Source organism: Nocardia sp. NPDC003726 (assembly GCF_053586955.1).
Genome location: NZ_JBSFNF010000016.1, coordinates 112,510 through 168,377 on the forward strand (window position 1 = coordinate 112,510; position 55,868 = coordinate 168,377).

Sequence of the window (55,868 nt, forward strand, 5' to 3'; positions counted from 1 at the left end):
CCAGCGCCTGGCCGAATACGATCGCGGTGTCCTCGACGGTGTGGTGGGCCTCGATCTCGATGTCGCCCTCCGCGCGCACGGTCAGGTCGAAGCTCGCGTGCGCGCCGAGCGCGGTCAGCATGTGGTCGTAGAAGGGGACGCCGGTGGCGATCTCGGTCTTGCCGGTGCCGTCCAGATCCAGCTCGACGACGATGCTGGATTCCTTGGTGACCCGCTCCACCCGGGCGGTCCTACTCATGCTCACGTCCAATCGGGTCGGCGCCGAAGGCTGTTCGGCGCTGGTTCATCGCGGTGCCAGGTCGGTGCCCGCCAGCAGCTCGCTGACCCGCAGCAGTTCGTCGTTCTCGGCGGCGAGGCCGATGGTGGTGCGCAGGTAGCCGGGCAGGCCGACGTCGCGGATCAGCACGCCGTGATCGAGATAGCGCTGCCAGGTGGCCGCCGCGTCGGTGAAGCGGCCGAACAGCAGGAAGTTGGCGTCGCTGGGGATCACGTCGTACCCGAGTTCCCGCAGCGCGGCCGCCACCCGGTCGCGCTGCGCGGCCAGTTCGGCCACGCTGCCGAGGGTCTCGTCGGCATGCCGCAGGGCCGCGCGCGCCGCGGCCTGGGTGACCACCGACAGGTGGTAGGGCAACCGCACCAGCAGCATCGCGTCGATCACCGCGGGCGCGGCGACCAGATAACCGAGCCGCCCACCTGCGAACGCGAAGGCCTTGCTCATCGTCCTGGTCACCACCAGCTTCGCGGGGAACCGGTCGATCAGCCCGATGGCGCTTGGCTGCGCGGAGAACTCGCCGTAGGCCTCGTCGACCACCACGATGCCGGGGGCGGCCGCGAGGATGCGGGCCAGCTCGTCCTGCGGGATGCTGTGCCCGGTGGGATTGTTCGGGCTGGTCACGAACACCACGTCCGGCCTGCGCTCGGCGATGGCGGCCAGCGCGTGCTCGATGTCGAGGGAGAAGTCGGCGCTGCGCTCGGCCTCGATCCACTCGGTGTCGATGCCCTCGGAGATGATCGGGTGCATCGAGTACGAGGGCACGAAACCCAAAGCGCTGCGACCCGGCCCGCCGAAGGCCTGCAACAGCTGCTGCAGGATCTCGTTGGAGCCGTTGGCCGCCCACACATTGCCGGTCTGCACCGCGACGCCGGTCTGCGCGGTCAGATACCGCGCCAGGTCGGTGCGCAGCGCGACGGCGTCGCGGTCCGGGTAGCGGTGCAGGTCGGCGGCGGCCGCCCGGATCGACTCGGCGACGTCGTCGATCAGGGCCCGGCTCGGCGGATGCGGGTTCTCGTTCGTGTTCAGCTGCACCGGAACCGTCAACTGCGGTGCGCCGTAAGGCTTCTTGCCACGCAGATTGTCCCGCAGCGGCAGCTCGTCCAAGGTCAGGTCCGCGCCGGGCGCGCTCACCGCGCGGGTCACGACAGTGCCTCGAAACGCGCCTGCACGGCCTGGCCGTGGGCGGGCAGGTCCTCGGCGTCGGCCAGCGCCACCACGTGGCCCGCGACGTCCTTCAACGCCGCTTCGGTGTACTCCACGACGTGGATGCCGCGCAGGAAGGTCTGCACGCTCAGGCCGGAGGAGTGCCGCGCGCAGCCCGCGGTGGGCAGCACGTGATTGGAGCCCGCGCAGTAGTCACCCAGGCTGACCGGGGCGTACGCGCCGACGAACACCGCGCCCGCGCTGCGCACCCTGGCCGCGACCGCGGGCGCGTCGGCGGTCTGGATCTCCAGGTGCTCGGCGGCGTAGGCGTTCACCACGCGCAGGCCCTGCTCGATGTCGTCGACCAGGACGGTGCCCGACTGCTTGCCGCGCAACGCCTCGCTCACCCTGTGGGCGTGCTTGACCACCCCCAGCTGCGCGGTCAGCGCCGCGTCCACCGCGTCGGCCAGCTGCTCACTGTCGGTGACCAGCACACTCGCGGCCAGCACGTCGTGCTCGGCCTGGCTGATCAGGTCGGCGGCGACGTGCGCCGGATCGGCGGTCGCGTCGGCGAGGACGGCGATCTCGGTGGGCCCGGCTTCGGCGTCGATGCCGACCAGGCCGCGGCACAGCCGCTTGGCCGCGGTGACGTAGATGTTGCCGGGCCCGGTGATCAGATCGACCGGTTCCAGCTGCGCGCCGTCGGTGTCGACGCCGCCGTAGGACAGCAGCGCGACGCCCTGGGCGCCGCCGACCGCCCACACCTCCTCGACGCCGAGCAGCTGCGCGGCGGCCAGGATGGTGGGGTGCGGCAGCCCGCCGAACCGCGCCTGCGGCGGCGAGGCGACCACCAGCGAGCCGACGCCCGCGGTCTGCGCCGGCACCACGTTCATCACGACGCTGGACGGGTAGACGGCGTTGCCGCCCGGCACGTACAGGCCGACCCGCTCGACGGGCACCCAGCGTTCGGTGACGGTGCCGCCCGGCACCACCTCGGTGGTCTTGTCGGCGCGCCGCTGGTCGGCGTGCACCTTGCGCGCCCTGGCGATGGATTCCTCCAGCGCGGCGCGGACGGCGGGGTCCAGCCGCTGCAGGGCGGATTCCAGCTCGGCCGCCGGCACCCGCACCGTCGCCGGGATGACGCCGTCGAAGCGCTCGCTGAACTCCAGCGCCGCCGACACACCGTGATCACGGATCGCCTCGACCACCGGACGCACCTGATGCAGCACCGAGTCCACGTCGACTCCCCCGCGCGGCAGCGCGGCGCGCAGCTCGGCGACGGAGGGAGTGCGACCGCGCAGATCGACGCGGGCGAGCTCGATGCGGGTTGTCATGTGGTGTCGGTCCTTGTCTCCAGCTGATCGCGCAACAGGAAAGTTGCCGTTACCAGCCTAATGGGGCGACGCCAGCCGTTATCCGCGTGGTCCGGGCGGCGGGGGCGCAGGGGACCTGTGTGCGCAGGTCCGCGCGACGACGCCGTTACCGCGGCGGACCTGGGCGTGGCGTCGCTTCATCGCTGGCCGGTGGTGTCCGAGCCGGTCGGCGAGGCCGGTTCCGGCGCTCGCGTCAGCGGGTGTCGCTGTCGATGAGCACGGACCCGTTGCCGGGGTTTATCAACCGGAGCGTCACCGACTTGTTCTGGCCGCCGTAGGTCACGCTGGCGACATTGACGTCCACCGAACCGTCCGCGTTGCTGCCCGAACCGCCACCGGCCGCGTCGACGGTGTTGAAGCCCGTGACCCGGTTCTGCGTCCAGTAGTCCTCGAAGGCCTGCTGGCTGCCGAACACCTGCTGGGCGGCGGGCGTCAGCTGCTTCCACGCGGCGGAGAAGCTCAAGTACGTCAGGTTGTTGTAGAAGTTCACCACCAGATCGATGGACTGCCGCGGGTCGGCCTTGCCGACGCTTTTCGTCTCGCCCACCGCGGCGGCGGCCGACGTCGTGTTCGCGCCCGGCCGCGTCGACGCGACCGCCGAGGACGTGCTGCCCTGGGCCGCGCTGGTGCCCGACCCCGACGAGCTCATCATGTTCACCGCGACGGCCACCACCACGGCGACCGCGCCGATCAGCGCGCCGATCAGGATCGCGCGGCGTTTGCCGCCCGATCCCTGCCGCTGCACCGGGCGCGGCTGCGCCATGGTGCGTGGATGCGACGCGGTGTCCGGCTGCGCCGGAGGCGGGGGCGTGGGTCGGGGTCGCGGCTGACGCTCGGTCGGCGTGTAGGGCGCCGAGGCCATCGCCGACGGCCGCAGCTCGCGGGTCGCCGATTCGGACTGGCCCGCCCGCGGCCGGGCGAACGCCTCGCTGGCTGGCACGAACCCGGCCGCCACCGGGGCGGGACCGGCGTCGGCGAACGCGGCGAGATGATCACGCGCCGCCCGCATGCTCGGACGCTCGCGCGGTTCGGGGCTGAGCAGGTCGAGCAGGAAATCCGTGGCGGGACCGGCGTTGCGCGGTTCGCTCAGCTGCCCGTTCGCGGCGGCGTAGAGCACTGCGAGCGGATTGGAGCCCGCCCCGTAGGGCGGTTCGCCCTCGAGCGCGTGGAACAGCGTGGCGCCCAGCGCGAACACGTCGGAGGCGGGGCTGGGATCGGATCCGCGGGCGACCTCGGGCGCGAGGTAGGCGGCGGTGCCGCAGATCAGTCCGGTCTCGGTGAGCGTGACGTCGCCGGTGGCGCGGGAAATGCCGAAGTCGGTGATCTTCACCGTGCCGTGATCGTCGAGCAGGATGTTGCCCGGCTTCACGTCGCGGTGCACGATGCCCGCCTGGTGCGCGGCGATCAGCGCCGAAGCGACCTGCTCGCCGATCCGCGCCACCTGGGTCAGCGGCAAGGTGCCCTGCGCGGCGATCACCGCGGCGAGGCTCTTGGATTTCAGGTACTCCATCACCAGGCAGGGGTCGCCCTCGTGCTCGGTGATGTCGAACACGACGATCGCGTTCGGATGCTGGAAGCGGGCGGCGTTGCGCGCCTCCCGGATCGCACGCTGGCGCACCACGTCCCGTTCGGCCTCGGGCAGGCTCGGCTGGATGTGGATCTGCTTGACGGCCACGGAGCGCTGGAGGCGTTCGTCGACGGCACGCCAGACCACGCCCGTGCCGCCGCTACCAATCCGCTCGACCAGGCGGTAATGCTCCGCGATCAACTGACCGGTATCGATGGCGCCTACTCCGAACCTTCTCGAAATCGTGACATCCCGCATATTGATTACTCACGCGGTCCGGGGATGAGTGTAGCGGGCGCCGGAATGCTCGCACGCGTCAGCCGGGCCTTCTCGCCGCCCGCAATCGCCCGCCACAGACTATCCACGGGCCCGCAGCATCCGGCCCGCGGCCTCCACCGCGGGCGCCGAACTGCCCGCGTCGCTGATGAAGACGGAAAAGGCCAGGTCGCCGTCGATGCCGACGAACCAGCCGTGCGCGTGGGCGTCGTCGATGTACTCGGCGGTGCCGGTCTTGCCGAGCAGGCCGGGGATATCCCGCAATTGCGTCGCGGTGCCGTCGGTGATCGTCTCGCGCATCATGGCTTTCAGCTGGTCGTCGACCTGCGGCGGCAGCGGGTCCGGGGTGCGATCCTGGGTGCCGGGCTTGCCCGCGACCACGGCGGGCGCGGGCACCGAGCCGCGGGCGATGGAGGCGGCGACCAGAGCCATGCCGAACGGTGACGCTGTCACCTGCCCTTGACCGATCGCCGACTCGACACGTAACGCCGAGGTGTCGGCCGTGGGCACCTTCCCCGTGACCGTGGTCAAGCCCGGTGTGACGTAATCGATGCCGAGGCCCAATTGCGCCGCCGCTTCAGTCAGCGCGTCGGCGGGCAATCGCACGGCCATGGCGCCCATCGTGGTGTTGCAGGACCGGGCGAAGGCGGTGTGCAACGGGACCGAGCCGAGATCGAAATTGTTGTCGTTGGGGATGCGCCGGCCCTCGATGTTCGCGGTGCCGGGGCAGGGCAGCACGGTGTCGGGCGTGACGGCGCCCGCCTGCAATGCCGCGGAGACGGTGACCGTCTTGAACGTCGAACCCGGCGGATAGAGCCCGGTCAGCGCGATCGGGCCCTGCGCGTCGGCGGCGGCGTTCTGCGCGATCGCGACGACCTCGCCGGTCGAGGGCCGCAGGGCGACCATCGCGGCGGGCTGGGCCACCGGGGCGAGCGCCGCCTCGGCCGCGCGCTGTAAGCCGGGATCGAGAGTGGTCGTGATGTCGGCGGTGGGCGTGGCATCGGTTCCGGCGACGCGCTCGGTGCCCTGCGGCGTCTGGGCGCGCACGGCCCACCCGGCGTGCGCGTCGGCGGATTGCTGCCACAGCTCGGCCAGCCCGGACAGGGTGGGGGCGGCCAGGGCCTTGTCGGTCGTCAGCAGGCGGGTCTGCGGCGCCAGGGTGACACCGGGCAGCGCGGTCAGGCGGTCTCGGACCGGGGCGAGGTCGGCCTCGCGCAAGGTGATCGCGGTGATCGGCTTTCCTTGCGCCGCCGCGAGTTCGGCTTGCATCGATCCGGCGGTGAGACCGGGTGCGAGTGGGCCGAGCAGCTCCGCGATCGCGGGCAGGTCGGCGTTCGGGCCGACGTTCACCAGCGTGACGATCTGCTCGGTCATCAGCTCGCCGCCGGCGGCGTCGAGGACGCGCGCCGGTTGCGGATAGACCCTGCTGTAGCTCAAGGGCCCCGCGGCGAGTCCGGGAGCGACGGTGGCGGGGTCCCACTTCACCCGCCATCCGTTCCCCTCGTCGCGGGCGGCGCCGGTGGTGGTGTAGGTCCACTCCGACTTGCCGTCCGCGCCCAGCTTCCAGGTGGCGGCCAACGCGAAGCCGTTCTCCTCGACCGAGCGGACTTCGAAGCGCACGTCCTTGCCGAGCCCCTCGTACAGGGCGCCGATGGCCTCGGCGGCCTTGGCCGGATCGTCGGTGAGCGCGGCGGCCGCGGCGACGTCGTCGCGGTTCAGCGCGTCGGCGAACTGCGCGGCCACGGTGTCGGGCTGGTCGGGTCCGGACGAGCAGGCGGCGAGCACGAGCAGCGGTGCGGCGAACAGGACGAGGGCTTTCCGGTTGGTACGCACCCCGACGACCATAATGGCGCGGGCGGACCGCGTCCGCCGGCAGCCTGCGTATGGCCGCGGTGCTGGGCACGCGTGACGAGCGGAGCCGGACAGAGCCCGACGAAACCCACGCACGGCCGCAGTGCAGGGATCCGCGTGACGAGCGGAGCCGGACAGCCCCCGACGAGAACCCGTGCACAGCCCGGGTGCAGGGATACGCGTGACGAGCAGAGCCGCACTGCGCCCGACGAAAACCCGTGCACGGCCGCAGTGCGGGCGCGATTACGTCTGGTCGGCCGGACGAAAACCCCGACCCGATCGCCAGGTCAGTCGCGTGCCCACGCGCCCCGCGCGAGCGTCGCGGCATCGTCCTCGCCGAGGTCGATGTCGAACACTTCGGCGAGAACCTTGGGCAGCTCGGTCGGTTCCAGTTCCCTTGTCTGGCCCGTGCCGTCGGGGTACTCGGTGACGAACGTGGTGCCGTCCAGCACGTAGTGGACGTCGGGGTGGAAGCGCTGCACGTACGGCCGGGTGGTGAACGGCGAACGCGGCGAGGTGGACACGAAGTGATTGCCGACGGCGTAATCGATGCCGTACTGCGGATTCAGGGTGAAGCTGTGCCGGTCGATCCACCCGTCGCGGCCGAACTGGTGCAGCACCCACAGCTCGGAATCCAGCTCGCCGCGCCTGCTCTCCAGCCGGAATTTCCAGTCGCCGCCGGTGAATTCGCCCGCGGACAATTCGAACGGCACGAGCGGTCCTGCGCCGAAGCCGACGTCGCACAGCCAGACGCGGTCGTCGTCGCCGGTGGTCACGCGCAACAAGGCATGGGTGGCGGGGCGCAGCGCCGTGCCCGCGCCCATGCTCACGCGCCCGCTGAGGCCGGTGACGCCGAATCCGAGCCGTTCCAGCGCGGCCGCGAACAGTCCGACGTTCTCGTAGCAGTAACCGCCGCGGCGCCGCCGCACGAGTTTGTCCTGCAAGGTCGCCAGGTCCAGCGGAATCGACCGGCCCAGGATGATCTCCAGGTTCTCGAACGGAATCGCGGTGGTGTGCGCCCGCACCAATTCGCGCAGCGTCGCGACGGTGGGGGCGCGCTCGCCGTCGAACCCGATCCTGGCCAGGTAGGCGTCAAGATCGAGGTCCGCTCCGTTCCAGTGGTAGGCCGGGTCGGCGGGTTTGTTCATCGCGTCCTCACTTCGTCGTCGGTTTTGTCGGTCAACCGCATGAGGCGGCTTTCGTGTTCCCTCAGGCCGCGCATTTCGCGCCCGCGGGGGCCGCCGGTGCGGTGACGACGCCGTGCGCGACGTCCACGAGGTAGTCGCGGTCCGGGCCCTCGACCGGCTCCGCGCCGAGCAGCAGGCGCTCGACCACGCAACCGCCCTCGAAGAGGGCCGGCCCCACGCTGTGGTCGCCGGGAACCACCCTGCCGTTCAGGTCGTGCCCCGTGACGACGGTGTACATCGAGGTGGGCCTGCCCGCGGCGAGCAACCCCGCGCGCATCTCGACGCTGGTGGCGTACGGCACCACGTCGTCGGCGGTGCCGTGGACGAGAAACGCGCGCCGCACGTCCATCCGGGCCGCAAGCAGCGCGGGCGAGCGTTCGGCGTAGGCGAGCGGGCAGGCGGCGGGCGGGCAACCACCCGCGTCGCGCTCGATCTGCGCGGGCAGCGCCGGATCGACGGCCCCGGCGCCCAGCCACATCGTGAAATCGTCGGCCGGACCGTAATTGTCGACCCAGTAGTCGAACATCCCGCGCGGACCGTGCGCCGCCGCGAGACCGCTGGTGATGCCGCCCTGGCTCCAGCCCCACAGCACCGTGCGGGTGATCGAGCGATGGGCGTCCCGGTACCACGCGGTCGCGGCGACGACATCGCGCCACCCCGCCCACAGGTTCCACTCTCCGGCGCGCCATTCGCTCTGCGCCGAGCGCAGATCCATCGCCAGGATCGGCGTCGCGGTGCGCCGGGCGATCGACTCGAGGTAGCCCGCGAAATCCGCCGAAGACCCGCCGTGCCCGTGCACCGCGACCACGAGCGCCTGCGCAGGCGTGTCCTGCTCGGCGCACCGATAGGGCTCGTACGCCCGGCCGGTCGCCTCATCCCCGTCCACGGTCAGCGAAACCGGGCGCACCGCCACGCCCCCGGCGCAGTCCGGCTCCGCGGAAACCGGCGCCGCCGCGGGGATTGTCGTCATGATCACGCCGATCAGCGCGCAGCAGAGTCCGAGTGCCGCAGATGCCCGTCGCATCCTCGGATGATGTCACGCCGTCAGCGCGGCGCGGGAGCGCACGACGACGAGCAGTCCGCCCGCGACCGCCGCGAGGCCGACCACCACGCCGAACGCGGTCACTCCCGCGCTCGATCCGTAGGCCGAGGCCACCTCCGTGCTGCCCGAGCCGGACCGTGCCGATCTGCGGCTGGACCATGTGCTCGCCGCGCTGAGCGACCCCCTGCGCCTGACCATGGTCTGCAGGCTGCTGCTGGACTCCCCCGACACCGACCGGCCGTGCTCGTGGTTCGGCATCGATCGCCCCAAATCCACGCTCCCGCACCATTTCCGGGTGCTGCGTGAAGCCGGCGTCACCCGGCAGCGCCGTTACGGACTCGAACGCCGCAACCAGGTCCGCGTCGAGATCTCGAAGCGCGCTTTCCCGGCCTGCTCGACCTGGTCCGCGCCTGGGAGCCCGTGGACTGATCCCGAACTTTGGGGGCAGGTCCCGGCGTCGCGGCCCTGTTACGGTCCGGGTATTCATACCGAGTCCGGATGGCACGGGTCCGCGCGTTCGGACGCCTTCGCAGGGAGTCAGCCATGACCTTCGCACCCCGCCGCACCCCCGACGCGACCCTGATCAGCACGCCCGAGATCGCCGCCGGCTGGCGCGAACTACTGCTGGCCGAGCGGAATCAATTGCGCGGCGGCTCCTTCCGCGACGCCGCGGTGGCCCTGTGCGCGCTGGTCGCCGTGGCCGACGACGCGATCGTGGACCGGGCGACCGTCGGCGAACTGGTCACGGCCGATCCGGTGCTGTGCAACTTCCCGGTCGACGACTTGCGCGCGTTGTTCGAGGACAACTGCAATCGGCTGGCGAACGCTCCGGTGCGCGGTTACGCCCACGTGCTGCGGCAGATCGCCACAGCGGCGCACCGGCCGGTCGAGGCGGACGCGGTGATCCGCACCGGCCTGCTGATCGGCAGCGACGCGGGCGCATGCGGCCCCGCGGCGGCCGAGGCCGTCCGCGACGCCTGCCGGACGCTGCGCCTGACCCCGGAGCGCTTCGGCCTCTGACCCGCGGCGCGAACGCTACGATTCGCCTATGCGTTCGATTGATGCCGCCGAGCGGCGCGCTCGGTTGGCGATACGACACCGGCTGGCCGCTTCGGAGCGCAGCGGCCAGGTCGCGGACATCGCCCGGTCGCTGGTCGCCTTGCACGCGACCGATCCGGCCACCGTCTTCCTCTCCGTCGCGGCGCGCGGCGAGGGGCTGACGCCCTCGGATGTCGAACGGGCCCTCTACGACGACCGGTCGCTGCTGCGGATGCTCGCCATGCGCCGCACCATGTTCGTCGTGCCGGTGGAACTCGTTCCGGTGCTGCAGGCTTCGTGCGCGGACGCGCTGGCGCACAAGCAGCGGCGCACCTACGCCAAGTACCTGGAGCAGGCCGGCATCGGGGACGGCGATGTGCGGCGCTGGTGGGCGGAGGTCGAGACCGAGACGCACAAGGCGTTGCTCGACCGCGGCGCGGCGACCGGCGCGCAGCTGAGCAGGGACGTCCCGCGCTTGCGTACCCAGGTGAACACCGCGCCGGACAAGCCGTATTCGAAGCCGACGAACATCACCACCTGGGTGCTGGTGACGCTGGGCTGTGAGGGCCGCATCGTGCGCGGACGGCCGAACGGCAGCTGGACCAGCAGCCAGTACACCTGGTCGCCGATCGAATCGTGGTTGCCGCAAGGCGTTCCCGCCCTCCCCGCCGCCGAAGCCCGCGCCGAGCTGGTCCGCCGCTGGCTGCGCGCGTTCGGCCCCGCGCCGGTGTCCGACATCAAGTGGTGGACCGGATGGACGCTCGGCGAGGTGCGCGCGGCGCTCGGCGCGCTCGATCTGGTCGAAGTCGATCTGGACGGCGTGACCGGCGTACTGCTGGCCGACGACGTGGAACCGGTCGCCGCCCCGGAACCGTGGGCGGCGTTGCTGCCCGCCCTCGACCCGACGCCCATGGGCTGGCAGGCACGAGAGTGGTTCCTCGGCTCCCACGCCGCGAACCTGTTCGACCGCAACGGCAACATCGGTCCCACCGTCTGGTGGGGCGGGCGCATCGTGGGCGGCTGGGCACAGCGCGGTGACGGCGAGATCGTCTACCGCCTGCTCGAAGACGTGGGCAGCGAGGCCGAGGCGATGATCGCCACGCAAGCGCAACGTATTCGCGAGTGGTACGGCGACGTGCGCGCCATTCCCCGTTTCCGGACGCCACTGGAGCGCGAACTCACCGCCTGACCGGGCGAAGCCGCGCGCCTACATGTCCAGCCCCAGATCGAGCACCCGCACCGAGTGGGTGAGGGCGCCGACGGCGAGGTAGTCGACGCCGGTGCGCGCGTAGTCGGCGGCGACGTCCAGGCTCAGGCCGCCGGAGGACTCCAGTTTGGTCCGCGGGGACGCCGCGTTGCGGCGCTGCACGGCCGCCTGGGTCTGCCAGAGCGGAAAGTTGTCCAGCAACACCAGTTCCACGTTCTCGGCGAGCACGGCGTAGAGCTGTTCGAGGCTGTCGACCTCCACCTCGCAGGCGATGTCGGGTGCGGCGGAGCGGACCGCGCGCAGCGCCTCGACCACCGATCCCGCTGCGACCACGTGATTGTCCTTGATCAGCGCGGCGTCGCCGAGACCCATGCGGTGGTTGACGCCGCCCCCGACCCGCACGGCGTACTTCTGCAGCGCGCGCAGTCCCGGCAGCGTCTTGCGGCTGTCGCGGATGCGGCACTTGGTGCCCGCGACGGCGTCCACCCAGGCGGCCGTCGCCGTCGCGATGCCGGACAGATGGCACACCAGGTTGAGCATGGTGCGCTCCGCGGTGAGCAGCCCCCGCGTGGGTGCGATCAAGGTCAGCACGGACTGTCCCGGCGACACCCTGGTTCCGTCGGCGACGCGGTCGGTGACCTCGTAGGCGTCCGCGCCGATCACCTCGTCCAGCACCAGCAGCCCCGCGTCGAGCCCGGCCACGGTCCCCGGCTCCCGCGACACCACCGATGCCTTGATCACCGCGTCCGCGGGCACGGTGGCCGTCGTCGTGACGTCGGGGCCGTAGCGCAGGTCCTCGTCCAGCGCGGCGCGGATGACGCGCAGCACCTCGTCGCGATCCAGAGCGGCGTCCAGAGCCATCGAAGCGTTCCTCTCTCGCCGAGCGGGACCGGTGGACAAGTCCGTTTCGGCGCGTGTGGTCAGGGAAGGGGTGCGTACTCGGCGACGCCGTCACCGTTCAGCCGGATCGGGAGGCTGTGGCGGAGTTCGGGCGCGGCGTCGGGGTGGTCCGAGCGGGTATGGCAACCGCGGCTCTCGGTGCGGGCGAGCGCCGCGAGCAGCAGGGCGCGGGCCGCGAGGGTGAGCGCGGCGTCCTCGATCGCGGCGATCGGATGGGCGGCGGCGCGCGTGTCGCGGCGGGTGACCGCGTCGTCGAGCCGCTTGAGCGCTTCGGCGAGCCCCGCGCGGTCGCGGACCACCGAGGCGTGCGTGGTCATCAGGTGCTGCACCACGTCGCGGTCGGCGTATTCGACCGCGCGCGAGGGGATCTCGACGACCCCGGATCGCTCACCGAGCCGCTCGGCGGCGGCGGCTCCGGCGCGCTCGCCGACCACCAGCCCCTCCAGCAGGCTGTTGGAAGCCAACCGGTTCGCCCCGTGCAGCCCGGTGCGCGCGACCTCGCCTGCGGCGTACAGGCCGGGCACCGCGGTGCGGCCGTGGGTGTCGGTGACGACTCCCCCGCACTGGTAGTGCGCGGCCGGTGCGACCGGGATGAGATCGGTGCGCGGATCGATGCCCGCCGCGAGGCACGAGGCGGTGATCGTCGGAAACCGTTGTGCGAAACCGTCGATCGAGCGCGCGTCGAGATAGACGTGCTCGGTGCCGAGTGCCCGCATGCGCGCGGCGATGGCGCGAGAGACGACATCGCGCGGGGCGAGATCGCCACGCGGGTGCACCCCCGCGGTCACCGGGTCGCCTTCGGTGTCGACCAGCGTCGCGCCTTCGCCGCGCACCGCTTCGCTGATCAGCGGCCTGCGTCCGAGGCCGCCCGGGGTGTAGAGCACGGTGGGGTGGAACTGCAGGAATTCCAGATCGGCGACGGCGGCTCCGGCCCACAACCCGAGCGCGATGCCGTCGGCGGTGGCGCCGGGCGGATTGGTGCTCAGCGCGTACAACTGGCCGAGCCCGCCGGTGGCCAGCAGCGCGGCGGGCGCGTGCACCACGCCGAACCCCCGCTCCGACACCGCGACCACACCCCGCACACCGGTCGGCCCGGTGACGATCTCGGCTGCCGCCGCGCCGAACAGCACCGGCAGCCGGGCTTCGTTCAGCGCCCGCTGCACCTCCGCGCCGGTGGCGTCGCCTCCGGCGTGAATGATCCTGCGGGTGCTGTGCCCGCCCTCGCGGGTCCGCGAGATCTGGCCGTCGCGGCCGAGGTCGAACACCGCGCCCAGGTCGGTCAGCGCGGCCACCGCGGCCTGCCCGCCCTCGACGATGGAGCGCACGGCGTCCACGTCGCAGAGCCCGGCGCCCGCCTCCACCGTGTCGCGCACGTGCGATTCGACCGAGTCACCGTGCGGCGCGACGACGGCGATGCCGCCCTGGGCGTACTGGGTGGAGGTGTCCGTCGGCCCGCCCTTGCTGAGCGTGAGCACCCGCAGGCCGCGCAGTGACGCGGTGCGCGCCGCGGTCAGTCCCGCGACGCCGCCGCCGATCACGACCAGATCGGCCTCGGCCTCCCAGTCGATGGAAACCCGGGTTGTCATCGGCCCGCGCCTCTCTGTCTTCCGTTCCGCGAACGACCTCCGGAGCGGACGCGGCGGTCACCGCGTCCGGCCGGAGCACGACCCACCGCCGCGAAGGCAGCGGTCGGATTCATTCACCGCCGCCGGGATTGCCGATCGCGATCATCCGCTGCACCGAGTTGCGGCCCAGCGCGGCGGTCTCCGGATCGACGTGCACCTCGTCGCGGCCTTCGACCAGGCAGCGCAGCAGCGCCGCCGGGGTGATCATCTTCATGTACTTGCACGACGCCCGGTCGTTCACGGCCTGGAAGTCGATGCCGGGGGCGGCCTTGCGCAGCTGGTGCAGCATGCCGACCTCGGTGGCCACCAGCACCTGGTTCGACTTCGCCGCCTTGGCCGCGTCGATCATGCCTCCGGTGGACAGGATGTGCACCCGCTCGGCCGGGAACGCGCCCTCGCCGGCCAGGTACAGCGCCGAGGTGGCGCAGCCGCATTCGGGGTGCACGAACAGCTCCGCGTCCGGGTGGGTGCGCGCCTGCTCGGTCAGCTCGTCGCCGTTGATGCCCGCGTGCACGTGGCACTCCCCCGCCCAGATGTGCATGTTCGCGCGGCCGGTGACCCGCTTGACGTGCGCGCCGAGGAACTGGTCCGGCAGGAACAGCACCTCGCGGTCCGGGTCGATCGAGGCGACCACGTCCACCGCGTTGGACGAGGTGCAGCAGATGTCGGTGAGCGCCTTCACCTCGGCCGTGGTGTTCACGTACGACACGACCACCGCGTTGGGGTGCTCGGCTTTCCAGGCGCGCAGCTCATCGGCCGTGATCGAATCCGCGAGCGAACATCCCGCACGCTGATCGGGGATGAGCACGGTCTTCGCCGGGCTGAGAATCTTGGCGGTCTCGGCCATGAAGTGCACGCCGCAGAACACGATGGTGTCCTCGGGCGCCTCGGCCGCGATCCGCGACAGCGCCAGCGAGTCGCCGACGTGGTCGGCCACGTCCTGGATCTCCGGCAACTGGTAGTTGTGCGCCAGGATCGTCGCGTTGCGCTCCCTGGCCAGTCGCTTTACTTCCCGCGCCCACTCCGGCGTTGCCTCGACACCCGCGAACCCCGATGGTCCGTCGAACACCTGCCCCATCAGCGGGGGCGCCAGTTTCGCACCCGTCGTCGCCATGGATGGCTCCCTTCCTCGTGCGGTCGGCTACACCGCCGATTCGCACCAAACCAGGTTTTCGACTTATAATCGAAAACGTGGCCCATAGTAGCACCATCCACGAATCGCTCACCGCGGTGTTCCAGGTTCGCCGCTTCCCCCGGGACATCGCCGCAGGTCACACCCCAGCCGACCGGGCGGAAGGCATGCTGCGGCGTTGCCCGCCCGACCAGCGGACCGAACTGGCGGTGTTGCTGTGGGAACGCGCATTGGATCCACAGAAGGGCACCTGGTCGCTGCCCGGCGGACGCCTCGGCGACGACGAGGACCTCGACACCTCCGCGCGCCGCCAGCTCGCCGAGAAGGTCGACGTGCGCGAGTTGAGCCACCTGGAACAGCTTTCGGTGTTCAGCGCCCCCGACCGGGTGCCGAGCCCGCGCCGCATCGCCTCGGCCTATCTCGGACTGGTCCCGCTGACCGCCGACCCCCATCTGCCCCCGGACACCGCATGGCATCCGGTCTCGGCACTGCCGGCCATGTCCTTCGACCATCGCACGGTCGTCGACCACGCCCGCACCCGGCTGGCGGCGAAACTGTCCTACACCAACATCGCCTTCGCCCTCGCGCCGGACCGGTTCACCATGTCCACACTGCGCGAAATCTATTGCGCCGCATTGGGGTACGACGTGGACCCCACGAACCTCCAGCGCGTCCTTTCCCGCCGCAAGGTGATCACCCCCACCGGAGCCACCGCCGCACCCGGCCGCGCGGGCGGCCGCCCCGCCGCGGTGTACCGCTTCACCGACTCCGGACTCCGCGTGACAGACGAATTCGCGGCCCTGCGCCCTCCCGGCCCTTCCTGACCCCGCCTGGCCGCCCTAATCGGCCGAAGCCTTACGGTGCTTGCTCCGACGACGGTACTGCCGCTTGCTCGGCACAGGCCGCGCAGCGTTACTACGCCGCAAGGCATCCCGCCGCCGCCACGCCGCCAGATCGGCCCGTTCGCTCTCCGCGGGAACCGTCCCGGCTTCCGCTCCAGGTGCGCGCCTCACCGCCCCAACCCCTTCCAACGCTTTCTCGGCGACCCACCGTATCCCCACGCCCACACCGGCCTCCACCGGTTTTCGCCGGAATAACAAGATCAACGGCACGCCGCGGCGTTTCGCGAGTAGATTCCTGTGCCGTTGATCATGAAGAGGCGATCAAGCGGCCTTCATCTGCGGGCTCGGCGGGGGAGCTTCGGTTCGTTGCGACAGTCGGGAAGCGGCCCAGAAGGCCAGTTCGACGAGCCAGAACAGCAGGAGGAACAGCGTCACGACGGTCGCGGGGACGGCGAGGAAGAACACCGAAGGGATCGCGACGACGAGGAAGCGCGCGACCTCGCCCGCGCTCGCGCCACGCAAGCGGTGGGCGGCACGCACGGCCGCCCACATCATCCAGCGGCGCGGCAGCGAGACCCCGAGTTCGTGCAGGCTGCGGCGGAAGATGCCGTCGGCGTCGGCCACGCTGACGGCGTGTGTGCTGAGCAGATAATCGTGCAGGATCGCGGCGCGGGTGTAGATGCCGTAGCGGGGGATCAGCCAGATCAGCGGGCGTGGCACCGACGCGAAATCGGTGCGGAAACCGGCGGGGATGACGAATTCCGCACTCGCCCCGCGGTAGACGAACGGTTCGGTCACCCGCCAGAACTTGGCGTCGAGCTCTTCGACGACCGGCCCGCCACCGACAAAGGTCACGTCCTGTTCCTTCCCCGCGCTTCGCGCCACCCCGCGGTGGTCGAGCCTGCCGCCACCACGCGCCGGGTCAATACCGTTGCCGGTATTCGGGTACCGAATACTCTTCCGAGGCAGGCTCGTAGCCACGATAAGGCAGCTCTTCCCCGCTCGCAGCGACGCCTCCGGAGCCCGTGAAGGTTTGCTCCTTCCGGGCGGCGCGGCGTCCGCTGCCGAGATCCTCCGACGTACTGAGCGCGGCGAGGAACAGCATGACGAACGACGCGATCAGCGGCTGCACGATCAACGCGAGATCACTGCCCAATTCGATCGGGAGCGTGACGATCTGGCCGACCGGCGGGTCGTGCGGGCGCGGATGCGACCACTCGGCCACCTGCTCCCCCACGCGGGCCATCGCCACCGCGCCCGCGCCGCTGCCGAGCAGCAGGCCCAGTTGCAGCAGCGGCCCGCGCGCCGAGCGCCAGCGCCATACGGCCAGCGCGCCGAGCAGGCCGAGCACCGCCCCCGCGAGCACGAACAACGCCAGCGCGTCGAACTGATGAGTGCTCTCTCCGGTCAGCGCGACCCCACGACCCGGCTCGACCACGAGCAGACGCTCGGTAGGCGCGAGCAGACCCCAGCCGACACCCGCGAGCGCGCTCACCACCACCACGGCGACGGCGACCACCGCCGCCGCCCGCCCCTCACCCCGCGACGACGCCACTAGCGGCGTTCCAGTTCGGCGGAGTCGATGACGCCGTGCCGGGAGCACTTGGCCCACCAGCCGTCCGGGCTCACCTGCACGATCATGCGGCGGCCGCACTGCTCGCAGAAGCGCGGCGGCTCCAGGCCCAGCGCGGCGGCGGGCGGGATCGCGTCGTCGAGGCCCGGCACTATCCGCTTGCCGGTGAACGGGTTGTAGCGCTCGTCCATGTCCATGACAGTACCCATGCTCGCCTGCCTCTTCGTCGCAACCGAGCCGGGTCAGAGCGTTTCGTTGAGCGCCTTGATCGGCATCTTCAGCTCGCCGAGCAGGTCCAGGTCCTGTTCGGCGGGGCGGCCGAGGGTGGTCAGGTAGTTGCCGACGATGACGGCGTTGATGCCGCCCAGGATGCCCTGTTTGGCGCCGAGGTCACCGAGGGTGATCTCCCGGCCGCCCGCGAAGCGCAGCATGGTGCGCGGCAGCGCGAGCCGGAAGGCGGCGACGGCGCGCAGCGCGTCGGACGCGGGCAGCACCTCCAGGTCGCCGAACGGCGTGCCCGGTCGCGGGTTGAGGAAGTTCAGCGGGACCTCGTCGGGCTCGAGTTCGGCCAGGTTCGCGGCGAACTCGGCGCGTTGCTCCAGGGTCTCGCCCATGCCGAGGATGCCGCCACAGCAGACCTCCATGCCCGCTTCGCGGACCATACGCAGGGTGTCCCAGCGCTCCTCCCAGGTGTGCGTGGTCACCACGTTCGGGAAGTAGGAGCGGCAGGTCTCCAGGTTGTGGTTGTAGCGGTGCACGCCCATGGCGGCCAGCTGGTCGACCTGCTCCTGGGTGAGCATGCCCAGCGAGCAGGCGACCTGGATGTCCACCTCGTTGCGGATGGCCTCGACACCGGCGGCCACCTGGGCCATCAGGCGCTCGTCCGGCCCGCGCACGGCGGCCACGATGCAGAACTCGGTGGCGCCGGTCTTGGCGGTCTGCTTGGCGGCCTCCACCAGGCTGGGGATGTCCAGCCACGCCGCGCGCACCGGCGACTGGAACAGGCCCGACTGCGAGCAGAAGTGGCAGTCCTCGGGGCAGCCGCCGGTCTTGAGGCTGATGATGCCCTCGACCTCGACTTCGGGACCGCACCACTTCATGCGCACCTCGTGCGCCAGGGCGAGCAACTCCTCCAACTGGTCGTCGCCGAGGCGCAGCACCGCCAGGGTCTGCTCCTGATTCAGCCCTTCACCGCGCTCGAGCACCTGCTCGCGGGCGATCGACAGAATGCCGGTGGCTACGGGTGCCTGGGTCACTGCACGAATCCCTTCGTCCGGCCGAGGTGGCCGTGCAACTTGAACGGTGTTCAGGCTAGGGTAGCGACAGGAGTGAGTCAAAGCACGACGGGAAGGGCATCGAGTGCAACTGCACCGGGCGGACGTGGTCGACGGCGCCATCGCGATTCTGGACCGATACGGCCTGGCCGACCTCACCATGCGCAGGCTGGCCGGTTCGCTCCAGGTCCAGCCGGGAGCGCTGTACTGGCACTTCCCCAACAAGCAGGCGCTGCTCGGCGCGGTCGCGGACAAGATACTCGCGCCCATGGATGACCCGATCGAAGCCGAGGAGTGGTCCGGGCAGATCACCGAGCTGGCCCACCGGCTGCGCGACTGCCTGCTGGCCTATCGCGACGGCGCCGAACTGGTCTCGGCGACCTACGCGTCGAGACTCACCACAAGCAAGGGGCGGGAACGCTTGGCGAGCGCGGCCATTCGCGCGGGGATGCCGCGTCAGGAGGCCGAACTCGCGGCGTTCACGCTGCTGTACTACGTGCTCGGCGAGACCGTGGACGAGCAGTCCAGGATGCAGATGGACTCGGCGGGCGCCCTGCCCGAGGGCGCGTCGCCGCTGGAGGAGACCACCGACGCCACCGCTCGTTTCGACTTCGGCCTGCAATTGTTCGTGGCGGGGGTGCGGCACCTGCTCGGCACTCGCGTCCGCTGACGTCCGACGCGTCGGCATGACGGTTCCGCGTTCGGTGTAGCGGCCTGGTTTCCGGCGGCCCGCTGTGGCGCGCCGAGGGTTCAGCGCAGGTGCGTGTTCAGGAAAGCCGATGTGTCCGGAAGCGATGCCAAGAACGCACCGCTGTGGTCCTGGCCGGGGTAGCTCTGGACCGTCACTTGTACTCCGGGGTTGAGCTGTCGCAACTTCTGCCCGTAGCCCTCGGTGTCGGTGGGCGGCACATCGATGTCGGCCGTGCCGTAGCCGATCCTGAGATCGCTGGTGAACCGGTCTTCCGGATATCTCGTCAAGGCGGCGATGTCCTCGGTGAAGGTGGGCGTCGGCCGATCGGGATCGGCGACGAGCGCCGACGGCCTGCGGCCCTCGGCGCGCTCGACCAGGCGCGACAAGCATTCGTGGGCCGCCTTTTCCACGAATTCCTTGCCGAAATCCGACAGGTACGGGGTGACGCTGCCGGGGTTCAGTTCCTCCAGCGAAGCCAGGTAATACGCCGCGTAGGCGATCTGGTTCTTCGAGCCGGTCGAGTCGCGCCGGAACATCTCCGGCAGGCTCTTACTCGGGTCGGTGCGCAGTCCGGTGACCACTACCCCGCTCAAACCGGGCGCGGAACCGCCTTTCTCGGCGTACAGGGCCGCAGCGCTCATCGCCGCGTGCGCTCCTTCCGACTGGCCGACGACGACCCATCTCCGCGACAGCGGAAAGGGAGTCGCGCGCAGCGCGGCGACCGCGTCCACTATCGACATTCCCTCGACCTGCGTGTTGTAGTAGCTGAACTGCCCGCGGGTGCCGAGGCCCTGATAGTCCGGAGCCAGCACCGCGTACCCGTTCTCCAGAATCCGGTCGAAATACGAGGTGTTCCGCTCGGACTGCGGGCGGCGCGACGGCGCGCAGGCATCGCCGATGCCGGCGGTTCCGTGCGCCCACACCACCAGCGGCCATCCGCCCTCCGGCGGCAGGCCCTTGGGCAGATAGAGCGCACCGGAGGCCTGCGCGGCGGCTCCGTGCTGATCGGTCGTGGTGTAGCCGATCCCGAACGAGGCCATGGCCTCGGGGAATGTCCACGCCGGATCGAGCAGTTCGATCGCACTCAGTTGCCCGGTCGCCGGGCTTTCCGCTGCCGCGGGCGCCACCGCGAGCGTGACAGCGACGCACATGCTGATCGAGGCCGCGACCGGAACGGCTCGCCGAAGGAAGGGGATGGGCATGGCGCAGCACCATACCGACGCGCATCGGTGACAACGTCCCAGCGACACCAGCCACCAGTGGAAATTCCCTTATCCCGCGCAGTGGCGGCGAGGGCCGAGCGGCTACCCGGTCTCGGCGGACGGCTGCCGTGCCGGCGGCACGACCACCCCGGGAAACCAGCGGTGCATGGTGTAGGCGCCCGCCGCGGCGGTGAGCGCGAGCGCGACGGCCGCTCCGCCCAGCACCGTGACGGCGCTGATCGCGCCGACCGCCACCGGCCCGGCGAACATGCCGATGTCGTGGGTGAGCCGCCAAGCGCCGAGGAACTCCGCGCGCTGCCCGTCGGGCGCGACGTCCGCGCCGACCGTCATGATCAGCCCGTTGCTCATCCCGTTGGCCAGCCCGAGCAGCACGGCGGCGCACCCGAGACCGAACACCGAGGAGGTGAACGGCAACACGCCGAAACCGGCGGCGAACAGGACCATCGACGGCACACCGGTCGCCCGCCTGCCGTAGCGATCCAGCCACACCCCCGCGGGATAGGACATCAGCACGTCCATCGCGCCCGCCACGCCGAAGATCAGACTGGTCGTCGAGGCGCTCACTCCGATGTGCGCGGCCCACAACGGCAGCAGCGCCAGCCGCGCCGCCCGCGCGGCGCCGACCAGCAGCGCGGCCAGCCCGAGCGTGCCGAGTGTCCTGCGGTGCTCGACCACGATCGCCGTCAGCGCGTGCCCGGTGCCCGCTCCGCCCGCTGCCTCGGGCGATCGGATCGCCGCCATGGCCGCGCCGGACACCACCGTGGTCGCCAGCTGCAACCACAGCGCGCCGTTGGGACCGAGCGAATGCACCACGGCCGCACCGAGGAACGGGCCGCAGAAGAACCCCAGCCGCATGGAACCGGCCAGCGTCGACATCGCGCGCCCGAGGTCGTTCGTGGGTATCACGGCCACCAGATAGGACTGGCGAGCCAGGCCCCACACCGCGCTTGCCGCGCCGCCCAGCAGCATGCCCAGCGCGAGCACGCCGACATTCGGCGCGACGATCGCCGCGAGCACGCCGAGCGCCCCGAGCACCGAGCCGAGCGCCAGCGCGCCGCGTTCGCCGATCCTGGCGACCACCCGCCCGGCGGGCAGATCGGTGAGCACCATGCCCAGTCCGGACAGCGCGACGACGACGCCGGCCAGCCCGGCCGACGCCCCCAGATCGAGCGCGCGCAGCGCGTACATCGGCGCGGCCGCGCCGGACCCGATGCCGTACACCACCATCGGCACGAACACCGTCCAGGTCAGCGACCGCAACCGCACCGCGCCGACGACTTCGCCCGCCACGGCGGACCGCTCGCTCATCGCGCCACCGCTCGACGCCACGACGCCGCGCTCACCTCGATCACCGGCAGCCCGAAGACGCTGCCCGAGGCGAGATCGCGCGCCGATTTCGCTCGCACCGGTGCCGTCCTGCGGCGGACAGCCCTGCGCCCGGGCGGACAGTCGCTTCCGTCGCCGCCGCTCACCGGGCCAGCGCGGGCTGCCGGGCGAAGCGGCTGTCGGGGCGGGGCAGGCCGAAGTGGTCGCGCAGGGTGGTGCCGCTGTACTCGGTGCGGAACAGGCCGCGCTCCTGCAGGATCGGCACGACCGTCTCGGCGAAGATCTCCAGTCCGCCCGGGTAGTACGGGGGCATCACGTTGAACCCGTCGGCGGCGCCGTTGCGGAACCATTCCTCGATGGTGTCGGCGACCTGCTCGGGCGTCCCGGCGAACACCCGGTGGCCGCGCGCACCGGCGAGGCGGTGCAGCAGGCCGCGCACGGTCGGCCGTTCCCGCTGCACGATGCCGGCCACGACCTGCAACCGGCTCCGCCCGTTGTCGGTGACATCGCCCGCCGCGTCGAACAATTCGACCGGGATCGGCTCGTCCAGCGGCAGGTGCCGCAGGCTGATCCCGACGATGCCCTCGAGTTGCGCCAGGCCGTATTCCGGCACGGTGAGCTCGTTGAACTCCTGCTCCAACTTCTTCGCCGCCGCCTCGGTGTCGGCGATGAACGGGCTGATCCCGGGCAGGATCTTGACGTGCTCTGGGTCGCGCCCGAAGCCGCGGGCCCGCTGCTTGATGTCGGCGTAGAACGCCTGGGCGTCGCTGAGCCTTTGGTGCGCGGTGAAGATCGCCTCCGCGTACTTGCCCGCGAACGCGCGCCCGTCGTTCGACGCGCCCGCCTGCACCAGCACCGGGTGGCCCTGCGGGGTGCGCGGCGCGGTGAACGGACCACGTACCCGCAGGTGTTCGCCCGCGAAGTCGATCCGGTGGATCTTCTCCGGGTCGGCGTACACGCCGGAGGCCCGGTCCAGGACGATGGCGTCGTCCTCCCAGCTGTCCCACAACGCGACCACGGCGTCGACGAATTCCCGTGCGCGGGCGTACCGTTCGGCGTGGACGGGATGCTTGTCCAGACCGAAGTTGGCCGCGGCGAGATCGGTGCCGGTGGTGACGATGTTCCAGCCCGCCCGGCCGCCGGAGATGTGGTCCAGCGTGGAGAACAGCCTGGCCAGGTTGTAGGGCTCGTAATACGTGGTCGACGCGGTGGCGATGAGGCCGAGATGCGTTGTCGCCGTGGCGATCGCGGTGAGCAGGGTGATCGGCTCCAGACCGGAGGCCGCGTTGTGCTCGACGTCGGTGCGCAGGGCGGGTCCGTCGGCGAAGAACACCGCGTCCAGTTTCGCCGCCTCGGCGGTGCGTCCGATCTCCTGGTAGTAGGCGACGTCGTAGATTCGGTCGGGGCTGCTCCACGGATGCCGCCAGGCCGCCTCGTGGTGGCCGGAGGGATAGATGAAGGCGTTGAGGCTGAGTTGGCGCGGTGCGTTCATGAGGCTTTCTTCTCGTCGGTGGGCGCGTCGGCGATGTCGACGCCCAGGCTGGCCAGCAGCAGGGAGCGGTGCCGCAGGAAGGCGGGATCACCGTGGCCGCGCGGACGTTCCAGGTCGATGCGCTGGTCCACCGCGATGCGCCCTTCGTCGAGCACCAGGACGCGGTCGGCCAGCAGCACCGCCTCGTCCACGTCGTGGGTGACCAGCAGCACGGCGGGCCGGTGCTTGGCGCACAGGTCCTGCAGCAGTGCGTGCATCTTGATCCGGGTCAGCGCGTCCAGCGCGCCGAACGGTTCGTCCGCCAGCAGCAATTCGGGTTCGCGCACCAGCGAACGCGCCAGCGCGACGCGCTGCTGCTCGCCGCCGGACAGCTCCTTGGGCCAGGCCTGCTCTCGGCCCGCGAGCCCGACCTCGGCCAGCGCCGCGCGGCCGCGACCGGCCGCGTCCGGACCGCCGAGGCCGAGGGTCACGTTGTCGAGCACCCGCACCCAGGGCAGCAACCGCGAGTCCTGGAACACCACGGAGCGCTCGGTGGGCACGCTCAACTCGCCCGAACCCGGAACGTCGTAATCCAATTCCGCCAGCGCGCGCAGCAGCGTGCTCTTGCCCGACCCGCTGCGGCCGAGCAACGCGACGAACTCGCCGCGGGCGATGTCGATGTCGAGATCGCGCAGCACGACCCGGTCGCCGAAGCCACGGCGCAGCCGCCGGACACGGACCACGTTCAGTCCCCGAGTGTCTGCCGCCATGACAGCGCCCTCCTTTCCACGGCGCGCACCAGCAGGTCGCCGAACAGGCCGAGCAGGCCGTAGATCACCAGGCCGACCACGATGATGTCGATCTGGCCGTAGGTGCGGGCCTGGGTCATCAGGTATCCGATGCCGCTGGTGGCGTTGACCTGCTCCACCACGACCAGCGCCAGCCACGAGATGGTGACGGCCAGCCGCAGGCCGGTGAAGAAACCGGGCAGCGATCCCGGCAGCGCGATCCGGCGGATGAATCCCCACCGCGACAGACCGACGGTCTGGGCGAGTTCCACGTACCTGGCGTCGACGCTGCGCAGATGCGCGTGCGTGTTCAAGTAGATCGGGATCGCCACGCTGGTGGTGATCACCACCAGCTTCATCTCCTCGCCGATGCCGAACCACACGATGAACAGCGGGATCAGCGCGAGCGTCGGAATGGCGCGCTTGATCTGGATCGGCCCGTCCACCAGCGCTTCACCGATCCGGCTCAGCCCGGCCAGCAACGCCAGCACCAGGCCGATCGCGACACCAAGGCCGAGCCCGATCGCGGCGCGTTGCACCGAGGTCAGCAGATTGCTCTGCAGACGACCGTCGGCCAGCAGGTCACCGGCGGTCTCGGCGACCGTCCACGGCGCGGGCAGCGTCTCGGGATCCAGTGTGCCGGTGGCCGATCCGGCCACCCATGCGGCGATCAGCAACAGCGGTCCCACCGCGATGCCGAACGGTATGGGACGGCCTGGTCCGAGGCGCGGCCGGGTCGGCTTGCGCTTCGCCGGCACCGGTTCCGTCGCGGAGCGGCCGCGACCGAAGCGGCGCAGCACCGCGGCGTCGACGGTCGCCATCAGCGGGCCTTCGGCTCGAACGACGCGCCGCTCTCGGTGACCGCCTGCGTCACCGCGGCGTCGAAGCGCAGGTCGAAGCCGTTGGCCGCCTGCACCTTCTCGGGCAGTTCGCCCGCCTCGGCGATGGCGTCGATGGTGGCCTGCTGCCGGTCGACGAGCTGCTGGTCCAAGTGCGGGAAGACGTAGGCGCCCAGGGATTCCACGATGCGCTTGGCGTCGTCGGCGCTCACCTTCTGGTTGTCCACGTAGTAGCGGCGCGCCCAGTCCTCCGGGTGGGTGTTGGCCCACTGGTAGGCGCGGACGAACGCGCCGACCAGCGCACGGCTGGCGGCGGCCTTCGCCGGGTCGCGCACGACGGCCCGGCGCGCGTACAGGTAGGCCAGACCGCCGTAGATGCCTGCGGTCTCCGAATCCGGGACCAGCGAGGCGCCCGGCGTGCGCAGGAACCGGGTGACGTTCGGCTCGATCAGCGGCGCGACGTCGACCTGGCCGGTGCGCACGGCATCGGGGAACTCGGCCAGCTGCAGCCGGATCAACTGCACGTCGGAGGTGGTGAGCCCGGCCTTGTCGATGGCGCGCAGCACGGCGGCCTGCTGGGCGGTGCCCTCGGCGTAGGCGATCTTCTTGCCCTTCAGATCCGACAGCTTCGACACCGGCTTGCCCGGCGCCACCGCCAGCTTCAAGGCGGTGGTGCTGGTCTGGTAGGACGCGATGATCGGAACGTCCTGCCCGGCCACCAACGCGTGGATCGGCGGGACGTCGCCGACCTGCGCTACGTCGGCGGCGCCCGCGCGGAACGCCTCCAGGATCGCGGGACCGCCGACGAAGTTGGCGAACTCCACCTTGAACGGCAGTTTGTCCAGCTCGCCGGACAGGCGAAGCACGGATTGCAGGCGCTCGGACTGATCGGCGACCACGAGGGTGGTTCCGGCGGGAACCTCGGTCGGCAATGGCCCGTCGGCGGTGGGACCGACCGGCTCGTCGTCCTTCGCGCAGCCGGTGAGTCCGAGGGTCGCAACGGTCGCAACGGCGAGCAATGCGGCGGTCGCGCGGCCGCGGCGGCCGGACCGGAACGTACTTGGTCGGAACATAACGCGAATTACAACAAGACGAAACCGGCGCGAGAACGGTTTGTCTCAGCCTGGTTCGAACCCCTCAGCGCGGCGGCGCGGCCACCGTCGCCGACCGGACCTGCTGCTGATAACGCTGCACGAACGGCAGGATCTGCTGTTCGATCACCGTGTTGTACTCCCGGGGCCGCTGCATGGGATTGGCGTGCCCGGTGTTGCGCGCCAGCACCACCAGCAGTGTGCCGTCCACTCCGCCGGACTGCTCGATCAGCACCCGGTGGGAGTACTCGACATCGACCACGCGGTCGGCGTTCGCGTCGCGGGGCCGGATGAAGACGATCGCGGGCCGCGGCTTGTCCGCCACCGGCTGGGCCAGGGTGCGCAAGTCGTCCGTCGCGCCACCGGCCACAATGGCGGTGAACTGGGACTCGATCAGGCCGTTGCTCGCCGCGTCGCGCGAGACGATCTTCTCCCGCATCACTTCCGCCAGCACCTCGCCCAGCTCGCCGAGCCGGACGCCGGGCAGCCCGTGGCCCCGGTCGACGAAACGGTCCCGGCGGGCGTAGGTCTCCACGGCCAGCCGGAGCATGCGGCTTTCCCGCGCGCCGGGCAGCCAGCCCATCCAGCGCAGCATGTCCTCACCGCGCCCGCGGCTCTCCGGGCGCACCGCGTTCAGGTCGACCGGCGTGCAGTCCAGGATCACCCCGACCAGTCTGCGGTCGCTGTCGCGGTGGATGTGCTCGGCGACCTCGAGCGCGATCACGCCACCCATGCTGTGGCCGACCAGCACGATGTTGCGCAGACCCGAGAGTTCGGCGGCGCGCACCACGAGATCGGCGATGACCTTGGTGTCGATACCTTGGTTGTCGTAGCGGATCGCCCACACCATGCCCATCCTGCGCAGAGCGGGCAGCGCGGCGGCGGTGTCGCCGGCGTCGAGCCCGCCGAGCCCGACCAGGTCCACCACGACGGTGTCCCAGTTCTGCGGGTCCACCGGCGGGGCGACGGGCAGGATGGCGGGCTCGGTGCGCGCCAGTCGCGCTTGTTCCGGCGCGACGTCGTACTTCCAGTACTGCGCGAACACCACCAGCCCGGCCAGCAGCAGCGCGGCCACCCGGAGCAGCGTCACCCTGGTGCGGCGCAACGTCTTCCACCCGTGCCCCGGGCTCGTGTCCCGCAGCCGGGCTCGGCGTCGCGCGTCGTCCCAGTCGGAGACGGTGGACGGGTGCCTCTCGTCCATCGGCGACATCCATCCCACTGTAGGCACGGGTGCGGATGGTCGCCACGAGCCCGCTATCGCTCAGCGTGCCGCCGCGGCCATGGCCGCGAGTTCCCCGGGGGCGGTCCGGCGGCCGATTTCGTTGTCCTCTGGCACCATTCCGCTGGGCACCCCGCGTGCACCGCCTGGATATCAGTGCCGCCCTGGGCATCGTGTTGGAGCCACCGCCGTTCGGAGCTCTTCGCGAACGCGGCCGGTCAGCGGAAAGGTGACCAGGCGGGCTCGAACCAGCCGGGGGCGGCGGCGGTGAATCGCGCGCGCTCCCAGCCGCCTGCGCCTTGCGGCACCGAGCCCACCAGGTCGACGCCGGTGACGCGCGGCAGGTCGGTGCGGTTGCACTCGGCGGCGAGATCGGGTTCGGCGGGCCAGGAACCGATCACCAGGCCCGCGCACCGCACGCCCGCCGCGTGCAGTGTGCGGGTGGTCAGTTCGGTGTGGTTGAGCGTCCCCAGCCCGGCGGCGGTGACCAGCAGGACGGGTGCGCCGAGTTTCTGGGCGAGGTCGAGCAACGTGAAATCGCCCAGGCGCACGAGCAGTCCACCCGCGCCCTCGATCAGAACGAGGTCGGCGCCGGTCAAAGAGTCGACGGCGGCGGCGGTCTCGGCCAGCGTCAGTTCCGGCAGCCCGGCGCGGCGGGCGGCGGTGTCGGGCGCGAGCGGGTCGGGGTAGCGGGCGAGTTCGAGGGTGCGGGTGACGCCGGACAACCGCTGGATCTCCGCGAGATCGCCGGGTTCACCGGCCGCCACACCGGTCTGGCCCGGCTTGCACACCGCCACCGAACGGCCGTTGGCCATCGCCGCGGCGGCGACGGCCGCGGTGACGACGGTCTTGCCGACATCGGTGGAGGTGCCGGTGACGAGCAGCACGGTCATGCCGGTACCGCCTCTCGCGCCTGCGCCAGCACCTCGCCGAGCACCCTCGCGATGACATCCAGTTCGGCCGGGGAGAGATTCGCCCGCGCGGTCAAGCGCAGTCGCGACGTGCCCTCCGGCACCGTCGGCGGACGGAAGCAGCCCACGTCCAGCCCGCGCGCCCGGCACGCCTGCGCGGCGTCGAAAGCCACCTGCGCCGGGCCGAGCACGACCGACACCACCGCCGAAGGCGGCGCGGGCACACCGGCGATGGCGGCGATGTCCGCGGCGCGAGCCAGCACCCGTTCGGCCAGCTCCGGCTGCGCGCGCAGCACCCGCAGCGCGGCCCGCGCGGCGCCGACGGCGGCGGGCGCGAGACCGGTGTCGAAGATGAACGTGCGCGCGGCGTCGATCAGGTGGGCGCGCACCCGCGCGCTGCTCAGCACCACACCGCCTTGTGCCGCGAGGGATTTCGACAGCGTCGCGGTGATCACCAGGTCCGGCGCCCCGGCCAGGCCCGTCTCGTGCACCAATCCGCGCCCGCCCGCGCCGCGCACGCCGATGCCGTGCGCCTCGTCCACCACCAGCACCGCACCGTTGGCCCTGGTCACGCGATGCAGCTCGGTCAGCGGCGCGAGATCGCCGTCGGCGCTGAACACCGAATCGGTGAGCACCAGCGCACGGTCCTCGGTCCGCTCCGACAGCAGCCGGTCCACGGCGGCGACGTCGCGATGCGGCGCGATCTCCACCCGGGCGCGGGAGAGCCTGCACGCGTCCACCAGCGACGCGTGGCTGCCCGCGTCGGAGACCACCAGCGAGCCGCGCCCGGCCAGCGCGGTCACCCCGCCGAGGTTGGCCGCGTATCCGGAGGCGAACACCAGTCCCGCTTCCGCGCCGACGAATTCGGCCAGCTCGGTCTCCAGCAGTTCGTGCTCGGTGGTGGTGCCGGTGACCAGCCGTGACCCGGTCGATCCCGCACCCCAGCGGCGCACCGCCTCGATCGCGCCCTCGGTCACCTCGGGGTGGCGGACCAGGCCGAGATAGTCGTTGGAGGCGAGATCGATCGACGGCGTTCGCGGGGCGCGCGGGCGCAGCTCACGGCGCAGTCCCGCGGCCACCCGTGCGGAAGCGCGTTCGTCCAACCAGCTCAACGGATCGGTACTCACAGCTGGGCAGCATACTTGAACACCGTTCAGGACACCCGCCCCGAGGTCCGCTGGTACGGTTGAGCCATCGTTGGTGGTGTCACCGGCCCGCGGTGACAAGCTGCACCGGGGAGGATTACGGCCGGATGCCGCGGTGGGCGATAGTCGTCGAGGAAACAACGGGTTCGGGCGATCACAAGCGCTGGTCACCCCGAATTCTCACCGAAGTGGTCGGCACGCGCGCACAGGCACTGGCGAAGCTGGCCGGTGTGCTGCCCACCTACACTCCGGAGCATCCCAAACTGCGCGGTCGCCGCATCGTGCTCCGCGACGGCGACACCTACCTGCTGATGGTGCGCGGCTGGTCGGACGACTATCACTGCATCTTCCGGGTATGGGAGATGGTGTCCGACAGCGATCGCCCGGAGATCGCCGACCGCGCGCCCGACCGGCTCACGGACCGGTGAACCAATTCGGCGTATCGAGCCGGAACACCTCGCCGGGTGTCAGCAAGCGCAGGTCGCGCTCGAATGCGGCCAGCCGGTCCGCGCCGAGCAGCTCCGACCAGCGATCGCGGATCCGGTCGAACGTTCGCGCCGATCGGATGAGCACGTCTTCGGCGCGTTCGGTGAGCGTGTAGACCTTGCGCCGCGCGTCGGACGGATCGTGCCCGCGGCGTAGGTAGCCCAGCCGCTCCAGCGCCTCGATGTGCTTGCCCGCGGCCTGTTTCGAGACGCCGAGCGCGCGCCCGAGGTCGGCGGCCGTGCAACCGTGCGGCCCGCCCGCGCGCCCGATCGCCTGGAAGACGAAGCCGTGCATCGGCCGCAGGTCGGCGTGCCCGTGCCCGGCCAGGTCGGCGTGCACCTCGTCGATCGCCGCCCGGAAGCCGAGCAGCATGCGCAGCGGCAACTCGTAGCCGCCACGGTCACTTGACATGATGGACAACCTCGTTGACTATATGGACAACCATGTTGTCTATTCTAGAGGTGGTACCCCGATGACCGTCATCCGGCACTCCGACACCCGCCGCACCGAGACCGCGAGCGGCGTCATGACCACGCTCGCCTCTCCCACCCAGGGCGGCTCCGGCCTCGCGCTGTGGCGGGTCGAGGTGCCCGCGAACACCGCGGGACCGCTGCATTTCATCGACGCCGAGCAGATCTGGACCGTCCTCGCCGGACGGCTCGACGTCGCGCTCGACGGCACGGAACTCACCGCGGCGGAAGGCGATACGGTGATTCTCCCGCCGAACGCGCTGCGACAGGTGCGCACCGGCGACGGCTTCACCGCCATCGTCACCGCGCCGGCGGGGGCTCGGGCCGGAACACCGGACAGCGACGCCGCCATCGTCCCGCCGTGGATCGCCTGACCGGTCAGCCCGCGAGCTGTGCGGCGACCGCGGCGCGCATCCCGGCGGTGATCGTGGCGATGTCGCCGGACGTGCTGACGAACGGCGGCATCGTGTAGACGAGGTTGCGGAACGGACGCAACCACACTCCGGCCGCCACCGCGGCGTCGGTCGCGGCGCGCATGTCGACCGGGCGGTCCAGCTCGATCACGCCGATCGCACCGAGCACGCGCGCCTGCACCACGCCCGGCAGCTCGCGCACCGGGGCCAGCCCCGCCGTGAGTTCCGCCTCGATCCGGGTCACCTCGCCGCGCCAGTCGCGCGAGCGCAGCAACTCGATCGACGCGACGGCGACCGCGCAGGCCAGCGGGTTGCCCATGAACGTCGGCCCGTGCATGAGCCCGCCGTGCGCCGCGCTGATCGTCTCGGCGATCCGCGTGGTGCACAGCGCGGCGGCGAGGGTGAGGTAGCCGCCGGTCAGCGCCTTGCCCACGCACATCACATCCGGGCAGACACCGGCCTGGTCGGCCGCGAACAGGGTTCCGGTGCGGCCGAATCCGGTCGCGATCTCGTCGAAGACCAGCAGCACGCCGTGCTCGTCGCACAGTCTGCGCAGATCGGCGAGGTAGCCGGGATGATGCCAGCGCATCCCGCCCGCTCCCTGGACCACCGGCTCCACGATGACCGCCGCCAGTTCGCCCGCGTGCTCGGCGATCATGCGCTCCAGTTCCGCCACGTACTCCGGGTGGTACTCGCGCGGCGGCACCGGCGCGAACAGCTGGTTCGCCAGGATGTCGGTCCACAGCGAGTGCATGCCGCCCTCCGGGTCGCACACGCTCATCGGGGTGAAGGTGTCGCCGTGATACCCGCCGCGCCAAGTGAGCAGCCGCCGCTTCTGCGGTTTGCCGAGTGAACGCCAATACTGCAGGCACATCTTCACGGCGACCTCGACCGACACCGAGCCGGAGTCGCACAGGAACACCTTGTCCAGCCCGTCCGGCGTCGATTCCACCAGCAGTTCGGCCAGCCGGGCCGCGGGCTCGTGGGTGAGCCCGCCGAACATCACGTGACTCATCCGCCGCGCCTGCTCCACCAGCGCGGCGTCCAGGGCCGGGTGCCGGTAGCCGTGGATGGCGGCCCACCAGGAACTCATGCCGTCGACCAGCTCGCGCCCGTCGGCCAGCGTCAGCCTGGTTCCCGCCGCGGCGGCCACCACCAGCGGTTCGGTCGTCGCGGGGAAGCCGCCGTAGGGATGCCAGACGTGCTCGGCGTCGAGGGCGGTGATCTCGTCGGGGGTCAGTGCCACGGGAATCCTCGCATCACGGCCCCGGTCCCCGGGGCGTCCTGAACGTCGTTCAAGTTAGCACCCGAGCTGGGCGCGCCCGCAACAGTGGGCCGAGTTCGGCCGTTTCCCCACCCAGCGACGCCGCCGCGCAATATTCTTTGACGGAGTCAAAGATTGGAGCCGCCGTGACCGCTGCCGCACCCGCCGACATCGCCGCCGTCCGCGCATTCAACCGCCACTACACCCGCGTGATCGGTGTGCTGGGAGAAGGACTGCACGACAGCCGCTACTCGCTCACCGAGGCGCGGATCCTGTTCGAACTGGCCGCCTCCGACACGACCGAAGTGGTGGCGCTACGGCACGCCCTCGACCTCGACGCGGGCTACCTCAGCCGCATCCTCGCCCGGTTCGAGCGGTCCGGCCTGGTGCGGCGCAACCGTTCGGGCCGCGACGGCCGCCGCCAGGAGGTCCGGCTGACCGACCGGGGCCGTGAGGTCTTCGCGACGCTCGATCGGCGCTCCAGCGACGAGGTCGGCGCGCTGCTCGGCGCGCAGCCGCAAGCGGCCCGAGCGCGCCTGATCACGGCGATGCGGACCATCCAGCAGATCCTGGACCGGCCCGCCGACGCGCCCGCCTTTTCGCTGCGGCCCCCGCGTTCCGGCGATTACGGCTGGGTGATCCAGCGTCACGCGGAGCTCTACGCGAACGAATACGGCTGGGACGCGACCTACGAGGAATTGATCGTGCGGATCGTGGCCGACTACTTGGCTTCACGTGACGAGCGGCGCGAGCGCGCCTGGATCGCGGAAGCCGATGGCCACCCGGTGGGCAGCGTCTTCTGCGTTCGCGAGGACGAGACCACCGCGCGGCTGCGATTGCTCTTGGTCGAGCCGACCGCCCGCGGCCTCGGCGTCGGTTCGGCGCTGGTGGATGAGTGCCTGCGCTTCGCGACCGAGGCCGGGTACCGAGAGATCGTGCTGTGGACCAACGACGTGCTCACCGCCGCGCGCCGCGTCTACCAGCGCGCCGGATTCGAACTCGTCGAGCAGCAACCGCACCACAGCTGGGGCCACGACCTCGTCGGCCAGACCTGGCGGCGGTCGCTCACGTCCGCGAACTGACGCGCACGAGGCCGCCGGGGTGGTGCGTCCTCCGCGTCGAACCCTGTCCTCTCGCCCGGCTGCGGGACTGCAGGACGGTTGCCCGGCGGGTATGCCTGCCGGAACGCACCCGGCGGTCTCGCGCGTCGTGGCATTCCTCGGCTACTGCCGCCGCCGACCGAAGAAGGGCCTCCGACCTCGCCCGACCTACGCATCCACAACCACCCGCAGTGCGCGGAGCCCGGCTGGCGCTACTGTCGTTGCCATGGCTCAGCCCGACGCAGCGCCCGGTGACGCGGCACCCCTGGGTGTCTGGCCCGGCACCGCCTACCCCCTCGGGGCCACCTACGACGGCGCTGGCACCAATTTCTCGGTGTTCTCCGAGGTTGCCGACGCGGTCGAACTCTGCCTGATCGACGGGGACGGCGCCGAGACGCGCATCGCGCTCGACGAGGTCGACGGCTACGTCTGGCATGCCTACCTGCCCGGAATCGATCCGGGTCAGCGCTACGGATTCCGGGTGCACGGCCCGTACGACCCCGATCGCGGGTTGCGCTGCGACCCGAGCAAGTTGCTGCTCGATCCCTACGGCAAGGCTTTCGACGGCGATTTCGACGATCACCCCTCGCTCTACACCCACGGGCTCGACTCGCTCGGCCACACCATGACCGGCGTGGTGATCAACCCGTACTTCGATTGGGGCGCCGACCGCGCGCCGAACCGGCCCTACCACGAGACGGTGATCTACGAGGCGCACGTCAAAGGCATGACGATGACGCATCCGGAAGTGCCCGAGGAGTTGCGCGGCACCTATTCCGGCATCGCGCACCCGGCGATCATCGACCACCTGAAGGGCCTGGGCGTCACCGCGATCGAACTGATGCCGGTGCACCAGTTCCTGCACGACCGCGTGCTGCTGGACCAGGGACTGCGCAACTACTGGGGCTACAACAGCTTCGGCTACCTCGCCCCGCACAACGAATACGCGACGATGGACCGCGCGGGCTCGGCGGTCACCGAGTTCAAGGCGATGGTGCGCGCGCTGCACGCCGAGGGCATCGAGGTGATCCTCGACGTGGTCTACAACCACACCGCCGAGGGCAACCACCGCGGCCCGACCATCGGTTTCCGCGGCATCGACAACGCCGCCTACTACCGCTTGGTCGACGACGACCCCTCGCACTACATGGATTACACGGGCACCGGCAACAGTCTCAACGTGCGCCATCCGCACACCTTGCAGCTGATCATGGACTCGCTGCGCTACTGGATCCTGGAGATGCACGTCGACGGCTTCCGCTTCGACCTGGCCGCGACGCTGGCGCGGGAACTGCACGACGTGGACCGGCTCTCGACGTTCTTCGACCTGGTGCAGCAGGACCCGGTGGTGAGTCAGGTCAAGCTCATCGCCGAGCCGTGGGACGTGGGCGAGGGCGGCTACCAGGTGGGCAATTTCCCCAGTTTGTGGACGGAGTGGAACGGCAAGTACCGCGACACCGTGCGCGACTACTGGCGCGGCGAACCGGCGACGCTCGGCGAGTTCGCCTCCCGGCTCACCGGCTCGTCGGACCTGTACGAGGCCACCGGCCGCAGGCCCAGCGCCAGCATCAACTTCGTCACCGCGCACGACGGGTTCACGCTGCGGGATCTGGTGTCCTACAACGAGAAGCACAACGAGGCCAACGGCGAGGACAACCGCGACGGCGAGAGCTGGAACCGGTCGTGGAACTGCGGCGTCGAAGGCCCGACCGACGACCCGGAGGTGCTCGCCCTGCGCGACCGGCAGAGCCGCAACCTGCTGGCCACGCTGATGCTCAGCCAGGGCGTGCCGATGCTCGCGCACGGCGACGAGATGGGCCGCACCCAGCACGGCAACAACAACGTCTACTGCCAGGACTCGCCGCTGGCGTGGATGGACTGGTCGCTGCGGGAGAAGAACGCCGATCTGCTCGAATTCACCCACGCGGTGGTCGCGCTGCGCACCGAGCACCCGGTCTTCCGGCGCCGCCGCTTCTTCGCGGGCGGGCCGGTCCGTTCGCCCGACAACGCCCGCGACATCGCCTGGCTCACCCCCTCCGGCGAGGAGATGACCGAGGCGGACTGGGACAGCGGCTTCGGCAAGTCGCTGGCGGTCTACCTCAACGGCGAGGCGATCCCCGAGCCGGGCCCGCGCGGCGAGCGGATCTCCGACGACTCGTTCCTGCTGTGTTTCAACGCCCACGACGCGGCTATCGACTTCGTGCTACCGAGCACCGGCGACGGCGCGGAATGGGCGGTGGCACTGGATTGCTCGACGCCGACCGGCCTGGCCGACGCCGGATACCCCGGTGGCGCGACCGTCACCGTCGAAGCCCGCTGTCTCCTCGTCCTCCGCCAGGCCGCCTGACCCGAATGCCGATGAACGCACCCGATCCCACCGAGATGCACGTGACCGACCCGGTGTCCCTGCGACGCAGGCCCGCCCGCCAGACCACGATCCGCAGCGCCTACCGGCTGCAGCTGCGCCCGGACGCGCTCACCTTCGCCGAGGCCCGCGCCATCGCGGAATACCTCCAGCAGCTGGGCATCTCGCACCTGTACCTCTCGCCGATCATGACCGCGGCGCACGGCTCGACGCACGGCTACGACGTCACCGATCCGACCACGGTCTCCGCCGCCCTCGGCGGGCCGACGGGGCTCAAAGCCCTCGCCGACGAGGTGCGCAGCCGCGGCATGGGCCTGATCGTGGATCTGGTGCCCAACCACGTCGGCGTCGCCGATCCCCGGCAGAACGCGTGGTGGTGGGACGTGCTGCGCAACGGCCAGGAGTCGCGGTTCGCGTCGTATTTCGACATCGACTGGAGCCCCGGCAACGGCGCCGGCGGCCGGTTGGCGCTGCCGGTCCTGCAGAGCGAGAACGACCCGGCCGCCTTGACCGTCGACCGCTCCGGCGCCGAACCGATGCTCGCGCTGCACGATCTGCGTTTCCCCATCGCGCCGGGCACCGACGGCGACAACGCCTTGCGCATCCACGACAAACAGCACTACCGGCTGGTGAGCTGGAAGGCCGGGTTGTGTACCTACCGGCGCTTCTTCGCGGTCAGCAGCCTGGCCGCGATCCGGCAGGAGGATCCCGAGGTCTTCGAGCTCACCCATCGCGAGCTCGCCGCGTGGTGTGAGCACGACCTGATCGACGGCGTGCGGGTCGACCATCCGGACGGTCTGGCCGATCCCGCCGGTTATCTCACCCGGCTGCGCAGGCTGATCGGCCCGCACCGGCTGCTGCTGGTGGAGAAGATCCTGGCCAACCGCGAGCCGCTGGACGCGACGCTGCCGATCGACGGCACCACCGGCTACGAGGCGCTGGCCGACTTCGGCGGCGTGCTGATCGATCCGCGCGGCGAGCACGCGCTCACCGAACTGTCCCGCCGGGTCGCCGGGCACGGCAGCGACCGGGCCTGGATCGGCGAGACCGAGCACCGGATCAAGCGCGCGGTCGCGGAGACCATTCTGACGCCGGAGGTCCGGCGGCTGGTGGCCGCGATCAAACAGGACGCGAACGCCGAGAGCTTCGACACCATGGCGCTGACCAACGCCACCATCGAGGTGCTGGCGTTCATGCCGGTCTACCGGGCCGACTACGCGCCGCTGGCCGGGATGACGGGCGCGGTGATCGCCGAGGTGGAGAAGCGCAACAGCGAGCTCACCGCGCCGCTGGCGGTCCTGGTCGCCGCGCTGGCCGCCGACGGCGCCGCGGCGGTGCGCTTCAGCCAGGTCTGCGGCGCGGTGACCGCGAAGGCGGTCGAGGACACCATGTTCTACCAGGCCGCCCGGCTGGTGTCGTTGCAGGAGGTCGGCGGCAACCCGGCACGGTTCGGTCACTCGCTCAACGAGTTCCACCTGTCCATGAGCCAGCGCGCGCAGCTGTGGCCCGCGACGCTGACGACGCTGTCCACGCACGACACCAAGCGCGGCGAGGACGTGCGCGCCCGCATCGGCGTGCTGTCGCAGGCCGCGGAGACCTGGGCGCGCAACGTCGACTCCTGGCTGGAGACCACCCCCGCCCCGGACGGGGCGACGGCGCTGTTCCTGCTGCAGAACATGTTCGGGGTCTGGCCCGCCGACGGGCGACCGGCCGCGTCGGTGCCCGGCCTGCGCGAACGCCTGCACACCTTCGCCGAGAAGGCGATGCGGGAGGCGAACACCAAGACCTCCTGGGAGGAACCGGACGCCGAGTTCGAGGCCGCGGTGCACGCCTGGCTGGACGCGGTGATCGACGGACCGGTGGGCTCCGAACTCGGCGACCTGGTGCACGAGCTGGCTCCGCACGCCTGGTCGGACGCGTTGTCGCAGAAGCTCCTGCAACTGTGCGGGCCCGGCATCCCGGACGTCTACCAGGGCTGCGAGCTGTGGGAGGACTCCCTCGTCGACCCGGACAACCGCAGGCCGGTGGACTTCGCCGCCCGCGCCGGCATGCTGCAATCGCTCACCGGCACGCCCGCGCTGGACACCACCGGCGCGGCGAAGATGTGGATCGTCGCCTACGCGCTGTGGTTGCGCCGGGAACGTCCCGAGTGCTTCGTCGGCGGCGCCTACCGGCCGCTGTTCGCCACCGGCGACCACGCGTCCAAAGTGGTCTCCTACGCCCGTGGCCGGGCCGGCGAAGCCCCCGAGGTCATCGTCGCCGTCACCCGCCACAGCGTCGGTCTGGCCGAGACCGGGTGGGGCGACACGTTCCTCGACTTACCCGCGGGCAGCTGGACCGACCGGCTGACCGGCCACACCTTCCAGGGCCGGGCCAGGCTGGAGAAGATGTTCGCCAGACTCCCCGTCGCGCTCCTGGTGCGCTGACGCCTCCCGCGCAGGCGCGGGGGGAACATGCTCGAGCTGCTTCGAGAACACCCCGCGGACCTGCTCGAAGGTCTTCTCCGGAATCGCGCCGCCCAGTTCTTCGCGCCAGCGTCGCAGGTTCGGGGGATGGTAGTCCAGCGCGTCCTGAGCGCTTGCCGCCAGTCGCACCCCCTGATCGGTGGGTATGGACATCCGGCGCCAGGAATCCCAGTGGAACCGGGGGCTGCGCGGATTGCGCAGTGTGCGAAGCACATTCAGGATGCGGTAACCGATCTTCAGGGAATCGTGCAGCCGCATGTGGTCGCCGTCGGTGTGGTCGCAGCGTTTCGACAGCGCGGCCAGCCGGTCGCGGTCGAAGGCCAGCCCGACCGACTCCGCCTCGCCGACCATCCACTGCAGCGTCATGTCGGACAGGCCGCATTCGGCATAGCCGCCGCCGATGTCGCTGTGCACGCCGGGGAACCAGACCTGCTTGACCCGCTCGAAGCCGCGCCGGTACTTCACCGTCGGTTCGACCGGCACCTCCCACACGGACGGTTCGAAGTTGCGCCGCCGCTCGTCGATGGCCAGCGCCTGGCGCGCGCAGTGCACGTGCCGGGAGAGCTTGACGTCGTGGAAGCGGTGCCGCAACGAGGTGATGCCGGGGACGCCGAGCGCGCCGACGGTGTCGAACACGCCGAGGAAATCGATCTTCGCTCTGCGGCAGTACTTGCGGCGGAATTCCCGCCACTGCTCGGGCTCGTCCGGATCGGGGTTCTCCGGGGTCGGCGCCGGCGGTCGCTGCCGGTAGATGCGCAGCGCCTCCGGGTACTTGCCTTCGATCATCGCTTCGGGGGTCATGATCCCGATACGGCTGATCAGACCGGCCAGGCTGCGCGCGGTGAAGGCGCCGCGACTGAACCCGAAGATGTAGATCTCGTCGCCCTTCTCCCAGTTCAGGGCCAAGTGCCAGTAGGCGGACGACAGGTTCGCCTCGAGCCCGAGGCCGAAGGCGCCGCCCATCAGGCGATCGCTGAGGAACCCGCGCGCGCCCGGCCCGGAGACGTAGGTGACCCACTGCTGGATCGTCTCCCCCGCCGGTCCCTGCGCGTCGAAGCGGATCGTCTGGGCGATCTTGACAATGTTGGAAACCGTGCTGCTCGACTCGGCCTTCCACGTGCCGTCACAACACACCACGAGTCGTTTCATAAGGTTGATCCTCCCGCCGGCATCCCACCGAAACCCGCGTACTCGACTACTCGAATTCATCGCGTGGGGAGGGGAACCGTTAATGCGGGTGGGCTATGGAGTGCCGCCGGGCCGCTCGCCGCTACCCGCGGCGGCCATGCCGATCAGCCACCGCGCCGCGCCGAGCGCCGCCGCGGCGAGCACCGCGATCTGCAGCGATCCGGTGATCAGGGCCAAGACGAGGCAGGTCGCCAGGCCGACGACCAGTGCGTCGAGCTTGTATACCGGCCACGCGCTGCCCGCGATGTCGATGGTGGCGCCGCGTGCCGAGGAGTGAACGACCGCCATCTCCTCAGGGTAGTCGGAATCGGAAGTTCGGGCCAGCGAACTTTCTGTCGCCGGGAACACACGTAGTCGCCGCGGTGTTGCCGCAGACATGCCACTGACAGGTGAATACGAACCGAGTACCTCCGACTGGGCCCGCGAGCAGGCCGAGAAGTACGAGAACTCCGGCGGCACCGAGGGCAACACCCTGCAAGGTGTGCCGATCATCCTGCTCACCACGAAAGGCGCGAAGAGCGGCAAGCTGCGCAAGACGCCACTGATGCGGGTGGAGCACGACGGCGAGTACGCCGTGGTGGCGTCGCTGGGCGGCGCGCCCAAGCATCCCGTCTGGTACCACAACATCAAGGCCGAACCGCACGTCGAGCTGCGTGACGGCCCGGTCGTCAAGGACTACACCGCGCGCGAGGTCTTCGGCGAGGAGAAGGCGCGATGGTGGGAGCGCGCGGTCGAGGTGTGGCCGGATTACGCGAACTACCAGACCAAGACCGATCGCCAGATCCCCGTCTTCGTGCTCACGCCCAGGTAGCTTCCGCGCAGGTAGCCCGCGTGTCACCGCCACCCGCCGCAGCTCGCCGCCGCGGCGGGTGGCAGCATATTCGGGGTGTCCGATCCGCTTGATGTCCTCGACGCACTGACCGTTTCTCGCCCCGCGCTCACCGCGGACGAGATCGATGCTGCCGCCAAGCGAATTGCCGACGTCATCGATCCGACGCCCCTGCAGCGCAGCGAGCGGCTGTCCAAGCTGACCGGGGCGAACGTCTATCTGAAACGCGAAGATCTCAGCGCGGTCCGCTCCTACAAACTGCGCGGCGCCTACAACCTGGTGGTGCAGCTGACCGAGGCGGAACGCGCCGCGGGCGTGGTCGCGGCCAGCGCGGGCAACCACGCGCAGGGCGTCGCGTTCGCCTGCCAGGCGATGGGGATCAAGGGCCGCATCTACGTGCCGACCACGACGCCGAAGCAGAAGCGCGATCGCATCCGCGTGCACGGCGGGGAATTCGTCGAGCTGATCGCGGTCGGCGAGACCTACGACGCCGCCGCCGCGGCCGCGACGGCTGACGTGGAGCGCACCGGCGCGACCATGGTGCCGCCGTTCGACGACACCCGCACCGCCGCCGGTCAGGGCACCATCGCGGCGGAGATCCTGGAGCAGCTGCCGACCACGCCCGATCTGGTGATCGTGCCCGTGGGCGGCGGCGGCTGCCTGGCCGGCATCGGCACCTACCTGCGCGCGCGCTCGCCGCGCACCGCCATCCTCGGCGTGGAGCCCGCGGGCGCCGCCTCGATGACCGCGGCCCTCGTGGCGGGCGGCCCGGTCACCCTGCCGGAGATCGATCCGTTCGTGGACGGCGCCGCGGTGCGCCGGGTGGGCGCGGTGCCCTACGCGGCGGTGGCCGGGTTCGGCGGGCGCGTGGTCTCGCACGCCTCGCTGCCGTTGCTGACCGTCACCGAATCCCCCAGGGGCGCGGGCGCTTTCCAGATGATGCAGGTCGACGAGGGCGCGATCTGCACGACCATGCTCGACCTGTATCAGAACGAGGGCATCATCGCCGAGCCCGCGGGCGCGCTCACCACGACCGCGCTGGCGGAGATCACCGTGGAGCCGGGTTCGACGGTGGTGTGCCTGGTGTCGGGCGGCAACAACGACGTGTCCCGATACGGCGAGATCATCGAACGCTCGCTCGTGCACAGCGGGCTCAAGCACTACTTCCTGGTGGACTTCCCGCAGGAGCCCGGCGCGCTGCGCCGATTCCTCAACGAGGTGCTCGGCCCGGAAGACGACATCACGCTGTTCGAGTACGTCAAGCGCAACAACCGGGAGACCGGCGCCGCGCTGGTCGGCATCGAACTCGGCGCGCCCGACGGGCTGGCGCCGCTGCTGGAGCGGATGCACCACTCCCCGATCCAGTGCGAGCGCCTCGAGCCCGACTCACCGGCCTACCGCTACCTGACTTGAGCCCGGCTCCGGCGGTCAGGCGGCCTTGGGCGTCTGCGCCGCCGGTATCCGGCGCCGGGAAGCGCGCAGGCAGTTCAGCATCAGCGGCAGCAGCCAGAAGGCCGCCGACTGGTCGTAGCTGAGCTGCGCGGCGGACAGGCGGTTGTGCACGAAGCCGACCGAAAGGCCGAGCCGTGGTTCGGCCCAGCCGAAGGAACCGCCGAGGCCGATGTGCCCGAACCCGGCGTGCGCGCCCGGCATCGGCAGCGAGTGGTAGCCCAGACGCCACATCATCGGCAGGTAGAACAGCGCGCGATCGGGCTGGTAGGTCTCGATGCGGCGCAGCGCCTTCATGGTGTGGCGGCCGAGGTACCTGCGGTCGGCCACGGTGCCGTCGCCCGCGAGCGCGCCGTACATCGTGGCCAGCGCGGGCGCGGTGGCTACCCCGTTGCCCGCGCCGAGTTCGGTCTCCAGGATCGGCGGGCTCACGCCCTCCAGAATGGATTCGAGGCCGGGCAGGAACAGGCAGCGGGTGGCCGCGCCGAGCGCGCCGGGAATCCGGTGGCTACGACCCATCACCGCGGCGCCGAGCGGTTTGCCGAGCATGCTCAGCTGGGTGCCCGCCAGCGGGGCGTAGGTGATCGGCGAACCGGCGGGCGGCTTGCCCAGATGCAGTCCTTCGATGCCGAGCGGTTCGGCGACCTCGGTGCGGATCAGCTCGCCCAAGCTGGTGCCGGTGATCGCGCGCGTCAGGCCGCCGACCAGCCAGCCGAAGGTGAGCGCGTGGTAGGTGGGAACGCCGAGCAGCCGGTCGGGTTTCGCGGCGGCGAGGCGCTGTTCCATGAGCTCGTGGTCGAGCACGTCGGACAGGCCGCCGGTGGCGATCGGGGCCAGCGCGGACAGGCCGGCGCGGTGGGTCAGCAGGTGGCGGATGGTGATCTTGTGCTTGCCGTTGGCGGCGAACTCCGGCCAGTACTCCGCGACCGGGGCGGAATAGTCGAGCAATCCGCGGTCGGCGAGACGATGCACGACGGTGGCCGCGATCCCCTTGGTGGCCGAGAAGATGATCGTGCCGGTGTCCCTGGTCCACGGAACGTCGCCACCGGAGCCGACCCAGATGTCCACCAGCGGTTCTCCGTGCCGGTGCAGCGTGAACGCCGCGCCCGCACCCCGGCGAGTGCCGAACGCCCGTGCGAAAGCGCGCACGAACGGTGCGAATTCGGCGGCGGCGCTGCCACCCATCCCCGGGGGAAGAACCGCGAGGTCCCCGGAAGCGACGTTGCTCATCTCTCCACGGTAATGGCATCGGACGATTCCGGCAAAGCGCCTGTCTCGGACAGTTGTACGCCCGTTACCCGCCACCCGCCAGAAAGCCCGCTCCGAGCTGGGATTCCACGGGCTCAGCGCGGGCCGGGCGGCGCGGTGTCCAGCAGGGTGAAGGAGTGGCCGGGAACGGTTGTGGCGGAAGGCCCGACCGTCGGCGATTCCCAGGACAGCAGCGGCAGGCCCGCGACCGGCACCCCCACCTGGTCCTCGCCGAGGTTGCACACCAGGGCCAGGGTGCCCCGGTGCACGACGATCCAGCGCGCCGCCTCGTCGTAGTCCACCGAAACATGGGTCAGCCAGGGATCGCTGAGCTCGGCGCGGTCGCGGCGCAGGGCGAGCAGGGTGCGATAGCAGGACAGCAGCCGTGCGTGGCCCGGCTCGTCGGCTTCGGTCCAGTCGAGTTTGGAGCGCAGGAACGTCTTCACATCCTGCGGGTCCGGCACCTCGCCCTCGGGCCAGCCGTGCGCGGCGAACTCCTTCTTGCGCCCGGAGGCGGTGGCGGCGGCGACATCCGGGTCGGTGTGCGAGGTGAAGAACTGGAACGGCGTGCGCGCGCCCCACTCCTCGCCCATGAACAGCATCGGCGTGAACGGCCCGCACAGCACCAGGGCGGCTTTGATCGCGAGCTGGCCGTCGGTGAGGTAGGCGCTCGGGCGGTCACCGAGCGCCCGGTTGCCGATCTGGTCGTGATCGCAGGTATAGGCCAGCAGGGCGCTGCCGGGAATCAGGCCGCGATCTATCGGGCGGCCGTGTGTGCGGCCACGGAAACTGGAATACGTTGCGGCGTGGAAGTATCCGTGCTTCAAGGTGTGGGCCAGGCAGCGCAGGGAGCCGAAGTCGGCGTAATAGCCCTGCCGTTCGCCGGAGACGGCGGTGTGCACGGCGTGGTGCAGGTCGTCGTTCCACTGCCCGGTCAGGCCGTAGCCGCCGGCCGCGCGCGGGGTGATCAGGGTCGGATCGTTGAGATCGCTCTCCGCGATGAGCGTCAGCGGCCTGCGCACGTGGGCGGCCAAGCGCTCGGTCGCGACGGCGAGTTCGGTCAGCAGATGCGTGGCCGTGCGGTCGACCAGGGCGTGCACCGCGTCCAAGCGCAGCGCGTCGATGTGGAAATCGCGCAGCCAGCGCAGCGCGTTGTCGATGATGTACCCGCGCACGTGATCGGACTGCGGGCCGTCCAGATTGAGGCTCTGCCCCCAGGTGTTGCGGCCCTCGGTCAGGTAGGGCGCGAAGCGCGGCAGGTAGTTGCCGGACGGGCCGAGATGGTTGTAGACGACGTCCAGGCAGACCGCCAGCCCACGGGCGTGGCAGGCGTTCACGAACCGCTGCAAACCGTCGGGGCCGCCGTAGCTCTCCTGCACCGCGTACCAGAGCACGCCGTCGTAGCCCCAGTTGTGCGGGCCGTCGAAGGCGTTCACCGGCATCACTTCGACCACGGTGACGCCGAGCCCGACCAGGTGGTCGAGCCGTTCGATCGCCGCGTCGAAGGTGCCTTCCGGGGTGAAGGTCCCGATGTGCAGTTCGTAGTAGACCGCCCCGGCGAGCGGCCTGCCGGTCCACGCCGCGTCGGTCCATCCCGCCGGATCGAGGGCGTGCAGGGCCGAGCGGGCGTGCACACCGTCGGGCTGGCGCGGGGAGCGGGGATCGGGCAGCACGGTCGGGTCGTCGTCGAGCAGAAAGCCGTATCGGGCGCCGTTCGCGGCGGGCACGTCGGCGCGCCACCACCCGTGCGGCGACCGCGTCATCGAATGAACGACACCCTCCAGATCCAGCCGCACCGACTCCGGCCGCGGCGCCCACACCTCGAACACAGTCACCGCGCCAGCATCCCACGGGCACGCCCGCTCCGCCGGATACGGACGCCGACCTCGCGGGCAGCAGTCCCGACTTCACGGCAACGGGCCAAGTCTCTTCACTCGGTCCGCGGCGGGGTACGACCAGCGCGGCACGCGCGGCGACCACGGCACGCGCGGCGCCAGTATGCCCAGGGTCGAGGGGCGACCGCCAGAACCCACTGGGCAAATGGCGGTGCGCCCTGGTCCGAACGGGTCATGCCTGCAAGAGTGGAGGGGTGGGCGTCTATACGGAGCACGTGGTTCCCCGGATCGTCAACGTGGCCTGCGGACTGCGGGACTTGAAGCCGCTGCGTGAGCGGGCGTGCGCCGGGCTGCACGGGCGGGTCGTGGAGATCGGTTTCGGTTCGGGATTGAACGTGCCGTTCTACCCGGCGGGGGTCGAGAAGGTGCATGCGGTCGAGCCCGCCGATCTGGGCTGGCGGCTGGCGGGCGAGCGCTTGGCCGCCGCCACCGTGCCGGTCGAGCGGGCCGGGCTGGACGGACAGTCGCTGCCCTTCCCGGACGACTCCTTCGACTGCGCGCTGTCGACCTGGACGATGTGCACCATCCCCGACATCGACACTGCGCTGGCCGAGATGCGCCGGGTGCTCGTCCCCGGCGGCACCCTGCATTTCGTCGAACACGGGCTCGCGCCGGACGAGAACGTGCGGACCTGGCAGAACCGGCTGAACCCGGTCCAGAAACGACTGTTCGGCGGCTGCCACCTGAACCGCGATATCCGCGGCCTGGTGGCAGACGCCGGTTTCCAGATCCGCGACGCCGAGCAGTTCTACGGGGAGCACACTCCCCGCTTCCTGGTCGCCCAGACGCTCGGCGTCGCGGTGTCGCCCTGAGGCTCAGACGATGCGCACCGACAAGGTATAGGTCGCGTTGCCGCGGCTGGGCTCCACCGAGATGGCGTAGTAGCCGCTCAGCGGCAGGGTGATCCGGCTGAAGGTCTCCTCCAGGCACAAGACGCTTCCGTCGGGGCCGGTGGTGGAGAACCGCGCGTTGTCCTCGAGCGAGGTGAGCTCGAGAGTCAAGGTCTGCCCCGCCCGCGCCTCGAACGCGTAGGTGTCGGCGTCGCCGCGGACGACCGCTCCGTCGATCGACGTGCGATCGCTTCCGGGCGCGAACTCGATCTCGTAGACCGAGCCCGCGTTCGCCGCGCCCGCCCCGACCGTCGCGACGGCGAACGCGGGCACGAACAGCGTCACGCCGAGCACGAGCAGGCGCAGGGTGCGCAGGATGGCTTGCATGGTGATCCTCGTTTCCTGAGTGGACGACTTGCCCGGAATTCTGCGCGATCCCGCCTATCGGACGCTTAACAGCCGCTTGGACCGCGACACTCCCTAGCCGCCAACCATATTGGAACGATCTGTTCAAAACTGTGCTACCGTGAATTCATGCCACGACCCAGATCCTTCGACGAGGACCGCGCGGTGGACGCGGCGATGCAGGCGTTCTGGCGCGCGGGGTACGAGGCCACCTCGACCGAGGACCTCTGCGCCGCGACCGGCCTGGGCCGCAGCAGCATCTACAACACCTTCACCAGCAAGCGGGACTTGTTCGGCCGCGCCCTGCGCCGCTACATGGCGACCAAGAACGCCGCGACGTTCGACCTGCTCGACACCGAGTCGGACGCGCGCGCCAAGATCCGCGCCCTGCTGTGGCAGATCGTCGAGGCCCCCGAAGAGGACCCCCTCGGTTGTCTCGTGGTCAATTCGACGATCGAACTGGCCCCACGCGACCCCGAACTGGCCGCCGTGCTCGCCGCCGACCAGGGGCGACGCCTAGCCGCGCTGACCGACGTATTCGAGGCGGCGAAACGCGCGGGCGAGATCGCACCGGACAAGAACCCGGTCGCCTTGGCGCACTTCGTGATCGCGACGATCGGAGGCATGCGGGTGGCCGCGCGCGGCGGCGCGGACCGCGAAACGCTCGCCGCCATCGCGACCACCGCGCTCGACGCTCTCTGAGACCGCATCCGGCGACGGCTCTGCCGCGCCCTCATTTTGGATAGATCAGTACAAAACAAGGAGGTACCGATGCCCGTGGCGATCTATGTCCTGGGTCTGTCGATCTTCGCCCAGGGCACCTCGGAGCTGATGCTCGCGGGCCTGCTCACCGAGATGGCCGGGGACCTGGGCGTCTCCGTGCCCCGCGCGGGCCTGCTCATCTCGGGCTTCGCGATGGGCATGCTGGTGGGCGCGCCGGTGCTGGCGGTGGCGACGCTGCGCTGGCCGCGGCGCACCGCGCTGCTGGCCTTCCTCGCCGTGTTCGTCGGCTCCCACGTCGTCGGGGCGCTGACCTCCGACTACTGGGTGCTGTTCGCGACGCGAGTGGTCGGCGCGTTCGTCTACGCCGGATTCTGGGCGGTGGCCGCGACGACGGCGATCGGTCTCGTCCCGCCCACCGCGCGCGGCAAGGCGATGAGCATCGTGGCGGGCGGGCTCACCTTGGCCATCATCATCGGACTGCCCGCGGGCACCGTGATCGGACAGCAGCTGGGCTGGCGCGCGGCGTTCTGGGCGGTCGCGTTGCTGTCGACGGTCGCGGCCATCGGCGTGCTGGCGAAGATCCCCGGCGGACGCACCGGCGCGCCGCTGCGCCTGCGCACCGAACTGCGCACGATGCTGCGCCCCGCGCTGTGGCTGTCCTACGCCACCACCGCGCTGTCCATCGCCGCCCTGATGGTCACCTTCGCCTACCTCGGCGCTCTGCTGTCGCGCACCACCGGACTGGCGGACGGCTGGATCCCGGTGGTGCTCGGCGTCTACGGGCTCGGCGCGTTCCTCGGCATCGTCGTCGGTGGGCGCACCGCCGACGATCACCCGCTCACCAGCCTGTACGTCGGCATCACCGGCGGCGTGCTCACCTCGGCGCTGCTCGCGGTCACGATGGAACACACCGTGCCCGTCGTCGTGCTGTCGTTCCTGTTGGGCGCGTTCGGCTTCGGCATCAACCCGACCTTGAACAGCCGGGTCTTCACCCTGGCGGGCGACGCGCCCACCTTGGCGGGAGCCACGAACATCTCCGCGTTCAACGTCGGCATCACCGCAGGTCCCTGGCTCGGCGGCCTGGCCATCGGCGCGGGCCTCGGCTACACGGCGGTCGCCTGGATCGGCGTGGTTCTCGGGCTGGTCGCCCTCGCTGTCGTGGCATGCAGCCACGCTCTGCAACGTAAGGAGATCTCGCGCGCGTCGGTCGACACGGCTACCCCGGCACTGGCCGACGTGAACGGTTAACTCCTGTGCGTAGGCAGCGGCCCTGGCCCGACCATGCGTTGATCGAGTGCAGGGCCGCTGTTGTTCGGGGCGGGAATCCAGTTCAGGCCGATCGGTCGGATTGCCGGCACGGATGTCCGCAGCGAAAGCGTCCCACTGGTTCGGCTCGAAGATCAGCGCCGGGCCGGTCGGGTTCTTCGAATCACGGACACCGACCTGCTTGCCTCGAGCCAGGCGACTTCGACGCACTCGTTCGCCGTGCCGCTATGTGTCGACTTGAACCACCGTTCGCCGCTCAGATCGAGAGTCACAGCTCCTACCTCCTTGCCACCCGCCGGAGCAGGTCTTGGCTGCTTGTTCATCTCAACGAGTCCGCCTGAGATCAGGAAGTCGGCCGGTCGAACTCGCCGCCACGGACGCCAGCGGCGAAAGCATCCCACTGGCCGGGCGCGAATATCAACGCCTGACCAGTGGGGTTCTTCGAATCGCGGACACCGACGTACCCGGTTGCGAGCCAAGCCACTTCTACGCACGCTTCTTTGGCGCTGCTCAGGCTCGATTTGAACCACTGCGCATCGGATAGGTCGATAGTCACCGTTCATATCTCCTTGCCACCTGCCGGAGCAGGTCTCGAGAGGCTTGTTCCTCCAGTGCGACGCACCAGATTGTTTCGTGAATCTCGCGGTAGCGTCGCACGTCATCATCATCTTCGAAAAACATTGTGCCAATGGTATTTTTGGGTGTAGACAACCGACGGCTCCGCCCCGAACCCGCCGCTTCCGGCCGGGAAGTCAAGGATGATGTACGGCAGCACAGGAGTCCCGTCCCATGGAAACCCGGCTGTGAACGGCAGTATCCGCACGAAGACGTTCGCCAAGGTGCTCATGTCGGCTACGTGCCGCAGACACCCAGCCATGACAGCCGGCGATCCAACGATCGTATGCAGGACACTTTCGTGCAACACGAACTCAGCCGATATGGGACTGCGCTGTCTGGTCAAGATTGCCGCGCGTTGCAGTCGCAGTGCGACGCGGCTGTCGACGTCCTCTTGGGTATCTCCGGGTAAGAACGGCCTCTCGACAGCTTTCACGTACTCAGACGACTGCAACAGACCTGGAACAATCATGGGCTGATAGAAGGACAGCTGTGATGCGCCGGATTCAAGCCCCAAATACGTGTGAAATCCACGCAGGAACAATTGGCGGGATGCCTGCCACCACGATTTCGTAGGTGTTTGCTGCGCAAGGACTTTCAACTGCTCGATCTGATCCTCACCAAGTCCGTACAAATTGCCGAACGCCTCCACATCACGCAGCCTCACCTTGTCGTTCTGCCCCTTCTCGATCCTGCCGACCGAGGTCTTGCCCATCTCCATGAGCTGCGCGGCACGCTCGAGGGTGAACCCGGCCCCTTCTCGCGCCTCCCGCAATGCCCGCCCGAGTTGCCTGCGCGGCAATGTCGAACCAGGCTGATCGTCCTTCCCCATCGCCCCCTTTCCCCTGCTCGGTCCGAAACGGCCCAGAACCCGGTCCGGTTCGGACGCCGAACTATGTGTAGACCGGTCCGGGCTCTGCGTGAATGGCCGACTTCATCGGACCGTCCGTTTTCCGAGCCCGAATGCTGTTGGCCTGCAGCAACATAGCCGCATGGCCGAGCAACAGGGAAGCCTCCCCGCCACACAAGTCCGAATCCTGCGGACGATGACCGAGCGGCCAGGCGTAAAGACCGCACACATCAAGATCAACGGCACATGGTGGAGAGCTCTTCTCGCGAAATGCCGCAGCCATGTGCCACTCGACGTCACCGCCCAGGTGGGCGGGAGAGGATAACCGGCGGGGGATCGCCTTCCCCATCGACCACACCGAGCACCCGGCCTATGCCGACGGCGCGCCGGAACCCCGGACGTTCCAGCAGGTCCTCGATGGGTTGAGCAAGCTCGCCGAGGACCTGCGCGCCGGTTCGGGCGACGGCTGCCAGCGGTGAGCGAGGGTGGATATCGGGACCCTGCTGTCCACCCTCGTGACGGTCTTCGCCGCCTGCGGCGCGGCGCTGCTCGGCGTGGGGTGCGTATGGCCGTCCGACCTGCCACGCCGACGCACACCTAGACGTAATTCCGCTGGCAGACAAACACATTCGCGCACACTCCAGTGGCCGGAAGCGTGGACCTGCGCTACACCAACCCAGCCGCTGACCGTCGCCACCGCCCACCACGCCATGCAGCTGCACCGCGAGCACGACTGCCCCCGCAAGCGCGCCGCGTTCGCCGCACTGGTAGCCGCCGGGCGCATCACACCGGATTCCACCCGCCGAAACCGCCGATGGAGCGACCCCTCATGAGCGACGCCGAAGAAGATTGGATCGGACGGCTCCCGGAACTCACCGACCGGGCCACGCGAGCGGGCTACCGCATGATGCGCGATCCGGTCTCACCACACGATTGGAAGCTACTGGACGCCGAACACGGCGACGTCATCGTCTGCGCCGCCAGCCTCGCCCAGATCGAGCAGTGGCTCGACTCCTGACCGCGCGCGGCCCGCAGCCAGGCGGGCCACACGAGCGGGCTAGCGCCTCCTGCGCGAACCGGCGTCACCACACGACTGGAAGCTACTGAACGCCGAAGCCGGTGACGTCGTCGTCTCCCCCGCCAGTCTCGACCCGATCGAGCAGTGCCTCGCTTCCTGACCGCGCACGGCCCGCCGCCAGGTGGGCCACAACCTCGGACAGATGGTTCTCGGACACGTACAGCTGCGCGCCGAACCTATCAGGCCGCAATGTTCCGGATGCGATCAGATCGAACACGGCGGATCTATCCAACCCGAATCGTGTCGCCGCTTCGTCCAACGGGATATACGACGAAGTAGGAGACGCATGGATTCGCTCCGGATCGGTGTACCAGCTCTGCCGTTGGAGCCACCGGAAGTACTCATGGTGGATCCGGGTCCTCGCGCGATGATCGGCCGTTTCGGCCAGGAACTCATCGAGCAAGTCGAACAGTCCGTCGACGGCCGCCTGTTCATCATGGCCGTCGAGCGGCCGAGCCGCGTCGGGGACGCAGATTCGGCTGACGAGTCCGGACCAGCTGAGATTGTTGCCACCGTCCAGTCGCAGGATCAAGAACTCACGGAAGCCGGCCAGCATCGAGCCTTGGCTGCCGATGTCTACGCCGGTGACGAAGGCGACCAGCTTGTCGTATCCCAGCTCGGACCTGGCGAAGTACATGCCAGGTCGCAGTCTGAGGTTGCGCAACAATCCGCGATAGTCCATCCGGCAAGGCTGCCACGATCCGCCGGTTCGGTAGCCGTGACTATGCGGATGTTCCGCAGAACACCTGGTGGTCGACATCGAGTCGATCCTCGCGGTTCGCTTCGGTGACACAGATTCCGAGGCGGCCCTCGATCAGGCGGAGCCGTTGGCCGGGTCCGGCGACATCGGCCAGGTGAGACACCGACGGTAGGCGGCACAGATCGGCCCGGGACCCCAGTCTCAGCGCGGCGGAACCTACGGCCGCCACCGCGGTCAGTGATCAGCGCTGCGGTGGCAGCGATCTCGTCGATGCGCGGTCAGCTCGCCAGGCAGCCCGGGCCGAGCAGCGCCTTCAGGTCGCCCATCAGGGCCGAGGACGGTGAGACGCGCAGGCGTTCGTCGAGTTTCAGCAGCGTGGTCTTGTCCCGGGCGCCGACATGGCGGATATGGACGTCCGACGTGCCGGGGTGCCTGGACAAGACCCGCTTGAGTTCGCCGATCTTGTCCGGGGTGCACATGCGGGTGGTGATGGTGACCGCGAGGGGCTTGGCCACGCCGACGGCGGACAGGTCGGGGACGGCGAGATCGTTGGCGATCAGCGAGATCCGGTCGTCGCGGACCGAGACCCGGGCCTTGACCAGCACCACGGCGTCCTCGACGACGTCCATCCCGTACACCGAGTACGCCTGCGGGAAGAACAGCACCTCGATGCCACCGGTGAGGTCTTCCAGCTGGGCGGAGGCCCAGGCCAGGCCGTTCTTGTTGATCCGCCGGTTCACCGAGGCCAGGATGCCGCCGACGGTCACCTGGGTGCCGTCCTTGATGTCGCCTTCCAGGATGGCGGGGATCTGCGTGTCGGCCTGCGCGGCGAGCACATGCTCCACGCCGTTGAGCGGATGCCCGGACACGTACAGGCCGAGCATCTCCCGCTCCAGCGCGAGGCGGTGCTTGGACTCCCACTCCTCGTCGGGCACCTTCACGTTGAACACCGAGGTCACCGACTCGTCCGCGTCCAAGCCGCCGAACAGGTCGAACTGACCCATCGCCTCGGCCTTCTTGGTGGCCATCACGGCGTCGATGGCGTCGGAGTGGATCAGCATCAGGCCCTTGCGCGGATGCCCCAGCGAGTCGAATCCGCCCGCCTTGATCAGCGATTCGGTGACCTTCTTGCTCGCGGCGATCGCGTCGATCTTGTTCAGATAGTCGGAGAAGTCGGTGAACTTCGACTTCTCCTTGCGCGCCTGGATGATCGAGGCGACGACGTTCGCGCCGACGTTGCGCACCGCGCCGAGACCGAAACGGATGTCCTTGCCGACCGAGGCGAAGTTCTGCTCGGACTCGTTGACGTCCGGCGGCAGCACGGTGATGCCGAGGCGGCGGCAGTCGGACAGGTAGACCGCGGCCTTGTCCTTGTCGTCACCGACGGAGGTGAGCAGGCCCGCCATGTATTCGGCCGGGTAGTTGGCCTTGAGGTAGGCGGTCCAGAACGAGACGAGGCCGTAGCCGGCGGCGTGCGACTTGTTGAACGCGTAACCGGCGAACGGAAGGATGGTGTCCCACAGCGCTTTCACCGCGCCTTCGGAGAAGCCGTTGTTGGTCATGCCCTCGTGGAAGCCCTTGTATTCGGCCTCCAGCACCTCGAGCTTCTTCTTACCCATGGCTTTACGCAGCGCGTCGGCCTTGCCCATGGAGTAGGAGGCGACCTTCTGCGCGATGAACATGATCTGCTCTTGGTAGACGATCAGACCGTAGGTCTCGGCGAGGATGTCCTTGAGCGGTTCCTCGAGCTCGGGGTGGATCGGCTTGATCGGCTGCCGCCCGTTCTTGCGGTCGGCGTAGTCGTTGTGCGCGTTCATGCCCATCGGGCCGGGCCGGTACAGCGCGAGCACGGCGACGATGTCGTTGAAGCCGGTGGGCTGCATGCGGCGCAGCAGGTCGCGCATCGGACCGCCGTCGAGCTGGAAGACGCCGAGCGTGTCACCGCGCGAAAGCAATTCGTAGGTCGCGGGGTCGTCCAGCGGCAGGTTGTCCATGTCCAGGTCGATGCCGCGGTTGGCCTTGATGTTGTCCAGCGCGTCGCCGATGACGGTGAGGTTGCGCAGGCCCAGGAAGTCCATCTTCAGCAGGCCGATGGCCTCGCAGGACGGATAGTCCCAGCCGGTGATGATCGCCCCGTCCTGGGGCCGCTTCCACACCGGGATCGCGTCCATCAAGGGCTCGGAGGACATGATCACCGCGCACGCGTGCACACCGGCGTTGCGGATCAGGCCCTCGAGGCCGCGCGCGGTCTCGTAGATCTTGGCCACATCGGGGTTGCTGCCGATGAGCTCGCGGACCTCGGCCGCTTCCTTGTACCGCTCGTGATCGGGGTCCATGATGCCCGAAAGCGGGATGTCCTTGGCCATGATCGGCGGCGGCAGCGCCTTGGAGATCTGGTCGGCGATGGCGAAACCGGGCTGGCCGAACTGGACGCGCGCGGAGTCCTTGATCGCGGCTTTGGTCTTGATGGTGCCGAAGGTGATCACCTGGGCGACCCGGTCGCTGCCCCACTTCTCGGTGGCGTAGCGGACCATCTCACCGCGACGGCGATCGTCGAAGTCGATATCGATATCGGGCGCGGACGGGCGCTCCGGGTTGAGGAACCGTTCGAACAGCAGGCCGTGCGGCAGCGGGTCGATATTGGTGATGCCCAATGCGTAGGCCACCAGCGAACCGGCCGCCGAACCACGGCCGGGGCCGACCCGGATGCCGACTTCCCGCGCGTGCTTGACCAGGTCGCCGACGACGAGGAAGTAGGCGGGGAAGCCCTTCTGCTTGATGACGTCGAGTTCGAAGTAGGCGCGGGTGTAGTACTCCTCGGGCACCCCACCGGGGAACCGGCGCGCCAAGCCGCGATCGACCTCTTTGCGCAGCCAGGAGTCCTGGTCCTCGCCCTCGGGAACCGGGAAGACCGGCATGCGGTCCTTGAAGGCCCACACCTCGTCGTAGGACTGGACCCGCTCGCCGATCAGCACCGTGTTGTCGCACGCGCCGGGCACCTCGGCGTCCCAGAGCGCGCGCATCTCCTCGGCCGACTTCAGGTAGTAGCCGTCACCGTCGAACTTGAACCGCGTGGGGTCCGACAGCGTCTTGCCGGTCTGCACGCACAGCAGCGCCTCGTGGTTGGCGGACTGATCCTTGGTGACGTAATGGCAGTCGTTGGTGGCCAGCGCCGGGATGCCCAGTTGTTTGCCGATGTTCAGCAGTCCCTCGCGGACCCGGCGCTCGATGGACAGGCCGTGGTCCATCACCTCGAGGAAGAAATTCTCCTTGCCGAAGATCTCCTGCCACTTGGCGGCGGCCTCGAGCGCCTCGCGCTCGTGGCCGAGGCGCAGGCGGGTCTGCACCTCGCCGGAGGGGCAGCCGGTCGTGGCGATGATGCCCTCGGCGTACTGGGCGATGATCTCCGCGTCCATGCGCGCCCACTTGCCGAGCTGACCTTCGATGGAGGCCAGCGAGGAGAGCTTGAACAGGTTGCGCAGGCCGGTGGCGTTCTCGGCGACCATCGTCATGTGCGTGTAGGCGCCGGAGCCGGAGACGTCGTCGCCCTTCTGGCTCGGATCGCCCCACTGCACGCGCTTGGTGTCGAACCGGGAACCGGGCGCGATGTAGGCCTCGATGCCGATGATCGGCTTGATGTCGTGCTTCTTGGCCGAGTTGTAGAACTCCGACGCGCCGTACATGTTGCCGTGGTCGGTCATCCCGACCGCGTTCATCCCGAGCCGTTTCGCCTCCGTGAACAGTGGCGAGATCTTGGCCGCACCATCGAGCATGGAGTACTCGGTGTGGTTGTGCAGATGGACGAACGATCCGGACGAGGCGGCCAAGACGGTCCTTCCTCCCAAGGTCTCGACGGGGGTTGGCTGGACCGATTCTAGGCGGGCGCACCGACTGCTTTTGACCGGCGCGCGGGCGCCGCTCGGGCCTGCGGCGTGTCGGTGGGAAAGATCACCGGCGCGTCCTGGCGACTCGCCGCATAAGCGTCTGATTCCCGCGAGTGTCGGGATCGGCCCGCCGCCATGCCTGGCGATCGCGCCCACCGCGATAATCGGCCCATGACATCCGCGCGCCGGGGCCCGCCATGACCACCGCGCTCGCCGTCGTGGTCGCGGCGGCGCTGATCGCCGGTGCGTTGCTGATCTGGTCGCGCACCCGCAGGGTGGTGACCACCCCCGCCGAGCGGGCGGTGCATTCGGCGCTGCACACCGCGTCGCTGGCGGCGGTCCCGCTGCGGCGCGGGTTGACCGAAGAGTCGGCCAGGGAAGCCGCGCCCCATCTGCGCGCGCTCACCGGCGCGGAGGCGCTCGCGCTGGCCGACGCGGACGGCACGCTGCTCGCCTGGGACGGACCGCACGCCGAACTGGCCGAGTACTTCGCCGAAGCCGCCGCGCGCGCCGTCGCGGGCGAGCGTCCGGTGCTCGTAGCCGGACCCGGGCGCGGCGAGCACGCCGGGCGCACCCTGATCGCCCAACCGTTGCTGGTCGAATCCAACGGCGTCGCCGGTGTGCTGGGCGTCGTGAGCACCGGACAGCCGGGGCCGGGGCGGCTCGGCGCGGTCGCCGAGGTGGCGCGGTACGCCTGCGGCCAGCTCGAACTGGCCGAACTGGACGCGTCGCGGGCCCGGCTGGACCGGGCCGAGGTGCGCGCGCTGCGGGCGCAGATCAGCCCGCACTTCATCTACAACGCGCTCAACACCATCGCCTCGTTCGTCCGCACCGACCCGGCGCGGGCCCGCGAGCTGATCCTCGAATTCGCCGACTTCACCCGGTACTCCTTCCGCGCCGCGGGCGAGTACACGGTGCTGTCGGATGAGCTGCGCAACATCGAGCGCTACCTGGCGCTGGAACGCGCCCGCTTCGGCGACGCCCTGCAGGTGCGGCTGCGGATCGCGCCCGAGGTGCTCGGCGTGGTCCTGCCCTTCCTCGCGCTGCAGCCGCTGGTGGAGAACGCGGTGCGGCACGGGCTGGCGGGCACCGCCAACGGCGGCACCGTGAGCATCGTCGCCACCGACGCGGGCACCGACTGCGTGATCAGCGTCGAGGACGACGGCGTCGGCATGGACCCCGACCTCCTGCGCTCCGGCGCGCTGGACGCCGTCGACACCGGCGCCGGCCCGGCGGGCTCCGGGGAGGCCGCGCACGTCGGCCTGGCGAACGTCGACGACCGGTTGCGCGCGGCCTTCGGCGACGACTACGGCCTGGTCGTGGAAACCGCGCCGGGC

At 70.2% G+C, this 55,868-nt stretch carries 53 protein-coding genes and 1 pseudogene (2 of these 54 only partly in view); 18 read left to right on the forward strand and 36 right to left on the reverse strand.

Annotation, left to right across the window (positions count from 1 at the left end):
* The 7 genes from hisB to ACWDMM_RS21465 all read right to left on the reverse strand — a co-directional run.
* Window positions 1-238: the beginning of an imidazoleglycerol-phosphate dehydratase HisB gene (gene hisB / locus ACWDMM_RS21435; RefSeq protein ID WP_195082708.1), read on the reverse strand. 377 nt of this gene lie to the left of the window's left edge; only the first 238 of its 615 coding nucleotides appear in the window; its start codon is at window positions 236-238; the stop codon falls past the left edge of the window.
* A gap of 45 nt (window positions 239-283) precedes the next feature.
* Window positions 284-1,417, reverse strand: a complete 1,134-nt coding sequence (locus ACWDMM_RS21440; RefSeq protein WP_449939038.1) for a histidinol-phosphate transaminase — start codon at window positions 1,415-1,417, stop codon at window positions 284-286.
* The gene (gene hisD, locus ACWDMM_RS21445) at window positions 1,414-2,751 is read right to left on the reverse strand and encodes a histidinol dehydrogenase (protein ID WP_357109494.1); all 1,338 of its coding nucleotides are present in this window, start codon (window positions 2,749-2,751) and stop codon (window positions 1,414-1,416) included. The genes ACWDMM_RS21440 and hisD overlap by 4 nt, the downstream gene beginning before the upstream one ends.
* A gap of 232 nt (window positions 2,752-2,983) precedes the next feature.
* A complete protein-coding gene (locus ACWDMM_RS21450; protein ID WP_195082706.1) occupies window positions 2,984-4,615 on the reverse strand; it encodes a serine/threonine-protein kinase in 1,632 nt (543 codons plus the stop codon).
* 99 nt (window positions 4,616-4,714) lie between these two features.
* The gene (locus tag ACWDMM_RS21455; protein WP_195082705.1) at window positions 4,715-6,478 is read right to left on the reverse strand and encodes a penicillin-binding transpeptidase domain-containing protein; all 1,764 of its coding nucleotides are present in this window, start codon (window positions 6,476-6,478) and stop codon (window positions 4,715-4,717) included.
* A 293-nt stretch (window positions 6,479-6,771) separates the two neighbouring features.
* A complete protein-coding gene (locus ACWDMM_RS21460; protein ID WP_195082704.1) occupies window positions 6,772-7,632 on the reverse strand; it encodes an arylamine N-acetyltransferase family protein in 861 nt (286 codons plus the stop codon).
* Between the two features lie 61 nt (window positions 7,633-7,693).
* Window positions 7,694-8,695 carry an alpha/beta hydrolase family protein gene (locus ACWDMM_RS21465; protein ID WP_357109485.1) on the reverse strand — a complete coding sequence of 334 codons (1,002 nt, stop codon included), beginning with the start codon at window positions 8,693-8,695 and terminating at the stop codon, window positions 7,694-7,696.
* 136 nt (window positions 8,696-8,831) lie between these two features.
* On the opposite strand from ACWDMM_RS21465, the gene ACWDMM_RS21470 reads away from it, so the two are divergent.
* Genes ACWDMM_RS21470 through ACWDMM_RS21480 form a run of 3 tightly spaced genes read left to right on the forward strand, consistent with a single transcriptional unit; the run spans window position 8,832 to window position 10,940 of the window.
* Window positions 8,832-9,260 carry an ArsR/SmtB family transcription factor gene (locus ACWDMM_RS21470; protein WP_357109482.1) on the forward strand — a complete coding sequence of 143 codons (429 nt, stop codon included), beginning with the start codon at window positions 8,832-8,834 and terminating at the stop codon, window positions 9,258-9,260.
* A complete protein-coding gene (locus tag ACWDMM_RS21475) occupies window positions 9,257-9,733 on the forward strand; it encodes a TerB family tellurite resistance protein (protein WP_195082702.1) in 477 nt (158 codons plus the stop codon). Before ACWDMM_RS21470 ends, ACWDMM_RS21475 begins: the two co-directional genes overlap by 4 nt.
* A 28-nt stretch (window positions 9,734-9,761) precedes the next feature.
* Complete coding sequence (locus ACWDMM_RS21480; protein ID WP_357109479.1) at window positions 9,762-10,940, forward strand: winged helix DNA-binding domain-containing protein; 1,179 nt, start codon at window positions 9,762-9,764, stop codon at window positions 10,938-10,940.
* A gap of 18 nt (window positions 10,941-10,958) precedes the next feature.
* Here the strand turns inward: ACWDMM_RS21480 and nadC are convergent, their stop codons facing one another.
* The 3 genes from nadC to nadA all read right to left on the reverse strand — a co-directional run bounded on the left by nadC (window position 10,959) and on the right by nadA (window position 14,597).
* Window positions 10,959-11,819, reverse strand: coding sequence for a carboxylating nicotinate-nucleotide diphosphorylase (nadC, locus tag ACWDMM_RS21485; protein WP_449939047.1), 861 nt, complete (start codon window positions 11,817-11,819; stop codon window positions 10,959-10,961).
* A gap of 59 nt (window positions 11,820-11,878) precedes the next feature.
* Window positions 11,879-13,444 (reverse strand): L-aspartate oxidase, encoded by a 1,566-nt coding sequence (locus tag ACWDMM_RS21490; protein ID WP_195082699.1) that lies wholly within the window; start codon window positions 13,442-13,444, stop codon window positions 11,879-11,881.
* A gap of 109 nt (window positions 13,445-13,553) precedes the next feature.
* On the reverse strand, window positions 13,554-14,597 hold the full coding sequence (nadA, locus tag ACWDMM_RS21495) for a quinolinate synthase NadA (protein ID WP_195082698.1): 1,044 nt from the start codon (window positions 14,595-14,597) through the stop codon (window positions 13,554-13,556).
* 77 nt (window positions 14,598-14,674) lie between these two features.
* On the opposite strand from nadA, the gene ACWDMM_RS21500 reads away from it, so the two are divergent.
* Complete coding sequence (locus ACWDMM_RS21500) at window positions 14,675-15,439, forward strand: NUDIX hydrolase (protein ID WP_323124498.1); 765 nt, start codon at window positions 14,675-14,677, stop codon at window positions 15,437-15,439.
* 339 nt (window positions 15,440-15,778) lie between these two features.
* On the opposite strand, the gene ACWDMM_RS21505 is transcribed toward ACWDMM_RS21500, so the two are convergent.
* The 4 genes from ACWDMM_RS21505 to bioB form a co-directional block, all read right to left on the reverse strand.
* Entirely contained in the window at window positions 15,779-16,312 is a 534-nt protein-coding gene (locus ACWDMM_RS21505; protein WP_195082697.1) for a DUF1353 domain-containing protein, read from the reverse strand.
* A gap of 67 nt (window positions 16,313-16,379) precedes the next feature.
* Window positions 16,380-17,012 carry a DUF2567 domain-containing protein gene (locus ACWDMM_RS21510; protein WP_195082696.1) on the reverse strand — a complete coding sequence of 211 codons (633 nt, stop codon included), beginning with the start codon at window positions 17,010-17,012 and terminating at the stop codon, window positions 16,380-16,382.
* Window positions 17,012-17,239 (reverse strand): biotin synthase auxiliary protein BsaP, encoded by a 228-nt coding sequence (bsaP, locus tag ACWDMM_RS21515; protein ID WP_323124499.1) that lies wholly within the window; start codon window positions 17,237-17,239, stop codon window positions 17,012-17,014. Before bsaP ends, ACWDMM_RS21510 begins: the two co-directional genes overlap by 1 nt.
* A 33-nt stretch (window positions 17,240-17,272) precedes the next feature.
* Window positions 17,273-18,286, reverse strand: coding sequence for a biotin synthase BioB (gene bioB / locus ACWDMM_RS21520; RefSeq protein ID WP_449939051.1), 1,014 nt, complete (start codon window positions 18,284-18,286; stop codon window positions 17,273-17,275).
* A 103-nt stretch (window positions 18,287-18,389) separates the two neighbouring features.
* On the opposite strand from bioB, the gene ACWDMM_RS21525 reads away from it, so the two are divergent.
* Window positions 18,390-18,974, forward strand: a complete 585-nt coding sequence (locus ACWDMM_RS21525) for a TetR/AcrR family transcriptional regulator C-terminal domain-containing protein (protein ID WP_195082695.1) — start codon at window positions 18,390-18,392, stop codon at window positions 18,972-18,974.
* Window positions 18,975-19,054: 80 nt separating this feature from the next.
* Here the strand turns inward: ACWDMM_RS21525 and ACWDMM_RS21530 are convergent, their stop codons facing one another.
* From ACWDMM_RS21530 to ACWDMM_RS21570, 9 genes are all read right to left on the reverse strand, one after another.
* Window positions 19,055-20,197 (reverse strand): alpha/beta hydrolase family protein, encoded by a 1,143-nt coding sequence (locus ACWDMM_RS21530; RefSeq protein ID WP_195082694.1) that lies wholly within the window; start codon window positions 20,195-20,197, stop codon window positions 19,055-19,057.
* A gap of 102 nt (window positions 20,198-20,299) precedes the next feature.
* A complete protein-coding gene (locus ACWDMM_RS21535) occupies window positions 20,300-21,526 on the reverse strand; it encodes an MFS transporter (protein ID WP_357109465.1) in 1,227 nt (408 codons plus the stop codon).
* Between the two features lie 160 nt (window positions 21,527-21,686).
* Window positions 21,687-23,036 (reverse strand): LLM class flavin-dependent oxidoreductase, encoded by a 1,350-nt coding sequence (locus ACWDMM_RS21540; RefSeq protein WP_195082692.1) that lies wholly within the window; start codon window positions 23,034-23,036, stop codon window positions 21,687-21,689.
* Window positions 23,033-23,785, reverse strand: coding sequence for an ABC transporter ATP-binding protein (locus tag ACWDMM_RS21545; protein WP_357109462.1), 753 nt, complete (start codon window positions 23,783-23,785; stop codon window positions 23,033-23,035). The genes ACWDMM_RS21540 and ACWDMM_RS21545 overlap by 4 nt, the downstream gene beginning before the upstream one ends.
* Window positions 23,761-24,624 carry an ABC transporter permease gene (locus tag ACWDMM_RS21550; protein ID WP_195082690.1) on the reverse strand — a complete coding sequence of 288 codons (864 nt, stop codon included), beginning with the start codon at window positions 24,622-24,624 and terminating at the stop codon, window positions 23,761-23,763. Before ACWDMM_RS21550 ends, ACWDMM_RS21545 begins: the two co-directional genes overlap by 25 nt.
* Window positions 24,624-25,715 (reverse strand): ABC transporter substrate-binding protein, encoded by a 1,092-nt coding sequence (locus ACWDMM_RS21555; protein ID WP_195082689.1) that lies wholly within the window; start codon window positions 25,713-25,715, stop codon window positions 24,624-24,626. The genes ACWDMM_RS21550 and ACWDMM_RS21555 overlap by 1 nt, the downstream gene beginning before the upstream one ends.
* A gap of 64 nt (window positions 25,716-25,779) precedes the next feature.
* The gene (locus tag ACWDMM_RS21560; RefSeq protein WP_195082688.1) at window positions 25,780-26,943 is read right to left on the reverse strand and encodes an alpha/beta fold hydrolase; all 1,164 of its coding nucleotides are present in this window, start codon (window positions 26,941-26,943) and stop codon (window positions 25,780-25,782) included.
* A gap of 227 nt (window positions 26,944-27,170) precedes the next feature.
* The gene (gene bioD, locus ACWDMM_RS21565; protein ID WP_449939056.1) at window positions 27,171-27,845 is read right to left on the reverse strand and encodes a dethiobiotin synthase; all 675 of its coding nucleotides are present in this window, start codon (window positions 27,843-27,845) and stop codon (window positions 27,171-27,173) included.
* The gene (locus ACWDMM_RS21570) at window positions 27,842-28,990 is read right to left on the reverse strand and encodes an 8-amino-7-oxononanoate synthase (RefSeq protein WP_357109455.1); all 1,149 of its coding nucleotides are present in this window, start codon (window positions 28,988-28,990) and stop codon (window positions 27,842-27,844) included. Before ACWDMM_RS21570 ends, bioD begins: the two co-directional genes overlap by 4 nt.
* 92 nt (window positions 28,991-29,082) lie before the next feature.
* Between ACWDMM_RS21570 and ACWDMM_RS21575 the strand changes: the two genes are divergently transcribed.
* Window positions 29,083-29,436, forward strand: a complete 354-nt coding sequence (locus ACWDMM_RS21575; RefSeq protein ID WP_449939058.1) for a hypothetical protein — start codon at window positions 29,083-29,085, stop codon at window positions 29,434-29,436.
* Here ACWDMM_RS21575 and ACWDMM_RS21580 read toward each other — a convergent pair.
* Window positions 29,423-29,905, reverse strand: a complete 483-nt coding sequence (locus tag ACWDMM_RS21580; RefSeq protein WP_357109449.1) for a MarR family winged helix-turn-helix transcriptional regulator — start codon at window positions 29,903-29,905, stop codon at window positions 29,423-29,425. The genes ACWDMM_RS21575 and ACWDMM_RS21580 overlap by 14 nt on opposite strands.
* Between ACWDMM_RS21580 and ACWDMM_RS21585 the strand changes: the two genes are divergently transcribed.
* Window positions 29,904-30,338, forward strand: a complete 435-nt coding sequence (locus ACWDMM_RS21585) for a cupin domain-containing protein (protein ID WP_449939060.1) — start codon at window positions 29,904-29,906, stop codon at window positions 30,336-30,338. The genes ACWDMM_RS21580 and ACWDMM_RS21585 overlap by 2 nt on opposite strands.
* 4 nt (window positions 30,339-30,342) lie before the next feature.
* Here the strand turns inward: ACWDMM_RS21585 and ACWDMM_RS21590 are convergent, their stop codons facing one another.
* Complete coding sequence (locus ACWDMM_RS21590) at window positions 30,343-31,623, reverse strand: adenosylmethionine--8-amino-7-oxononanoate transaminase (protein ID WP_357109443.1); 1,281 nt, start codon at window positions 31,621-31,623, stop codon at window positions 30,343-30,345.
* A 164-nt stretch (window positions 31,624-31,787) separates the two neighbouring features.
* Here ACWDMM_RS21590 and ACWDMM_RS21595 point away from each other — a divergent pair, with 164 nt between their 5' ends.
* The 3 genes from ACWDMM_RS21595 (at window position 31,788) to treY (ending at window position 37,532) form a co-directional block, all read left to right on the forward strand.
* Window positions 31,788-32,723 (forward strand): bifunctional helix-turn-helix transcriptional regulator/GNAT family N-acetyltransferase, encoded by a 936-nt coding sequence (locus ACWDMM_RS21595; protein ID WP_449939063.1) that lies wholly within the window; start codon window positions 31,788-31,790, stop codon window positions 32,721-32,723.
* Between the two features lie 244 nt (window positions 32,724-32,967).
* On the forward strand, window positions 32,968-35,088 hold the full coding sequence (gene glgX / locus ACWDMM_RS21600) for a glycogen debranching protein GlgX (RefSeq protein WP_449939065.1): 2,121 nt from the start codon (window positions 32,968-32,970) through the stop codon (window positions 35,086-35,088).
* Window positions 35,089-35,123: 35 nt separating this feature from the next.
* Window positions 35,124-37,532, forward strand: coding sequence for a malto-oligosyltrehalose synthase (gene treY, locus ACWDMM_RS21605; protein ID WP_323124505.1), 2,409 nt, complete (start codon window positions 35,124-35,126; stop codon window positions 37,530-37,532).
* Here treY and ACWDMM_RS21610 read toward each other — a convergent pair.
* Both ACWDMM_RS21610 and ACWDMM_RS21615 read right to left on the reverse strand, forming a co-directional pair.
* Complete coding sequence (locus ACWDMM_RS21610) at window positions 37,425-38,720, reverse strand: DUF2235 domain-containing protein (RefSeq protein ID WP_195082678.1); 1,296 nt, start codon at window positions 38,718-38,720, stop codon at window positions 37,425-37,427. The genes treY and ACWDMM_RS21610 overlap by 108 nt on opposite strands.
* Window positions 38,721-38,813: 93 nt before the next feature.
* Window positions 38,814-39,047 (reverse strand): hypothetical protein, encoded by a 234-nt coding sequence (locus tag ACWDMM_RS21615; RefSeq protein ID WP_195082677.1) that lies wholly within the window; start codon window positions 39,045-39,047, stop codon window positions 38,814-38,816.
* An 88-nt stretch (window positions 39,048-39,135) separates the two neighbouring features.
* Here ACWDMM_RS21615 and ACWDMM_RS21620 point away from each other — a divergent pair, with 88 nt between their 5' ends.
* On the forward strand, window positions 39,136-39,570 hold the full coding sequence (locus ACWDMM_RS21620) for a nitroreductase family deazaflavin-dependent oxidoreductase (protein ID WP_195082676.1): 435 nt from the start codon (window positions 39,136-39,138) through the stop codon (window positions 39,568-39,570).
* A 75-nt stretch (window positions 39,571-39,645) separates the two neighbouring features.
* Window positions 39,646-41,001, forward strand: coding sequence for a threonine ammonia-lyase IlvA (ilvA, locus tag ACWDMM_RS21625; RefSeq protein ID WP_195082675.1), 1,356 nt, complete (start codon window positions 39,646-39,648; stop codon window positions 40,999-41,001).
* A gap of 15 nt (window positions 41,002-41,016) precedes the next feature.
* On the opposite strand, the gene ACWDMM_RS21630 is transcribed toward ilvA, so the two are convergent.
* Both ACWDMM_RS21630 and treZ read right to left on the reverse strand, forming a co-directional pair.
* Window positions 41,017-42,267, reverse strand: coding sequence for a serine hydrolase domain-containing protein (locus ACWDMM_RS21630; protein ID WP_195082674.1), 1,251 nt, complete (start codon window positions 42,265-42,267; stop codon window positions 41,017-41,019).
* A gap of 113 nt (window positions 42,268-42,380) precedes the next feature.
* Window positions 42,381-44,120 carry a malto-oligosyltrehalose trehalohydrolase gene (treZ, locus tag ACWDMM_RS21635; protein WP_357109429.1) on the reverse strand — a complete coding sequence of 580 codons (1,740 nt, stop codon included), beginning with the start codon at window positions 44,118-44,120 and terminating at the stop codon, window positions 42,381-42,383.
* A gap of 254 nt (window positions 44,121-44,374) precedes the next feature.
* On the opposite strand from treZ, the gene ACWDMM_RS21640 reads away from it, so the two are divergent.
* Entirely contained in the window at window positions 44,375-44,992 is a 618-nt protein-coding gene (locus ACWDMM_RS21640; protein WP_449939069.1) for a class I SAM-dependent methyltransferase, read from the forward strand.
* A gap of 3 nt (window positions 44,993-44,995) precedes the next feature.
* Here ACWDMM_RS21640 and ACWDMM_RS21645 read toward each other — a convergent pair whose 3' ends face one another.
* Complete coding sequence (locus ACWDMM_RS21645) at window positions 44,996-45,397, reverse strand: hypothetical protein (RefSeq protein WP_449939071.1); 402 nt, start codon at window positions 45,395-45,397, stop codon at window positions 44,996-44,998.
* 147 nt (window positions 45,398-45,544) lie between these two features.
* Here ACWDMM_RS21645 and ACWDMM_RS21650 point away from each other — a divergent pair, with 147 nt between their 5' ends.
* Complete coding sequence (locus tag ACWDMM_RS21650) at window positions 45,545-46,117, forward strand: TetR/AcrR family transcriptional regulator (RefSeq protein ID WP_195082670.1); 573 nt, start codon at window positions 45,545-45,547, stop codon at window positions 46,115-46,117.
* Window positions 46,118-46,186: 69 nt separating this feature from the next.
* Entirely contained in the window at window positions 46,187-47,386 is a 1,200-nt protein-coding gene (locus ACWDMM_RS21655) for a Cmx/CmrA family chloramphenicol efflux MFS transporter (RefSeq protein WP_195082669.1), read from the forward strand.
* A 120-nt stretch (window positions 47,387-47,506) separates the two neighbouring features.
* On the opposite strand, the pseudogene ACWDMM_RS21660 reads toward ACWDMM_RS21655, so the two are convergent.
* From ACWDMM_RS21660 to ACWDMM_RS21675, 4 genes and pseudogenes are all read right to left on the reverse strand, one after another.
* A pseudogene (locus ACWDMM_RS21660) lies at window positions 47,507-47,727 on the reverse strand (DUF397 domain-containing protein); the annotation flags it as partial.
* A 20-nt stretch (window positions 47,728-47,747) separates the two neighbouring features.
* Complete coding sequence (locus ACWDMM_RS21665; protein ID WP_357208629.1) at window positions 47,748-47,960, reverse strand: DUF397 domain-containing protein; 213 nt, start codon at window positions 47,958-47,960, stop codon at window positions 47,748-47,750.
* Window positions 47,957-48,085, reverse strand: a complete 129-nt coding sequence (locus ACWDMM_RS21670) for a Scr1 family TA system antitoxin-like transcriptional regulator (protein WP_449939074.1) — start codon at window positions 48,083-48,085, stop codon at window positions 47,957-47,959. The genes ACWDMM_RS21665 and ACWDMM_RS21670 overlap by 4 nt, the downstream gene beginning before the upstream one ends.
* The gene (locus ACWDMM_RS21675) at window positions 48,069-48,851 is read right to left on the reverse strand and encodes a helix-turn-helix domain-containing protein (RefSeq protein ID WP_449939075.1); all 783 of its coding nucleotides are present in this window, start codon (window positions 48,849-48,851) and stop codon (window positions 48,069-48,071) included. Before ACWDMM_RS21675 ends, ACWDMM_RS21670 begins: the two co-directional genes overlap by 17 nt.
* Before the next feature lie 299 nt (window positions 48,852-49,150).
* Between ACWDMM_RS21675 and ACWDMM_RS21680 the strand changes: the two genes are divergently transcribed.
* A complete protein-coding gene (locus ACWDMM_RS21680; protein ID WP_449939076.1) occupies window positions 49,151-49,348 on the forward strand; it encodes a hypothetical protein in 198 nt (65 codons plus the stop codon).
* A gap of 350 nt (window positions 49,349-49,698) precedes the next feature.
* Entirely contained in the window at window positions 49,699-49,887 is a 189-nt protein-coding gene (locus ACWDMM_RS21685) for a hypothetical protein (RefSeq protein ID WP_195083343.1), read from the forward strand.
* A gap of 82 nt (window positions 49,888-49,969) precedes the next feature.
* On the opposite strand, the gene ACWDMM_RS21690 is transcribed toward ACWDMM_RS21685, so the two are convergent.
* Both ACWDMM_RS21690 and dnaE read right to left on the reverse strand, forming a co-directional pair.
* The gene (locus ACWDMM_RS21690) at window positions 49,970-50,629 is read right to left on the reverse strand and encodes a hypothetical protein (RefSeq protein ID WP_449939080.1); all 660 of its coding nucleotides are present in this window, start codon (window positions 50,627-50,629) and stop codon (window positions 49,970-49,972) included.
* A 296-nt stretch (window positions 50,630-50,925) separates the two neighbouring features.
* Window positions 50,926-54,474 (reverse strand): DNA polymerase III subunit alpha, encoded by a 3,549-nt coding sequence (dnaE, locus tag ACWDMM_RS21695; RefSeq protein ID WP_195083345.1) that lies wholly within the window; start codon window positions 54,472-54,474, stop codon window positions 50,926-50,928.
* A gap of 254 nt (window positions 54,475-54,728) precedes the next feature.
* Here dnaE and ACWDMM_RS21700 point away from each other — a divergent pair, with 254 nt between their 5' ends.
* On the forward strand, window positions 54,729-55,868 hold the 5' portion of the coding sequence (locus tag ACWDMM_RS21700) for a sensor histidine kinase (RefSeq protein WP_195083346.1). The gene runs 57 nt beyond the window's last position; only the first 1,140 of its 1,197 coding nucleotides appear in the window; its start codon is at window positions 54,729-54,731; the stop codon falls past the right edge of the window.

What these genes read in the sequence shown, in the direction of transcription:
- hisD (WP_357109494.1), bottom strand. Translation starts at nt 2,751, where the DNA reads ATGACAACCCGCATCGAGCTCGCCCGCGTCGATCTGCGCGGTCGCACT.
- ACWDMM_RS21450 (WP_195082706.1), bottom strand. Translation starts at nt 4,615, where the DNA reads ATGCGGGATGTCACGATTTCGAGAAGGTTCGGAGTAGGCGCCATCGAT.
- ACWDMM_RS21455 (WP_195082705.1), bottom strand. Translation starts at nt 6,478, where the DNA reads ATGGTCGTCGGGGTGCGTACCAACCGGAAAGCCCTCGTCCTGTTCGCC.
- ACWDMM_RS21460 (WP_195082704.1), bottom strand. Translation starts at nt 7,632, where the DNA reads ATGAACAAACCCGCCGACCCGGCCTACCACTGGAACGGAGCGGACCTC.
- ACWDMM_RS21465 (WP_357109485.1), bottom strand. Translation starts at nt 8,695, where the DNA reads ATGCGACGGGCATCTGCGGCACTCGGACTCTGCTGCGCGCTGATCGGC.
- ACWDMM_RS21475 (WP_195082702.1), top strand. Translation starts at nt 9,257, where the DNA reads ATGACCTTCGCACCCCGCCGCACCCCCGACGCGACCCTGATCAGCACG.
- ACWDMM_RS21480 (WP_357109479.1), top strand. Translation starts at nt 9,762, where the DNA reads ATGCGTTCGATTGATGCCGCCGAGCGGCGCGCTCGGTTGGCGATACGA.
- nadC (WP_449939047.1), bottom strand. Translation starts at nt 11,819, where the DNA reads ATGGCTCTGGACGCCGCTCTGGATCGCGACGAGGTGCTGCGCGTCATC.
- ACWDMM_RS21490 (WP_195082699.1), bottom strand. Translation starts at nt 13,444, where the DNA reads ATGACAACCCGGGTTTCCATCGACTGGGAGGCCGAGGCCGATCTGGTC.
- nadA (WP_195082698.1), bottom strand. Translation starts at nt 14,597, where the DNA reads ATGGCGACGACGGGTGCGAAACTGGCGCCCCCGCTGATGGGGCAGGTG.
- bsaP (WP_323124499.1), bottom strand. Translation starts at nt 17,239, where the DNA reads ATGGGTACTGTCATGGACATGGACGAGCGCTACAACCCGTTCACCGGC.
- ACWDMM_RS21530 (WP_195082694.1), bottom strand. Translation starts at nt 20,197, where the DNA reads ATGCCCATCCCCTTCCTTCGGCGAGCCGTTCCGGTCGCGGCCTCGATC.
- ACWDMM_RS21535 (WP_357109465.1), bottom strand. Translation starts at nt 21,526, where the DNA reads ATGAGCGAGCGGTCCGCCGTGGCGGGCGAAGTCGTCGGCGCGGTGCGG.
- ACWDMM_RS21540 (WP_195082692.1), bottom strand. Translation starts at nt 23,036, where the DNA reads ATGAACGCACCGCGCCAACTCAGCCTCAACGCCTTCATCTATCCCTCC.
- ACWDMM_RS21545 (WP_357109462.1), bottom strand. Translation starts at nt 23,785, where the DNA reads ATGGCGGCAGACACTCGGGGACTGAACGTGGTCCGTGTCCGGCGGCTG.
- ACWDMM_RS21550 (WP_195082690.1), bottom strand. Translation starts at nt 24,624, where the DNA reads ATGGCGACCGTCGACGCCGCGGTGCTGCGCCGCTTCGGTCGCGGCCGC.
- ACWDMM_RS21555 (WP_195082689.1), bottom strand. Translation starts at nt 25,715, where the DNA reads ATGTTCCGACCAAGTACGTTCCGGTCCGGCCGCCGCGGCCGCGCGACC.
- ACWDMM_RS21560 (WP_195082688.1), bottom strand. Translation starts at nt 26,943, where the DNA reads ATGTCGCCGATGGACGAGAGGCACCCGTCCACCGTCTCCGACTGGGAC.
- bioD (WP_449939056.1), bottom strand. Translation starts at nt 27,845, where the DNA reads ATGACCGTGCTGCTCGTCACCGGCACCTCCACCGATGTCGGCAAGACC.
- ACWDMM_RS21585 (WP_449939060.1), top strand. Translation starts at nt 29,904, where the DNA reads ATGATGGACAACCTCGTTGACTATATGGACAACCATGTTGTCTATTCT.
- ACWDMM_RS21580 (WP_357109449.1), bottom strand. Translation starts at nt 29,905, where the DNA reads ATGTCAAGTGACCGTGGCGGCTACGAGTTGCCGCTGCGCATGCTGCTC.
- glgX (WP_449939065.1), top strand. Translation starts at nt 32,968, where the DNA reads ATGGCTCAGCCCGACGCAGCGCCCGGTGACGCGGCACCCCTGGGTGTC.
- treY (WP_323124505.1), top strand. Translation starts at nt 35,124, where the DNA reads ATGCACGTGACCGACCCGGTGTCCCTGCGACGCAGGCCCGCCCGCCAG.
- ACWDMM_RS21610 (WP_195082678.1), bottom strand. Translation starts at nt 38,720, where the DNA reads ATGAAACGACTCGTGGTGTGTTGTGACGGCACGTGGAAGGCCGAGTCG.
- ACWDMM_RS21615 (WP_195082677.1), bottom strand. Translation starts at nt 39,047, where the DNA reads ATGGCGGTCGTTCACTCCTCGGCACGCGGCGCCACCATCGACATCGCG.
- ACWDMM_RS21620 (WP_195082676.1), top strand. Translation starts at nt 39,136, where the DNA reads ATGCCACTGACAGGTGAATACGAACCGAGTACCTCCGACTGGGCCCGC.
- ACWDMM_RS21630 (WP_195082674.1), bottom strand. Translation starts at nt 42,267, where the DNA reads ATGAGCAACGTCGCTTCCGGGGACCTCGCGGTTCTTCCCCCGGGGATG.
- ACWDMM_RS21645 (WP_449939071.1), bottom strand. Translation starts at nt 45,397, where the DNA reads ATGCAAGCCATCCTGCGCACCCTGCGCCTGCTCGTGCTCGGCGTGACG.
- ACWDMM_RS21650 (WP_195082670.1), top strand. Translation starts at nt 45,545, where the DNA reads ATGCCACGACCCAGATCCTTCGACGAGGACCGCGCGGTGGACGCGGCG.
- ACWDMM_RS21655 (WP_195082669.1), top strand. Translation starts at nt 46,187, where the DNA reads ATGCCCGTGGCGATCTATGTCCTGGGTCTGTCGATCTTCGCCCAGGGC.
- ACWDMM_RS21670 (WP_449939074.1), bottom strand. Translation starts at nt 48,085, where the DNA reads ATGTTTTTCGAAGATGATGATGACGTGCGACGCTACCGCGAGATTCAC.
- ACWDMM_RS21675 (WP_449939075.1), bottom strand. Translation starts at nt 48,851, where the DNA reads ATGGGGAAGGACGATCAGCCTGGTTCGACATTGCCGCGCAGGCAACTC.
- ACWDMM_RS21680 (WP_449939076.1), top strand. Translation starts at nt 49,151, where the DNA reads ATGTGCCACTCGACGTCACCGCCCAGGTGGGCGGGAGAGGATAACCGG.
- ACWDMM_RS21685 (WP_195083343.1), top strand. Translation starts at nt 49,699, where the DNA reads ATGAGCGACGCCGAAGAAGATTGGATCGGACGGCTCCCGGAACTCACC.
- ACWDMM_RS21690 (WP_449939080.1), bottom strand. Translation starts at nt 50,629, where the DNA reads ATGGACTATCGCGGATTGTTGCGCAACCTCAGACTGCGACCTGGCATG.